This is a genomic window from uncultured Bradyrhizobium sp. (assembly GCF_947648125.1).
Lineage (GTDB): Bacteria > Pseudomonadota > Alphaproteobacteria > Rhizobiales > Xanthobacteraceae > Bradyrhizobium.
In genome coordinates, this window is record NZ_CANSMR010000005.1 from 1 (window position 1) to 54,796 (window position 54,796).

At 64.2% G+C, this 54,796-nt stretch carries 58 protein-coding genes and 1 tRNA gene (1 of these 59 cut by a window edge); 36 read left to right on the forward strand and 23 right to left on the reverse strand.

What is annotated here, in order from left to right:
• Positions 1-256: 256 nt before the first annotated feature.
• Positions 257-904 (reverse strand): histidine phosphotransferase ChpT, encoded by a 648-nt coding sequence (gene chpT, locus Q0030_RS11530; RefSeq protein ID WP_298366651.1) that lies wholly within the window; start codon positions 902-904, stop codon positions 257-259.
• Between the two features lie 261 nt (positions 905-1,165).
• On the opposite strand from chpT, the gene cysQ reads away from it, so the two are divergent.
• A complete protein-coding gene (gene cysQ, locus Q0030_RS11535) occupies positions 1,166-1,993 on the forward strand; it encodes a 3'(2'),5'-bisphosphate nucleotidase CysQ (protein ID WP_298366654.1) in 828 nt (275 codons plus the stop codon).
• Here the strand turns inward: cysQ and Q0030_RS11540 are convergent, their stop codons facing one another.
• Positions 1,994-2,458, reverse strand: coding sequence for a YHS domain-containing (seleno)protein (locus Q0030_RS11540; protein ID WP_298366656.1), 465 nt, complete (start codon positions 2,456-2,458; stop codon positions 1,994-1,996).
• A 153-nt stretch (positions 2,459-2,611) separates the two neighbouring features.
• Here Q0030_RS11540 and Q0030_RS11545 point away from each other — a divergent pair, with 153 nt between their 5' ends.
• From Q0030_RS11545 to Q0030_RS11555, 3 genes are all read left to right on the forward strand, one after another.
• The gene (locus Q0030_RS11545) at positions 2,612-3,217 is read left to right on the forward strand and encodes a DUF1134 domain-containing protein (RefSeq protein WP_298366658.1); all 606 of its coding nucleotides are present in this window, start codon (positions 2,612-2,614) and stop codon (positions 3,215-3,217) included.
• A gap of 142 nt (positions 3,218-3,359) precedes the next feature.
• Complete coding sequence (locus Q0030_RS11550) at positions 3,360-4,655, forward strand: hypothetical protein (RefSeq protein ID WP_298366660.1); 1,296 nt, start codon at positions 3,360-3,362, stop codon at positions 4,653-4,655.
• Between the two features lie 114 nt (positions 4,656-4,769).
• Positions 4,770-4,844 (forward strand) — tRNA-Val (locus Q0030_RS11555).
• 280 nt (positions 4,845-5,124) lie between these two features.
• Here Q0030_RS11555 and Q0030_RS11560 read toward each other — a convergent pair.
• Positions 5,125-5,556: a helix-turn-helix domain-containing protein gene (locus Q0030_RS11560; RefSeq protein WP_298366663.1), complete on the reverse strand. Its 432-nt coding sequence runs from the start codon at positions 5,554-5,556 to the stop codon at positions 5,125-5,127.
• A gap of 48 nt (positions 5,557-5,604) precedes the next feature.
• Here Q0030_RS11560 and Q0030_RS11565 point away from each other — a divergent pair, with 48 nt between their 5' ends.
• The 3 genes from Q0030_RS11565 to Q0030_RS11575 are packed head-to-tail and all read left to right on the forward strand — an operon-like array spanning position 5,605 to position 6,522.
• The gene (locus tag Q0030_RS11565) at positions 5,605-5,991 is read left to right on the forward strand and encodes a mercuric transporter MerT family protein (RefSeq protein WP_298366665.1); all 387 of its coding nucleotides are present in this window, start codon (positions 5,605-5,607) and stop codon (positions 5,989-5,991) included.
• A 14-nt stretch (positions 5,992-6,005) separates the two neighbouring features.
• On the forward strand, positions 6,006-6,293 hold the full coding sequence (gene merP, locus Q0030_RS11570) for a mercury resistance system periplasmic binding protein MerP (protein WP_298366667.1): 288 nt from the start codon (positions 6,006-6,008) through the stop codon (positions 6,291-6,293).
• 4 nt (positions 6,294-6,297) lie between these two features.
• Entirely contained in the window at positions 6,298-6,522 is a 225-nt protein-coding gene (locus tag Q0030_RS11575) for a GDCCVxC domain-containing (seleno)protein (RefSeq protein ID WP_298366670.1), read from the forward strand.
• Between the two features lie 787 nt (positions 6,523-7,309).
• Here Q0030_RS11575 and Q0030_RS11580 read toward each other — a convergent pair.
• Positions 7,310-8,275, reverse strand: coding sequence for a hypothetical protein (locus tag Q0030_RS11580; protein ID WP_298366672.1), 966 nt, complete (start codon positions 8,273-8,275; stop codon positions 7,310-7,312).
• 270 nt (positions 8,276-8,545) lie between these two features.
• Between Q0030_RS11580 and Q0030_RS11585 the strand changes: the two genes are divergently transcribed.
• Entirely contained in the window at positions 8,546-9,997 is a 1,452-nt protein-coding gene (locus Q0030_RS11585; protein WP_298366674.1) for an amidase family protein, read from the forward strand.
• A gap of 104 nt (positions 9,998-10,101) precedes the next feature.
• On the opposite strand, the gene Q0030_RS11590 is transcribed toward Q0030_RS11585, so the two are convergent.
• Entirely contained in the window at positions 10,102-10,431 is a 330-nt protein-coding gene (locus Q0030_RS11590) for a hypothetical protein (protein ID WP_298366677.1), read from the reverse strand.
• Positions 10,432-10,611: 180 nt separating this feature from the next.
• On the opposite strand from Q0030_RS11590, the gene Q0030_RS11595 reads away from it, so the two are divergent.
• Entirely contained in the window at positions 10,612-10,983 is a 372-nt protein-coding gene (locus tag Q0030_RS11595; RefSeq protein ID WP_097677242.1) for a DUF4118 domain-containing protein, read from the forward strand.
• 68 nt (positions 10,984-11,051) lie between these two features.
• Here Q0030_RS11595 and Q0030_RS11600 read toward each other — a convergent pair whose 3' ends face one another.
• Positions 11,052-11,192, reverse strand: coding sequence for a hypothetical protein (locus tag Q0030_RS11600; protein WP_171947715.1), 141 nt, complete (start codon positions 11,190-11,192; stop codon positions 11,052-11,054).
• A 180-nt stretch (positions 11,193-11,372) separates the two neighbouring features.
• Here Q0030_RS11600 and Q0030_RS11605 point away from each other — a divergent pair, with 180 nt between their 5' ends.
• A complete protein-coding gene (locus tag Q0030_RS11605) occupies positions 11,373-11,621 on the forward strand; it encodes a hypothetical protein (protein WP_298366681.1) in 249 nt (82 codons plus the stop codon).
• 69 nt (positions 11,622-11,690) lie between these two features.
• On the opposite strand, the gene Q0030_RS11610 is transcribed toward Q0030_RS11605, so the two are convergent.
• The 3 genes from Q0030_RS11610 to Q0030_RS11620 are packed head-to-tail and all read right to left on the reverse strand — an operon-like array spanning position 11,691 to position 14,119.
• Positions 11,691-11,981, reverse strand: coding sequence for a hypothetical protein (locus tag Q0030_RS11610; RefSeq protein WP_298366683.1), 291 nt, complete (start codon positions 11,979-11,981; stop codon positions 11,691-11,693).
• Between the two features lie 8 nt (positions 11,982-11,989).
• Positions 11,990-12,526: a hypothetical protein gene (locus Q0030_RS11615; protein ID WP_298366686.1), complete on the reverse strand. Its 537-nt coding sequence runs from the start codon at positions 12,524-12,526 to the stop codon at positions 11,990-11,992.
• Between the two features lie 48 nt (positions 12,527-12,574).
• Positions 12,575-14,119 (reverse strand): acetolactate synthase large subunit, encoded by a 1,545-nt coding sequence (locus Q0030_RS11620; RefSeq protein WP_298366688.1) that lies wholly within the window; start codon positions 14,117-14,119, stop codon positions 12,575-12,577.
• A 321-nt stretch (positions 14,120-14,440) separates the two neighbouring features.
• Between Q0030_RS11620 and Q0030_RS11625 the strand changes: the two genes are divergently transcribed.
• The 6 genes from Q0030_RS11625 (at position 14,441) to lspA (ending at position 21,005) form a co-directional block, all read left to right on the forward strand.
• A complete protein-coding gene (locus Q0030_RS11625) occupies positions 14,441-15,010 on the forward strand; it encodes a L,D-transpeptidase (protein ID WP_298366690.1) in 570 nt (189 codons plus the stop codon).
• 93 nt (positions 15,011-15,103) lie between these two features.
• Positions 15,104-15,901 (forward strand): DUF2927 domain-containing protein, encoded by a 798-nt coding sequence (locus Q0030_RS11630; protein ID WP_298366693.1) that lies wholly within the window; start codon positions 15,104-15,106, stop codon positions 15,899-15,901.
• A gap of 667 nt (positions 15,902-16,568) precedes the next feature.
• Complete coding sequence (locus Q0030_RS11635) at positions 16,569-17,600, forward strand: MerR family transcriptional regulator (RefSeq protein ID WP_298366695.1); 1,032 nt, start codon at positions 16,569-16,571, stop codon at positions 17,598-17,600.
• An 87-nt stretch (positions 17,601-17,687) separates the two neighbouring features.
• The gene (locus Q0030_RS11640; protein ID WP_298366696.1) at positions 17,688-18,683 is read left to right on the forward strand and encodes a LysR family transcriptional regulator; all 996 of its coding nucleotides are present in this window, start codon (positions 17,688-17,690) and stop codon (positions 18,681-18,683) included.
• Between the two features lie 231 nt (positions 18,684-18,914).
• The gene (locus tag Q0030_RS11645) at positions 18,915-19,526 is read left to right on the forward strand and encodes a hypothetical protein (protein WP_298366698.1); all 612 of its coding nucleotides are present in this window, start codon (positions 18,915-18,917) and stop codon (positions 19,524-19,526) included.
• A gap of 951 nt (positions 19,527-20,477) precedes the next feature.
• The gene (lspA, locus tag Q0030_RS11650) at positions 20,478-21,005 is read left to right on the forward strand and encodes a signal peptidase II (protein ID WP_298366701.1); all 528 of its coding nucleotides are present in this window, start codon (positions 20,478-20,480) and stop codon (positions 21,003-21,005) included.
• A 9-nt stretch (positions 21,006-21,014) separates the two neighbouring features.
• On the opposite strand, the gene Q0030_RS11655 is transcribed toward lspA, so the two are convergent.
• Positions 21,015-21,227 carry a hypothetical protein gene (locus Q0030_RS11655; RefSeq protein WP_298366703.1) on the reverse strand — a complete coding sequence of 71 codons (213 nt, stop codon included), beginning with the start codon at positions 21,225-21,227 and terminating at the stop codon, positions 21,015-21,017.
• A gap of 514 nt (positions 21,228-21,741) precedes the next feature.
• Between Q0030_RS11655 and Q0030_RS11660 the strand changes: the two genes are divergently transcribed.
• Entirely contained in the window at positions 21,742-22,890 is a 1,149-nt protein-coding gene (locus Q0030_RS11660) for an ABC transporter substrate-binding protein (RefSeq protein WP_298366705.1), read from the forward strand.
• Between the two features lie 4 nt (positions 22,891-22,894).
• On the opposite strand, the gene Q0030_RS11665 is transcribed toward Q0030_RS11660, so the two are convergent.
• The 4 genes from Q0030_RS11665 to Q0030_RS11680 all read right to left on the reverse strand — a co-directional run bounded on the left by Q0030_RS11665 (position 22,895) and on the right by Q0030_RS11680 (position 26,248).
• A complete protein-coding gene (locus Q0030_RS11665) occupies positions 22,895-23,530 on the reverse strand; it encodes a class I SAM-dependent methyltransferase (RefSeq protein WP_298366707.1) in 636 nt (211 codons plus the stop codon).
• 151 nt (positions 23,531-23,681) lie between these two features.
• Positions 23,682-23,927, reverse strand: a complete 246-nt coding sequence (locus Q0030_RS11670) for a hypothetical protein (protein ID WP_298366710.1) — start codon at positions 23,925-23,927, stop codon at positions 23,682-23,684.
• 31 nt (positions 23,928-23,958) lie between these two features.
• Positions 23,959-25,083 carry a M48 family metallopeptidase gene (locus Q0030_RS11675; protein WP_298366712.1) on the reverse strand — a complete coding sequence of 375 codons (1,125 nt, stop codon included), beginning with the start codon at positions 25,081-25,083 and terminating at the stop codon, positions 23,959-23,961.
• 4 nt (positions 25,084-25,087) lie between these two features.
• Entirely contained in the window at positions 25,088-26,248 is a 1,161-nt protein-coding gene (locus Q0030_RS11680) for a DUF898 family protein (RefSeq protein WP_298366716.1), read from the reverse strand.
• A gap of 298 nt (positions 26,249-26,546) precedes the next feature.
• Here Q0030_RS11680 and Q0030_RS11685 point away from each other — a divergent pair, with 298 nt between their 5' ends.
• From Q0030_RS11685 to Q0030_RS11695, 3 genes are all read left to right on the forward strand, one after another.
• On the forward strand, positions 26,547-26,906 hold the full coding sequence (locus Q0030_RS11685; RefSeq protein WP_298366719.1) for a hypothetical protein: 360 nt from the start codon (positions 26,547-26,549) through the stop codon (positions 26,904-26,906).
• Between the two features lie 228 nt (positions 26,907-27,134).
• Positions 27,135-28,406: a cytochrome P450 gene (locus Q0030_RS11690; protein WP_298366721.1), complete on the forward strand. Its 1,272-nt coding sequence runs from the start codon at positions 27,135-27,137 to the stop codon at positions 28,404-28,406.
• A 201-nt stretch (positions 28,407-28,607) separates the two neighbouring features.
• A complete protein-coding gene (locus tag Q0030_RS11695; RefSeq protein WP_298366723.1) occupies positions 28,608-29,882 on the forward strand; it encodes a cytochrome P450 in 1,275 nt (424 codons plus the stop codon).
• Between the two features lie 34 nt (positions 29,883-29,916).
• Here Q0030_RS11695 and Q0030_RS11700 read toward each other — a convergent pair whose 3' ends face one another.
• Positions 29,917-30,426 carry a MarR family transcriptional regulator gene (locus tag Q0030_RS11700; RefSeq protein WP_298366726.1) on the reverse strand — a complete coding sequence of 170 codons (510 nt, stop codon included), beginning with the start codon at positions 30,424-30,426 and terminating at the stop codon, positions 29,917-29,919.
• 106 nt (positions 30,427-30,532) lie between these two features.
• Here Q0030_RS11700 and Q0030_RS11705 point away from each other — a divergent pair, with 106 nt between their 5' ends.
• From Q0030_RS11705 to Q0030_RS11720, 4 genes are all read left to right on the forward strand, one after another.
• Positions 30,533-31,432: an alpha/beta hydrolase gene (locus tag Q0030_RS11705; RefSeq protein ID WP_298366728.1), complete on the forward strand. Its 900-nt coding sequence runs from the start codon at positions 30,533-30,535 to the stop codon at positions 31,430-31,432.
• Positions 31,433-31,501: 69 nt separating this feature from the next.
• Complete coding sequence (locus Q0030_RS11710; RefSeq protein WP_298366730.1) at positions 31,502-32,305, forward strand: isocitrate lyase/phosphoenolpyruvate mutase family protein; 804 nt, start codon at positions 31,502-31,504, stop codon at positions 32,303-32,305.
• A gap of 144 nt (positions 32,306-32,449) precedes the next feature.
• Positions 32,450-33,007 (forward strand): thiamine pyrophosphate-binding protein, encoded by a 558-nt coding sequence (locus Q0030_RS11715; protein WP_298366733.1) that lies wholly within the window; start codon positions 32,450-32,452, stop codon positions 33,005-33,007.
• Positions 33,007-33,600 carry a thiamine pyrophosphate-dependent enzyme gene (locus tag Q0030_RS11720; protein ID WP_298366736.1) on the forward strand — a complete coding sequence of 198 codons (594 nt, stop codon included), beginning with the start codon at positions 33,007-33,009 and terminating at the stop codon, positions 33,598-33,600. Before Q0030_RS11715 ends, Q0030_RS11720 begins: the two co-directional genes overlap by 1 nt.
• Before the next feature lie 13 nt (positions 33,601-33,613).
• Here Q0030_RS11720 and Q0030_RS11725 read toward each other — a convergent pair whose 3' ends face one another.
• Positions 33,614-34,537 (reverse strand): LysR substrate-binding domain-containing protein, encoded by a 924-nt coding sequence (locus tag Q0030_RS11725; protein WP_298366738.1) that lies wholly within the window; start codon positions 34,535-34,537, stop codon positions 33,614-33,616.
• A gap of 167 nt (positions 34,538-34,704) precedes the next feature.
• Here Q0030_RS11725 and Q0030_RS11730 point away from each other — a divergent pair, with 167 nt between their 5' ends.
• From Q0030_RS11730 to hisC, 4 genes are all read left to right on the forward strand, one after another.
• Positions 34,705-35,874, forward strand: coding sequence for an acyl-CoA dehydrogenase family protein (locus tag Q0030_RS11730; RefSeq protein WP_021079771.1), 1,170 nt, complete (start codon positions 34,705-34,707; stop codon positions 35,872-35,874).
• A gap of 11 nt (positions 35,875-35,885) precedes the next feature.
• Positions 35,886-36,986, forward strand: coding sequence for a CaiB/BaiF CoA-transferase family protein (locus Q0030_RS11735; protein ID WP_298366741.1), 1,101 nt, complete (start codon positions 35,886-35,888; stop codon positions 36,984-36,986).
• 27 nt (positions 36,987-37,013) lie between these two features.
• Positions 37,014-37,868, forward strand: coding sequence for a MaoC family dehydratase N-terminal domain-containing protein (locus tag Q0030_RS11740; RefSeq protein WP_298366743.1), 855 nt, complete (start codon positions 37,014-37,016; stop codon positions 37,866-37,868).
• A 104-nt stretch (positions 37,869-37,972) separates the two neighbouring features.
• The gene (gene hisC, locus Q0030_RS11745) at positions 37,973-39,025 is read left to right on the forward strand and encodes a histidinol-phosphate transaminase (RefSeq protein WP_298366746.1); all 1,053 of its coding nucleotides are present in this window, start codon (positions 37,973-37,975) and stop codon (positions 39,023-39,025) included.
• Between the two features lie 35 nt (positions 39,026-39,060).
• Here the strand turns inward: hisC and Q0030_RS11750 are convergent, their stop codons facing one another.
• The 4 genes from Q0030_RS11750 to Q0030_RS11765 are packed head-to-tail and all read right to left on the reverse strand — an operon-like array spanning position 39,061 to position 42,068.
• The gene (locus Q0030_RS11750) at positions 39,061-39,354 is read right to left on the reverse strand and encodes an antibiotic biosynthesis monooxygenase family protein (protein ID WP_298366748.1); all 294 of its coding nucleotides are present in this window, start codon (positions 39,352-39,354) and stop codon (positions 39,061-39,063) included.
• A 36-nt stretch (positions 39,355-39,390) separates the two neighbouring features.
• Positions 39,391-40,758, reverse strand: coding sequence for an epoxide hydrolase (locus Q0030_RS11755; protein ID WP_298366750.1), 1,368 nt, complete (start codon positions 40,756-40,758; stop codon positions 39,391-39,393).
• Positions 40,755-41,405 (reverse strand): isochorismatase family cysteine hydrolase, encoded by a 651-nt coding sequence (locus Q0030_RS11760; RefSeq protein WP_298366752.1) that lies wholly within the window; start codon positions 41,403-41,405, stop codon positions 40,755-40,757. The genes Q0030_RS11755 and Q0030_RS11760 overlap by 4 nt, the downstream gene beginning before the upstream one ends.
• 57 nt (positions 41,406-41,462) lie before the next feature.
• Entirely contained in the window at positions 41,463-42,068 is a 606-nt protein-coding gene (locus Q0030_RS11765; RefSeq protein ID WP_298366754.1) for a VOC family protein, read from the reverse strand.
• 122 nt (positions 42,069-42,190) lie between these two features.
• Here Q0030_RS11765 and Q0030_RS11770 point away from each other — a divergent pair, with 122 nt between their 5' ends.
• From Q0030_RS11770 to mdlC, 4 genes are all read left to right on the forward strand, one after another.
• Positions 42,191-42,688, forward strand: coding sequence for a helix-turn-helix domain-containing protein (locus Q0030_RS11770; protein WP_298367306.1), 498 nt, complete (start codon positions 42,191-42,193; stop codon positions 42,686-42,688).
• Between the two features lie 112 nt (positions 42,689-42,800).
• Complete coding sequence (locus Q0030_RS11775) at positions 42,801-43,184, forward strand: tautomerase family protein (RefSeq protein WP_298366757.1); 384 nt, start codon at positions 42,801-42,803, stop codon at positions 43,182-43,184.
• A gap of 128 nt (positions 43,185-43,312) precedes the next feature.
• A complete protein-coding gene (gene blaBJP / locus Q0030_RS11780) occupies positions 43,313-44,200 on the forward strand; it encodes a BJP family subclass B3 metallo-beta-lactamase (protein WP_298366759.1) in 888 nt (295 codons plus the stop codon).
• 175 nt (positions 44,201-44,375) lie between these two features.
• Positions 44,376-46,004: a benzoylformate decarboxylase gene (gene mdlC / locus Q0030_RS11785; RefSeq protein WP_298366761.1), complete on the forward strand. Its 1,629-nt coding sequence runs from the start codon at positions 44,376-44,378 to the stop codon at positions 46,002-46,004.
• A 107-nt stretch (positions 46,005-46,111) separates the two neighbouring features.
• Here mdlC and Q0030_RS11790 read toward each other — a convergent pair whose 3' ends face one another.
• Complete coding sequence (locus Q0030_RS11790) at positions 46,112-47,659, reverse strand: 4-hydroxyphenylacetate 3-hydroxylase N-terminal domain-containing protein (RefSeq protein ID WP_298366764.1); 1,548 nt, start codon at positions 47,657-47,659, stop codon at positions 46,112-46,114.
• Between the two features lie 81 nt (positions 47,660-47,740).
• On the opposite strand from Q0030_RS11790, the gene Q0030_RS11795 reads away from it, so the two are divergent.
• Entirely contained in the window at positions 47,741-48,361 is a 621-nt protein-coding gene (locus Q0030_RS11795) for a TetR/AcrR family transcriptional regulator (RefSeq protein WP_298366768.1), read from the forward strand.
• Positions 48,362-48,632: 271 nt separating this feature from the next.
• Here Q0030_RS11795 and Q0030_RS11800 read toward each other — a convergent pair whose 3' ends face one another.
• Both Q0030_RS11800 and Q0030_RS11805 read right to left on the reverse strand, forming a co-directional pair.
• Positions 48,633-49,427: an SDR family oxidoreductase gene (locus Q0030_RS11800; protein ID WP_298366770.1), complete on the reverse strand. Its 795-nt coding sequence runs from the start codon at positions 49,425-49,427 to the stop codon at positions 48,633-48,635.
• A gap of 141 nt (positions 49,428-49,568) precedes the next feature.
• Positions 49,569-50,264 carry a hemolysin III family protein gene (locus tag Q0030_RS11805; RefSeq protein ID WP_298366772.1) on the reverse strand — a complete coding sequence of 232 codons (696 nt, stop codon included), beginning with the start codon at positions 50,262-50,264 and terminating at the stop codon, positions 49,569-49,571.
• A gap of 190 nt (positions 50,265-50,454) precedes the next feature.
• On the opposite strand from Q0030_RS11805, the gene Q0030_RS11810 reads away from it, so the two are divergent.
• The 3 genes from Q0030_RS11810 to Q0030_RS11820 all read left to right on the forward strand — a co-directional run.
• On the forward strand, positions 50,455-51,918 hold the full coding sequence (locus Q0030_RS11810; RefSeq protein WP_298366774.1) for a YcjX family protein: 1,464 nt from the start codon (positions 50,455-50,457) through the stop codon (positions 51,916-51,918).
• Positions 51,915-52,946: a TIGR01620 family protein gene (locus Q0030_RS11815; protein ID WP_298366776.1), complete on the forward strand. Its 1,032-nt coding sequence runs from the start codon at positions 51,915-51,917 to the stop codon at positions 52,944-52,946. Before Q0030_RS11810 ends, Q0030_RS11815 begins: the two co-directional genes overlap by 4 nt.
• A 239-nt stretch (positions 52,947-53,185) precedes the next feature.
• Positions 53,186-54,796 carry the 5' portion of an adenylate/guanylate cyclase domain-containing protein gene (locus Q0030_RS11820; RefSeq protein WP_298366779.1) on the forward strand. 177 nt of this gene lie beyond the right edge of the window, so the window shows 1,611 of its 1,788 coding nt (coding positions 1-1,611); its start codon is at positions 53,186-53,188; its stop codon lies beyond the right edge, outside the window.

Genomic DNA, 54,796 nt, shown 5'->3' on the forward strand with positions numbered 1-54,796 from the left:
CGTATCCAGGCTCTCGCTGCTCTCCGTCAGGAACTCGCGCAACAGATCGTCCATGAAACCAACCTTCGAAAAACGCCGAAAACGCTGCGGCGCGCAACATCGACGCGCCGGCCGGAACTTGGGTCAGCTTCTCCGCAAAGCGTTTAAGTTTGGTTGAGTAATTGGAAAAGAACGGGATCAACAAAGAGATAAGGCCGCACGATCGAATCGTGCGGCCGGTCGTAACTTTTGCTTAATGATGTTCCCGCGGCCGCGTTCAGGACGCTAAGATAATGACCTTGTCGCCGTCGAGCGCGAGCGTCACTTTCAACCCGCAGGCATCAGCCAAGAGGCGCGTGTAGTGCGGCTGCACCGCGTGCGCATCGACCGTGTTGGACGAGCTTGCATTGAGCAGGTCGACGATGTTCTGCGGCACCCGCGCATTGAGGCCCGCGGCCAGAATGCGGAAGCTCATCGTCTCGCCCTCGCCGACCGGATCGATGGTGAGTGTGCCGCCGCGCGGTATCGTCTGCTGCGCGATGACCAGCATGTTCAACAGCAGCTTGACGCGGTTCTTGGGCAACAGCAGCCGCGGCAAATTCCAGGTCAGCGTCACCTTGCCGTCCTCGATATGCCCCTTCGCCATGTTCTGGGCATCGCCGAGGTCGATCTGCGCGCCGGAGGAACCCGCGGCACCGAACGCCAGCCGGCAGAACTGCAGCCGCGCCGAAGCGGTCTTGGCGCTCTTGCGGATCAGATCGAGCGCAAAGTCGCGGTCTTCGGGCTTGGGATTGTCGTCAAGGACCTCAAGCCCATTGACGATCGCCCCGACCGGACTGATGAGATCGTGACAGACCCGCGAACACAACAGCGCCGCGAGTTCGAGTGCATCGGGAGCGGGACCGGGAGACGAAGTGCCAGACATAGATTGTTTCCTGGAAAGCCGCACGCCGCGGGAGGAGTGCGAATCACGCATGCCTGTCGGCTTGATACACCGCGCAGACGGATGCTGCCAGCTTGCGGCGGGACTGATAAAGCATGATCCGGACCGGAACGGCCGCGTTAGCGCAAAGTGGAAACCGGTTTTCCGAAAAGATCATGCTCAAACAAGGGGATGAGATCGCGATGCGATGCCTTGCATCGCATCGCGATCTCAGGGAACACAAACAGGATATGAGACCCGCCCATGAATAAGGCACAGCCGTCCCTGATCGGTTGCGAGGCTGCCGCCACGCTGCTCGAATCGCTGACCGAACTGGTGATCCAGGCCGGCGAGGCGATTCTTGCGGTCAACCGATCCGCCATGAGCGTCACCGGCAAGAGTGACGGCTCGCCGGTCACCGAGGCCGACCTCGCCGCCGATCACATCATCGTCGAAGGGCTGACGCGGCTGACGCCGCATGTGTCGCTGCTGTCGGAGGAGCGCGTCCATCTGGCGACGCCGCCCTACAAGGACAGTTTTTTCCTGATCGATCCGCTCGACGGCACCAAGGAGTTCGTCGCTGGCCGCAACGAATTCACCGTCAATGTGGCGCTGGTCACGCAGGGCGTGCCGCTGCTCGGCATCGTCGGTGCGCCCGCGCTGGGGCTGATCTGGCGCGGCATCGTCGGCAGGGGTGCGGAGCGGTTGACGCTGCAGAATGGCGCGGTTTCGCGGGCGGTGCCGATCAAGAGCCGCCGCTGCCCGCCACGCGGCGCGCCTTGGACCGTTGCGGTCAGCCGTTCGCATGGCGATGCGCGCACCGAAGCCTTCATCGACGAACGCGGCGGCGCGGTGCGCGCCGTGCTGGGCTCGGCCGTCAAGTTCGGCCGCGTCGCCGAGGGCGAGGTCGATATCTATCCCCGCCTCTCGCCGACGTCCGAATGGGATGTGGCGGCCGGTCACGCGGTCGTCGTTGCGGCCGGCGGCAAGGTGACCGATTCGAACGGGCGCCCATTGCATTTTGGGTTAGGCCGCGAAGACTTTCTGGTGCCGGAATTCATCGCGTGGGGCGACCCAGCCGCAGCATTGTAATTACTGCGCGAGGCTTTCTTCCAGCTCCGGCCAGCGCGCCGCGGCTTCCTTCAGGAAGCGCGCGGGATCGGCGGCGAAGGCGTCGCGGCTGTGTTCCCGGTTGAACAGATAAAGCCTGTTCCCGATGACGGCCCAGAAGCGCGGATTGCCGGCGCAGGTCACGCCCCGCACCAGATCGGTCGGATCGTAGCCGCCGAACTGCGGGCCATAGATTTCAGGATGTGCCACGAACGAGGCGCGGTTGCCTTCGTTGCGGAAACGCCAGACCACGCCGCTGTCGGCGGCCTCGTATTCCGGCCGTCCCTGGGTGGCGGCGGCATCGGTGAAATAGGCGACGGGATCGAATCCCTCGATCGCAAGGCCAGAGTAGCGGTTCGTCACCACGCGCTCGGTCGTCGTGGCCTGAACCGGCAAAGAGGGCCCGATGGCCGTTAAAATGCCCGCCAACAGGCCGAAAATCGCCATGCCCCGGCACGATCCATATCTTTCCTGCCGTTGTGCCGTCATAGTTGATACCGATAACATCCGAGTCGAGGGGACACTGGGCGCAACCTAGAGCCGTGCCTGTTGGCATCAGGTTAAAGAGCAACGCCCGGAATTCGATAGCAGGGGTTCTTTATGACTTTCGCATCACGCCTTGCCGCGGTCGCGTTTGCCGCGCTGATGTGCTGGAGCGCAGGGGCGTCCGCGCAGCAGCCCCCACCACCGCAATATCCACCGCCGCAGCGTGAACAGACCCCGTATACTTACGGGCCCGACGAACTGGTCGGTGCCGGACACAAGTTCTTCGGCAACGTCTCGCGCGGGCTTGCCTCGGTCATCGAGCGCGCCGTCAGCCAATGGGGCCTGCCCAACGGCTACGTGCTCGGCGAGGAAGGCTCCGGCGCGTTCGTGGCCGGGCTGCGCTATGGCGAAGGCACGCTCTACACCAAGAACGCCGGCGACCTCCGGGTCTATTGGCAGGGTCCTTCGGTCGGATTCGACTGGGGCGGCGACGGCGCCCGCACCATGACGCTGGTCTACAACCTGCCCTCGACGCAGGCGATCTATCAGCGCTTCGTCGGCATCGACGGCTCGGCCTATATCGTCGGCGGCTTCGGCATGACGGCGCTGACCGCCAACAACATCGTGCTGGTGCCGATTCGCTCGGGCATCGGCTTGCGGCTCGGCGCCAGCGTCGGCTATCTCAAATTCACCCCGCGCGCGACCTGGAACCCGTTCTAGGTCACTGCGCCGATCGGGTGATTGTGCCGGGCGCTCCGGAACGGTTAGCGATTCAGGTTAACGCGGCAAACGGGCTGGCCTTTGGCCGGCCCGCCGTGGCATTGTGATTAACAAATTCCTGCTTTCTTTGGAGTGACCCTTCATGATCGAGCCGATCATGTACGCGGCGATCGGTTTCCTGATCTCGATGCTGTGTGGCCTGATGATCGTTCCGCTGGTGCATAACCGGGCGGTGCGGCTGACCACGCGCCGCATGGAGGCGGCCACCCCGCTGTCGATGGCCGAGATCCAGGCCGACAAGGACCAGCTCCGCGCCGAGTTCGCCATGTCGGCCCGCCGGCTCGAGATGAGCGTCGACCAGCTCAAGAGCAAGACCACGAGCCAGCTCGCCGAGCTCGGCAAGAAGACCGATGCGATCAACCGCATGAAGATCGAGCTCGGCGAGAAGAACGCCGCGATCTTCGCGCTGGAGGCGCGCGAGAAGGCGATGAAGGAGCAGCTTCGCGCCACCGAGGAAGAGTTTTCTGCCAAGACCGAGCTGCTGCGCAACGCGGAGCAGGCGCTGACCGACAAGCAGGGCGAGCTTGGCAAGATCAACGCCGAGCTCAGCGACCGCTCGATGACGGCGGACAGCCGCCAGATCGAACTGGTCGCGGTGCGGACCCAGGTCGAGGAGTTGAAGAACCGTGTCGGCGATGCCGCCAGGGAGTTTGCGGCAACCGAGGCCCGGCTCGCCCAGGAGCGCAACCAGTCGGAGACCGCAACGCGCGAGCTCACCGACGCGCGCGGCCGGGTCGAGAATCTGAGCCAGCGGGTCACCGATCTCGACCGCCAGCTGATCGTCCAGGTCAAGGAAGCCGAGATGCTCGGCAACCGCGTCACCGACCTCGAGACCCGGCTTGCGACCCAGGGCAAGCTGCTGGCCGAACGCGAATTCGAGAATGGCCAGCTCAAGCAAGCCAACGCCGCCGCCGAGCGGACGGTGCAGGAGCTGCGCGAGGAGATCGCTGCGACAACCGGCGGCAAATCGTCCGTGCTCGAGAGGCTGCGCCAGGAGAAGGCCGCGGTCGAAGAGCAGCTGCGCATCGCCCGCGACGATCGCGGCAAGCTGCAGCGCGATATCAACGCGATCCAGCAGCAGGCCGAGAGCTCCTGGGCGACCGAGCGGATGGAGAACGCGCTGCTGCGCGAGCGCATCAACGACATCGCCGCCGAGGTGGCCAAGCTCGCAATCCAGCTCGAGGGCCCCAATTCGGCGATCGAGGCCATGCTGGCGGCGGAGCCGACCGTGCCGGCCAAGGCGGCCGCCAAGCCCGCAAACGGTGCCGCGAATGGCGTCCCACCGGGCAGCGGCATGCCCGAAGGCGGCGGCACGCTCGCGGAGCGCATCCGAGCCCTGCAGTCACACGCCTCCCGCGCCCGCCAGCAAGGGGCTTAATTCCCGCAGGGTTTGGCTTGACACCCCTACCCGGCACTTCGTAAATCGCACGCTCTGACGAAGCGCCACTTTTCGACCGGCCGCCGACCAGCGGCCTTTGGCACGTCAGATCCCGGACGCATAGCTCAGCGGGAGAGCGTTCCCTTCACACGGGAGAGGTCCAAGGTTCGATCCCTTGTGCGTCCACCATTCCCCGTCCTGAACCGCCGGGTACTTGTCGACATTCTGGTGCCCTTCGGGACCGCCTCATCAAAAATGTCGAAAACAACCCCATGCAAAGTAGCCGATACGAGCCGGATCAATGGGTTCCGCCATTTCCGGCGTGCCGTCATGAGGCGTTGGTCCCGCTGCTCACCGATATAGTCGAGAACCGCCCTAGCCGGTCGGTTCGGACCTGACAACGAGCCCTTCAATCAGCGTAGCGAAATGTCGCGATAGGCCTACAGCGGACATGTATCTGATATATGATCTAGCCATCCCGACCAGCATCCAGAATATCGAGCACCGGGCAATCGGGAGTAGCGCCCTCAGAGCATCGAGCGACCGTTTCCGCCAAGATAGTTTCGAGCTTAACAAGGTCGGAGAGCTTGCTGCGAACGCTCGCCAGATGTGCGCTCGCTATCTTGTGCACGTCGGCGCACGATGCACGTTCTGGCCCCCCTAGAGCCAGCATGGCTCGAATTTCCTCAAGCGTGAAGCCGAGGTCACGGGAACGCCGGATGAAAGCCAATGACCGCTTTTCGGCTGGCCCATAGACCCGCCGCCCGCTTGCCGTGCGTGGTGGCGGCGGCAGCATTTTGATGCGCTCGTAATAGCGGATGGTCTCGATGTTCACGCCGCTATGCTTGGACAACTCGCCGATTGAGATGTTTTCGGCTCCCGAAGACGTGATGGTCCGCATGAAATCGTCCTTGATCCTGTAGTCACTACAGGATGTACGGTTTACCCCATGACAATCAATCAAGCTGATCACATTGGCGACAACCGGCGGCAGCAAGGTCTCATAGCGGTGAGTGGGCTGCTCGGGGCGCTTGCGGCTTCGTCTTGTTGCATCTTGCCCCTCGTCCTGTTCGGCCTTGGGGTCAGTGGGGCATGGATTGGGAATTTCACCCAGCTAGCAGCCTATCAGCCGTACTTCATAACCGCGACGCTTGCGCTCCTCGGATATGGCTATTGGCTAGTTCACCGCTCATCAACGCGCGGCTGCGCTAACGGTGAAGCCTGCGCACGTCCGCTGCCAAGCCGCATCGTCAAGACAAGCCTCATCCTCGCAACGATCCTCGTCGTCGCCGCGCTCGGCCTCGACTTCATCGCGCCGCTTTTTTTCAACTCTTGACCGGAGAATTTCCCATGAACAAGCACCCCCTCGCCGCAGCAGCATTTGCCCTAGGTATCATCGCGTCGTCTTCAGTGCTGGCAGCAGAGAAAACCCTTACATTGGCTGTAAAGAACATGGATTGCGCGGCCTGTCCTTCCATCGTCAAGGGCAGTCTGGAAGCCGTCCCCGGCGTTGCGAAAGTAGCGGTGTCCTACAAGGACAAGACGGCAACGGTCATCTACGACGACGCCAAGGCTGACGTGAACCAACTTACCTCGGCGACCACGAAGGCGGGTTATCCGTCCGCACCGAAGAGCTGATCCAATGCTACTTCAATCGACTATCACCTGTCCGTATTGTGCGACCGCCAAAGCGGAGACGATGCCAACCGACGCTTGTCAGTTCTTCTACGAATGCACCGGCTGTGGGACAAAGCTGAAGCCCAAGGCAGGCGATTGCTGCGTATTCTGCTCCTACGGCTCAGTGCCCTGTCCGCCAATTCAGGCTGTCCGTTCCGGCGAACCAGGGACCGCCTCTTGCTGCGCGTGAACAGGCGATGACCAACGCACCAAGCCAAGCCTCCCGAGACTGGCTTGGCGGCGTCTACACCAGTTCGCTGGCGTGGTGGATGCCTAAAGCAGCTATTCTTGCCGGTCTGTTTGTCTCGGTATCTTTTCGCGCCGTGATCTGGATCATCGCCCTCGCCTGGATGGGCACGGCGTGCTTGTTGAATGCGAGGCGGTGTAATCGCACGCACTGCCGATACACTGGACCTTAATTATCTTGCGATGATCGCACCCGTTGCCTTGTTGGGCTTTGGGTTCGTTTCCGCAGGGATTTATGGATGGATTACCTTGGGTGTGTTCACTCTCGGCGGCAGCGGACTCATATGGTGGGCAACGGAACGGACCTGGGGCAAATTCTCTTAGGTTTGTAAGGCGAGACGTAGCCCGCCGCGCGACAGTCCGAGCATACAGCCGTGCATTTCCCGTGCATCGCCCACAACGCAACTACTAAGCAATTGACTTTGTTGGCGTAAAAAACACACCCGCAGCCTTCACACGGGAGAGGTCCAAGGTTCGATCCCTTGTGCGTCCACCATTCCCCTTCCTGAACCACCGGGTGTGGACGATTGCCGACATTCTGGTGCCCTTCGGGACCGGCTCATCAAAAATGTCGAAAAAACCCCATGCACAGTAGCCGACGCAAGCCGGATCAATGGGTTATGCCATCCCCGGAACTTGATTGACGCGTCGGGCAAAGCACCGGCGGGATGGGGATCGTCCGGGGCGATGTGCCACCGGACGACCCAAGCCCGCGTCAGCGGCCGCCGCAATCACTGCGTCGGCAATTCTTCCTCAATCACATCCCTGAACTGGGTAATTGAGACGTCCAGATAGACAAACTTCTGCCCATGCGGGTTGTCGGCTACGCAGGAGAAGTCGACCTTCAGCTTGTCAGGTCCAATATCCATCTTGTGCTCCAAGTGAGCGATCGAACCGGGGACTCCGGGCGGGTTGGGGACCACTGTGAACTTGGGATCACGGGCGAATTGATATCCGAACCTCGGGGTTGCATCGATATCCTGAGTGTTCTGGCATCCGTTTTCATGACCTTGGCACCCCGCACCGCAATGCCCGGGTAGATGAACGACCTCCTCGCGACGCACCTTCCTGAGGTGGAGTGGTCTGCCGAGTTTCAGAACCGCGGAGGCGTACGGGTTTCCTTTCTCGTCATCGAGCTGAATCGATACGAGCAGATCGTCGCCCTTCGGCCGATTGAATACGAGCTGTTGCTCTCCCGCGCCGACAAACGGTCGCGGTTTGGGATTCGACGGTACGCTTACAACCAGGTTCGTCTTGTAACCGCTCGGCGCGTAAGATTTCACGCGCGCGATGACTTGTGATTCGTTGTAATCCTCAATCCATGCGCTAAGCGGGGCGTTCTGCCTGATGCAATCCGAGTACGCTCGATATCCCAGCGCCGACAACCCATTGAACACATAATTCGAACTGATCCGATTTTGAACTTTCTCGTCGAAATGCGAGAAAAATTCCGAGCGCTTCTTGTCGAATTCCGAAAACCCTACATCGCCCGATATCCCAAGATACTGTGCTCCGGCATTGCCGTTAGCCTGATGCTCTGCATAGTTTGATTGATTGATCGTCTTCAAGAACTGATATTCAAACGCGAAATTGTCCTCGATCTTGATTTGATCCGGCTTCAGTGCCGCCAGACAGTCGGCCTTGGCTTCGCTGCATATGGCTAGAATCGTCAAGGCAAACAGCACGGTCTTTCGCATAGTTGTCACTTTCAAAAAGGGAAGCCGCTGCATGGCGGTGAGATTGAATCGATTCTTCGAGTAGTGGGTGCAGCAAAATGCAACTCTAGTCGATGCGTTGCTTATGGCAAGCAGCGCGCGGCGGGCTTAGCCGCATATGAAGCGTGCGCCGCGCGCCGCGTGGCCTGGCGGGCAAGCGGTCATTTGCCCATTCCGCCAACTCGGACTTGCCCGCGCCCCGCATGGGCCGATAGTCTGAACTGCCTCGGCAAGAACAATGAGTGGGCACGCATGTCGCAGAGCCAGGTTCACTCGGGCGGCAATGGCGCGCTCGCAAGGCTGGACGCTATCGCCCAGGCCGATCTGGTTCGATCCGGTCAGATCAGCGCAAGCGAGCTTGTTGAAGCCGCCATCGCAAGGATCGAGGCGACCAACCCGGCGCTCAACGCAGTCACCCACAAACTCTACGCCCAGGCGCGCAAGCGCGCTGCGAGCCCCGCCCTGTCAGGTTCTCTCGCTGGTGTTCCGTTTCTGATCAAGGATGTGCTGTCGGTGGCGGGCACGCCGAACACATTTGGATGCCGCGCGCTCGCCGACTTCATCCCGCCGACCAGTTCCCCTTACGCGCTGGCGCTGGAGGCTGTCGGTCTGGTCACGGTCGGGCGCACAAACACGCCGGAGTTCGCGCTGATCGACGCGACCGAACCCAAGCTGTTCGGCGCTACCCATAATCCGTGGGACCTTACACGCTCGCCCGGTGGCTCTTCGGGAGGTGCTGGAGCAGCGGTCGCAGCCGGGATGACGCCGATCGCGCATGCCAGCGATGGGGGCGGATCAATCCGTCATCCCGCGTGCCACAACGGCGTCTTCGGCCTCAAGCCGAGCCGTGGCCGCAATCGAAGCGATGGCGCTCCACCCATGCCATTCGACTTGCCCGACGTCGCAGTCAATCATGTCCTTACCCGGTCGGTGCGCGATAGCGCGCTCATGCTTAGCCTCACGGAAGACCCGGACACCAAGCTCGGCCCGTTGGGGTTCGTGCGCGATCCGATCAGCAAACCGCTTCGCGTCGGTCTGATACAGGAGGGCTTCAGCGGCAACCGCGCTGCCACCGACGTGGACTACGCGCTGGTCTCCACTGCCCGACTTTGCGAGAGCCTGGGCCACCATGTGGAGCCGACGGCGTGGCCATTCTCCGGCCCGGCAGCAATCGAAGCCTTCCTCGACGCATGGATGGTGCTGGCCGCCAGCGCAGTCCAAGCGACTTGCGCATGGATCGGATGCGACGCCGACACCGAACACTTTGAGCCCTGGACGCTGGGGCTCGCAAGCCGAGGGGCGGCGCTTTCGCCGGAGCGGATCGCTGGTGCGGTCGCTCAGCTGACGCAAGCCAGCCGAGCCTTGGACGCATTTTTTGAAGCCTACGATGTGCTGCTGTCGCCTGTGGCGCGTCATCCGGCGAAGCTTCTGGGCGAACACGCAACAGACCTGCCGTTCGACACTCTGTTCGAGCGCGCCGTCGATAATTCGGACTTCACCCCGCTGATCAACGCGGCGGGCATACCGGCGATGAGCATTCCGCTGTACTGGAGCGCGAACAACCTGCCGATCGGCTCCCACTTCGCCGCGCGCGCAGGCGCGGAGGCCACGCTGTTCGGCCTGGCCTATCAGCTCGAGGCGGCCCGCCCCTGGGCGGATCGCTGGCCACCGGCGAGCTATCAGGAAGTTGCGCGGGTGGCTTAGGCCTTGAGAGGGGCGATGGCTGCGACAGCTACCGCCCTCGAGCCGAGCGACTTCGGGACAATCAGAACCGTCGGCAGCGGCTGCGATGCCGCGGCCATGCCGGCTCACTGCCGGCGGCGGTGTGGGGCGGAAGACGGCTTGGCGGTGCGCCGGCCGAGTTCGCCGAGCAGGTCGCGAACCGCGCCGTCGAGTTCATCGGGAGGGGTGGCGTGATCGGCCTGTTGCGTGTGGGGAGGCCAGCGCCGACCGCGCACCGAGACGTCATCATTCGCGGCAAGCAGCGCTGCAGCGGTATCATCGTCCGGCGCCTGGCGCCGCGCGGCCCTGACCTGCAGCGGCAACCGCCGCCTGCGGCGCGAGATCAGCTCGCGCACGCCGTACCCCGATACGAACCCGATCCCGGTGACCAGCACGACAATCAGCAATTCCAGCATTGTGTCGTCCCACCATCACCCTGCCGCAATGCAATAAGCGCGACAATGCGGCAGCGGCTTGACCGGGACGGTTCCTTTTCACTGTGCCGAGCACAACGCTGACCCTCGGAGTCCTACGGGGTTTTGTTTGCAGGCCTCCTCGGCTACCTTCCCGCAACTCGCGGAGGCCGGGACGTCTCGATGCGCAAGGGCAACGACTACATTTTGAAGCTGCGGCCTTGGTCATTGTCGACGTTCGTCGTCGCCCTGCTCGCCGTGGTGCTCGCCACCGCGACGCAGGAGATGTTCGCGAGCTTCGGCATGCAGTTCTATTTCGCGGCCTTCGTGCCCGCGATCCTGATCGCCGGCCTGATGGGCGGCGCACCGGCCGGCGCCTTTGCCACCATCATCACGGTCCCGATCGTCTGGTGGGTGTTCATGCCCCCCTATTTCGAGTTCGCCTGGCCGACGGCCGACGATTACGACAGCATCGCGACGTTCCTGCTGTCGAGCGCGCTCCTGCTCGGTTTCTCGCAGCTCTACCGGGAAGCGCTGGCCATTTTGCGGAAATAGCGGCCCGGCGCGGGCCGCGACCGCCCGCCGGCGCCGGCAAGCCGGTCGCCTGCACGGATCGCTCGCCCTCAGATCCCGAACATCCAGACCGCGACGATGGTGGCCAGTGTCGCCAGCCCGCTGATCGTCCAGCCCACCGTGTAGAAGGTATCCTCGGGGGCGGTGTCGAGCACCGTATTGGTGGTTTCCGTCATTGACCGCCAGCGCATGGCGTCTCTCCTCGGAACTCCTGCCCAGCGACATAACGCGGCGCGCGGTTCCCGGTTCCGGCCCTTTCGCGGCGACTGCGCCGTTCACGCACAGCTCACGGACTGCTGATCGGTGTCGCGGAACCTGCGACATTCTGTCCCGTTGAGGGGCGCCGGAAACCAACTTGGGAGAACCATCCGATGCGAACACTGATCCTCGCCGCCACGGCGCTTGCCTTCGTCTCGTCCACCGCGCTCGCGCAGGACAAGGCCGCCAGCCCGGCCCCCGCAGCGCAAAGCGGTGACACGGCGACGAAGGGCGAGGCGACCAAGATGGCGCCGAAGAAGAAAGCAAAGAAGACTGCCAAGAAATCGAGCGCCAAGGGGGGCGCCAAGGGAGACGCCAAGGCTGGCGCCGCCACGACCGGCGACGATGCAGCCAAGCAATAAACAGAAACAATCGCGGTAGCCGACCACGAATCTGGCGATCACGGAAAAGGCCGCCCGAAGGCGGCCTTTTTATTGCTGTCTCGGTGCGGATGCCGCCTCGCCCATCGCGTCGCGATCAAACGCGCTGACCGCTAGGGGCAGTGAGTGTTGGGGCCGCGAGAACTGAACCAGAAAATTCAAGTGCGGGAGGGGGAGCGAAAGAGGCGCAGAGCCGATGATCCGCACCGCCATCGGATCGTTCTGAAAATTGACCACCAGCTCCAGAAATTGCTCCACCTCCCGCACCTTCCGTTGTGACGCGCGTGCAGCGGCGCCGCATGATCCAAACGGGCTATCACTGCGATGGGTGGAAAGATTCATCGACAGGCCTAACGCTGAGCCCCGTCGTCGCGCCTACCCGCGAGCCCGCTCTCGCGTATGCGCTCCGCAAACCAGCGCGACGTGGCGCTGTCGATGGCGCCGCCGGCATAGATTTCGGAAAAGCTCACGCCGTGCGGTCCGACGATCACCAGAACGCCTATTGCATAGGCAAACCAGACATTCGGATCGGTCAGCGCCTGCAGCTTGCGTTGATCGTGGTCGAGCGGCTGGTGGTTGCTGTCCTTGCGCAGTTCGATGGCCAGCAGATTGTTCGGGATGTCGCGCTGATGCACGACGATATCGGGATAGATCGACTTGCCGAGATGGTCGTCGGTCGAGCTCCCTGAGCCGCGCGGCAGCCGCAGCGTGCGCTCGCCGAGCCGGTCGTAGTTGCAATCGACCTGCCAGCCGGGAAACTGCCGCTCGACATAGACAGCAAGCCGGTGGGTGAGCGTTCGCTCGCCGAGATCGCGCTCCAGCAGCAACGTCTCCTGCGCATAGAATTCCTCGACCGCGGCGATCACCTTGTTCAGCTCGGTCTGCATTGACGCCTCCGACTGGACGAGCCGCCGCCGCGGCTGTGAGAATAGGCTCTACACCTGCACTTCGATCAGCCGCGGGCCCGGCTCGGCGATGGCTTCCGCCAAGGCCTTGTTGAACTCGTCCGCGGTGGTCACCGTCCGGCCCGGCACGCCCATGCTCTTGGCGAGCGCGACGAAATCCAGCGTCGGGCTGTCGATCCTCAGCATGTCCTGCGCCCGCTTGCCGGGTTCGCCGGCGCCGACGCCATCGAACTCGCCGCGCAGGATCTGGTACATGCGATTGGCGAAGACGATGGTGACGATGTTGAGCCCTTCGCGCGCCTGCGTCCACAGCGACTGGATCGTGTACATCGCGCTGCCATCGCCGACCATGCAGATCACCTTGCGGTCCGGACAGGCGATCGCCGCGCCGGTCGCGACCGGCGTCGAATAGCCGATCGAGCCGCCCAGATTCTGAATCCAGTCGTGCGGAGCGGCGCTCGCCGTCAGCGGAAAGAAGCCGCGCCCGGTCGTGATGGATTCGTCGACCAGGATGGCATTGTCAGGAACCGCAGCCGCGATCGCCTGGGCGATCGACGCGTGGTTCAAGGCACCCGTCGGCTTCACCAGTTCGACGGTCGCCTGCGGCTTCACATCGGCCGGCTTGGCGCCAACCGCCGAGGCCAGTGCCTGCAGCGCCGCCACCGAATTCTCCCCGCTCGAGGTCATGCGATGGACCTCACATCCCTCCGGCTTCAGCAGGCTCGGCTTGCTCGGATAGGCGAAGAACGCGACAGGTTCGTTGGCTTCGACGAGAACGATGTGCCGAAAGCCCTTCAGCGCCGCGAGCGCCAGCTCGACCACATAAGGCACCCGCTCGATCGAAAACCGACCGCGTCCGCGCGCCATCCGCGGGCTCGCCAGCGGACCCATGACCTTGCAGCCAGTCTTGCCGGCGATCTGCGCCGCCAGCGCCAGCCCCGGCTCTGTCACCGCGCTGCCAGTCATCAGCAGCAATGTCGGTTCACCGCTGCGCAGCACCTTGGCGGCGCTCTCGACGGCCTGTGGCGAATAGCTCCGGCGCTGCGATTCCACAGGCATCTGCGCCACCCCGTCGGCCTCGTTCCACGCTGTGTCGGCAGGCAGGATCAAGGTCGCAACCTGCGGCGGTGCGCCGCTGGCGGCGGCGATCGCGGCAGCGCCATCACGGGCGACCGATTTGGCGTCCGGCGAGGTGCGCACCCAGGCCGACATCGGCCGTGCCAGGCCTTCGATGTCGGACGTCAGGGGCGCGTTGTATTCGATGTGATAGGTCGCGTGCTGGCCGACGATGTTGACGATGCCGGAATGCGCCTTCTTGGCGTTGTGCAGATTGGCGAGGCCGTTGGCAAGGCCGGGCCCGAGATGCAGCAGCGTCGAGGCCGGCGTTCCCTTCATGCGGAAATAGCCGTCGGCCGCACCGGTCACCACACCTTCGAACAGGCCGAGCACGCAGCGCATGCCGGGGACCTTGTCCAGTGCTGCGACGAAATGCATCTCCGAGGTGCCCGGATTGGTAAAGCAGACGTCCACGCCGCCCGCGACCAACGTCCGCACCAGACTTTCCGCACCGTTCATGCTCACGCTCCCGTTTCGAGATGTTCTTGAGGTCGCTTCAGAACATGATCCGATTGAATCGGACCATGCTCTTATCCTTTGTTTGGTCGCGTTTTCTTGACGCGAACCGGTTTCCACTTCGCTTGAAAACGCTCCAGATCAACCATTCTTCGTCCGCTTCGTCAAAGGTTTGGCCGGACAATGCAGGTATCGCTTCCGGTCTGTTGCCTTTTTAAACCGTGTTGTCGGAAAGTGCCTAAAGTCACCGCTTCGTCGCTTGCGAAACGCCGGCGATTGTGGCCTTTTTGGCTGCATATTTGATTGTTCGCGAGGACGACGACGATGCGCAAGTTTGCCTTGATGTTTGCCGCGCTCACGATCCTGGCAGGTGCCGGCCAGGCCCAGGCCCAGTTCTTCGACTCGCGGGGCTACCAATCCGAGCCCCCGAGCTTCTTCGGCAACGGCGCGAGCCCGATCCCGCGCACCACCGTCAACTACCCGACCAACTATGCCCCCGGCACCATCGTGGTGAACACCGCCGAGCGCCGGCTCTATCTCGTGCAGGCCAACGGCCAGGCGCTGCGCTACGGCATCGGCGTCGGCCGCGACGGCTTCCGCTGGAGCGGCGTGCACCGCATCTCCGCGAAGAAGGAATGGCCGTCCTGGACGCCGCCCTCGGACATGCTGCGCCGTCGCCCCGATCTGCCGCGCCACATGGCCGGCGGCATCGAGAACCCGCTCGGCGCGCGCGCGATGTATCTCGGCTCGACGCTGTACCGCATTCACGGCTCCAACGAGCCGGAGACGATCGGCCAGGCGGTCTCGTCGGGCTGCTTCCGGATGACCAATGAGGACGTCAAGGACCTCTATGATCGCGTCTCGGTCGGCGCCACCGTGGTGGTGAAGAACTGATCGCGTCGATCTCAACGGAACCAGGCGCTTCCATCCGGCGAGATCGCCAATCCCACCTTGCGCTGCCGCAAACCTTGCGGCAGCGTTGTCGTAATGTCTCAGCACCGTCCTTCGATACTTCTGCTTCTCGCCGCAGCGCTCGCCGTTTGCCTCATCGATAGCACCGCGCCTGCCGCCGCCGAGGTACCGGCCATCGTGGCGCGCCAACGCAACGAGAAGAAGGTCTTCACCGACGCCGAGATCGTCGAGGGCTTTCTGAAAACCGCGTTCGGCGCCGAATATCATCTCGCCGGTCGGGTCGACCGCATCCGCAAATACGACAAGCCGGTGCGCGTGTTCGCCGACGGCAACCGTGCCGACCGCAAGGTCCAGCTCGCCAAGGTCATTGCCGACATCCGAGCCAAGGTGCAGCATCTCGACATCGCGATGACCGACAACAACGACGCGGCCAATGTCGTGGTCAAGCTGGTGCGCGACCGCGAGCTCTACCGCACCATCGCGACTTTCTACGGCCAGGAGCGCGCCAAGGAGATCCGCACCTCGCTCGATCCGCAATGCCTGTCCGGCTTCCGCAAGAACGAGAACTACGAGATCGAGCATTCCGACGTCATCCTCACCGTCGACAATGGCGATTTCGTCTTCCTCGACTGCGCCTATGAGGAGCTGTTGCAGTCGCTCGGCCCCATCAACGACACCGCGACCGTGCCGTGGACCATGTTCAACGACAGCGTCTCGATGGGCTTTTTCGACGTCTACGACCAATACCTGCTCAACCTGCTCTACGACCCCCGCATCAAGCCCGGCATGAACGTGCAGGAGGTCAAGGCCGCGCTGCCCGCCGTGCTCACCGACGTCCGCGCCTGGGTGGCGAAGGTGAACCATCTGGAGTGAGGGTGGCTGTGATCGGTGCATGGTGCTCGCCAGAAACACCGCTGTCGTCCTGGCGAAAGCCAGGACCCATAACCACCGCATTTGATTGTGAACGGGATCGTGGCTCCAGATCGCGCAACGATTGCGATTTGGGGTAATGGGTCCTGGCTTTCGCCAGGACGACGATGAGGATAGGTCTCGACTCCACCGGTCAAACAGCTTGTTCGGTGTCATCACCCGCGCATGCGGGTGATCCAGTATTCCAGAGACAGCAGTGCTTGAGCCGAGAAGCCGCGGCGTACTGGATCGCCCGGTCGAGCCGGGCGATGACAGTTGTGGATGAGGACGCAGCTTCGCATTCTCGCGTGACGCGCGCGTAAGGGACGCACCGGCGGTAGGGTTCCCTCTCCCCTTGCGGGAGAGGGTTAGGGAGAGGGGTGCCACACCACGCGCTCTCTCCGTATCGTCACGACAAGCGAGCAAGTTGCGCGAGCGATGCCCTCATCAATCATCTCACACGGGGCCACCCCTCTCCCCAACCCTCCCCCACAAGGGGGGAGGGAGCCTAAGAGGCGTGCTCACCTCACCGCCGTCTCCCCACCCGATGCGGGATCACCACCCTCTCCGCTTGACCTTACCCCTGCGGCCACCTCCATAGAGGCGCGGTCAGACGACGCGAGGTGATTCGATGAATGCTCCTGCTGCCCGTTTCCTCAGCCCGTCCGAAGCTGCAAGGCAGCTCGGGATCTCGGCGAAAGCGCTGCGCCTCTACGAGGAACGCGGCCTGATCGCGCCCGGCCGCACGCCGGCTGGATGGCGCGCCTATGGTGCGGCCGAGATGGCGCGCGGCGCCGAGATCGTCGCGCTGCGCGCGCTCGGCCTCAGCATCAATGAAGTGGCGCGGATCCTGAGCGGCGACGTCGTCATCTTCGGCCGCGTGCTGGCCGCGCACGAGGCCTCGCTCGAAGCGCGGATGCGCCAATCCGGCGACAGCATCGCCAGGGTGCGCCGGCTGCGCGCCGACCTCGCCCGCGGCAAGATGCCCGCGACGCGCGACCTCGTCAGTGCGGTCAGGGTACGGCCGGCGATCGGCGTCGCGTTCGATCTGCCGTGGCCGTGGGGCGGCGAGCGCTTCGAGCTGCGCGACATCAAGCTGCTGAACTACATCGTCGGCCCGCTCGGCAGCGGCAAGACGCGCCTCGGGCAGCGGCTGGCCGAAGTGCTGCCCGACGCCAGCTTCGTGGGGCTGGACCGCACCGCCGACGGCGGCGCGGCCGTTCGTGCGCGGCTCGATGCCGATCCGGCGCACAAGGCGAGGGTCGAGGCGAGCCTTGCCGTCCTCCTCGCCGATGGCGCGGTGGAGTCAGCCGCGCTGACCACCCTGCTCGCCGCGCTCGAGGCCGACGGCGACACGATCCTGGTGATCGACATGCTCGAACACGGGCTCGATGCAGCCAGCCAGGAAGCCGTGATCGCGCATCTGCGCCGTCGCGGGCCCGAGGCGCGGCCGCTGTTCTTCCTCACACGCTCCACCGCGATCCTGGACCTCGACGCGGTCGGCGACGATGAAGCGATCATCCTGTGCCCCGCCAATCACAGCGTGCCGATCTCTGTCACGCCCATGCCCGGTGCGCCTGGCTATGAAGCGGTCGCGACTTGCCTCGCCGCTCCAGAGGTGCGGGCGCGCACCGAAGGCATGGTTGCGTGGCTGCCATCCTGACTTCTCGCATTGGTTGTATTATAATCACACAACAATGCACGACGCAGGTCGGATGCACGGCAAAAAAGTGTGCTATAAGCTCACACAATGACCGAGCTTCCCCGTACCCAGGCCTTGCGTTGCTTCATCACGGTTGCCCGTGAGGGCACTGTATCGCGCGCTGCCGCGATGCTGAAACTGACCCAGCCGGCGGTCAGTCTGCAACTGAAGGCGCTCGAGGAAAGCACCGGACTGCAGCTGTTCAACCGCACACCCAGCGGCTTCACGCTGACCGAGGCCGGCGCCGCGCTGCTGCCGCTGGCGCACCGGGCGGTGGCCGCGGCATCTGACTTCAAGGCGATGGCGGACTCGCTGAATGAGGCGCAGCGCGGCACGCTGCGCGTCGGCACCATCCTCGACCCCGAATTCACCCGGCTCGGGCCGTTCGTGCGCAGCCTTGCGATGTCCTCGCAACGCACCGAAGTGTTTCTGCGCCATGGCGTCAGCGACGACGTGCTCGCGCAGGTCGGCCGGAGCGAGCTCGACGTCGGCTACTATGTCGACGCCACGCCGCCGGAGCAGCTGGTCCATCACAGCTTCACCGAGCGGACCATCGCCGACGGCCGCTACCAGCTGGCGCCGCTGCTCAGCTATAACTACCGCGTCATCGCGCCGATCGGCTGGCGAGACCGGGTGATCGGCAAGGACTGGGCGGAGCTCGCCGAGCTGCCCTGGCTTGCAACACCGCCGCATTCCGGCCACCGCCGCCTGCTGGACGACATCTTCCGTCCGCTTGGCGCGTTGCCGAAGCGGGTCGGCTACACCGATCAGGAAGAGGCGATGATCGACTTCGTCGAATCCGGCCTCTGCCTCAGCCTCGCGCGCGACAGCGTGCTGGCGCCACGGATGGCGCGCCCGCATCAGTTCGTGGTCGCCGACAGGGTCAAGCTCACCTGCGACCTCTCTTTCGCCTGCCTCGCCGCCCGCCGCCAGGAGCCGGTGATCGCCCACGCCTTCGCAAGCGTGCGCGCGGTGTGGAATATCAAGCCGGCAATCGCCGGCGCCGGACCGACACGAACGCGGAAGGTCGCGAAGAACGTGTAAGCGGCGCGCAAACGCCCAGCTCACGGCAGTTTCGATTTCGATGGCGGACACGGAGCGGCCCAAGCGGGAGCCAATTCTGTTCCCGCGTATACCGACGAAATGCACAACTAATACGTGTAAATGTTATGCGCATTTTATCTTAGCGCGAGCGCACTTCTTAACGCTTGGTCGCCATTCCTACATATCGCCGGGCGCTTGCTTTCTAAGGTCGGGCTCAGAGGAATCTCCAGCATGGATGACCATTTTTGGTCGGCGCTGCTTTCGTGGTGGCCGTTCGCTTTACTCATGGCTGCCTGGTTCTTGTTTGGTCGCGCGCAGATCTTGTCGCTGCTGTGGACGCCGACGTTGAGTGAAGGCAACACTCCAGAGTCAAGTTCTGATGCCGCAGGCGGAAACAGCGACGCAACAGAGGACCTGCCATGGTTCGCGGCGATGGAGTATTACGCTTTGATACTCAACCGAACCTACAAAATATTCGCAATGGATCAAATGCTAGTCGGCGCGACGGTGAGGGGTTTGGTGATCAGTCCTCCCGTCACGACCTCATCGATGTCGAATCAAGAATTCTGGGCGCGGACCCAAGCAGCGAAACGATACGAGCGTGTCGATTTGACTTCAGCAAAGTTTCTTCGAATGCATTCGGCCAACTTCCAAATTCGTTGGAATGATATCACCGCAACTGAATTTCGGGCAGGCCGGAAGTGGGGCATGGGGAACGTGCCTCACTCTGGCCGATTGGTTCTTCATCTGCGAAGCGGACGCAAGCGTGAACTCATCTTGCTTGGAAGGCAGAATGGTAACGCTCTAAAGCAAAAACTCAACGATCGGTGGCGACCGAGCTAACCACCCAGCCAACGATTATCGATTTTGAGTCAACCTCTCATCTCGACGCGCTGGATCAAGCGGCGGCACTTAGGCCATTGCCCGGCCTTGGACATTCGAGCGCAACTTGTACGATGCCCTTGCGTCGTGCCTACTTCAAAGCCAGGCTGGTGCAATACGCGGAGACTTCACCGGATCTCCAGCCGTTGTTGAGCCCGGTTTCCGTGCACTGATTGTAGCTCTTGAAGGGGATGCTGCCGGGGCCGATGTTTCGGCACCCGGTGTAGGCGGACGCGCCGGCAGACCAGGAGCATCCGACCCAGGGGCGGTCGCCTGACCTCATGCTCGTCATGCAGCCGCCGACGCAGAACACCGAGGTCGCAGCTGCATGCAGAGACGAAGCCGAAGTGCTGCGCGCCGCCGCGTGCTGCTTCGGCCTCGGTTGAACGCCTGCGTGCCTCGGCGCCTCGACCGAAATGCTGGGAAGCGGGCTGGGCTGCGACCACGCCGGGCCGCTTGATCCGCATACGAGCGGCGCGATCGACAAGACGGCGACAGCGACATGCGTGACGAAGAGCGACGGGCGTTTCATAGCCAGGTCCTCCCAAGATGCCGGACGGCAATTCCGTCCCGGGATGCAGGCTAGCACACATTCAACCGCCTGAAATTCCTGTCCGGCGCTGTTGGCTTGAGCCGGAGCAGTGCATCTCAGTTGAATTCAGGCAATTCCATCCAGCTCCGTCATGCCCGGCCTTGTCCCGGGCATCCACGTCTTTGCAGCTATCAAGTAAGAAAAGACGTGGATGGCCGGGACAAGCCCGGCCATGACGGAAGAAGATTTCGGTCAGTTGGAAAGCCACCGCGCGCTATTCCGGTCAGGCACCTGGATATTGGCCGCTGCGGCCCGTCACACTATGGTGCGACAGGAGGGCTGCCCATGGCGTGGACGACAGCGGAGCGAGAAACGGTTTCGTGAGAAGATATCGAAGCTCGCGCATCGTCGCGCTCAGCGCGGCACTCGCGATGCTGGCGCTGGATCAGCTGACAAAGCTTTGGGCGCTTCGATCGCTGGAAACCGGCGCCACCGTCAAGCTACCGGGCCCCGTCGATCTCACCCTCGTGTTCAATCGCAGCAACGCATTCGGTCTCGTTCCCGACTACGGAGCGTTGTCGCGTTGGACGCTCGCTTGCGTCGGCCTTGCTGCAGCGGCGGCCCTGCTCGGAGCGATGCTGCGGCGATCGACATCGACCCTCAACGCCCTTGGATTCGCCTTGATCGGCGCCGGAGCTGCCGGAAATGCGATCGACCGGCTTCGATTGGGTGCCGTCATCGACCTGTTCGACGCCTCGAAACTTCGATTTGTCTGGATCTTCAACGTCGCCGACGTTTCGATCGATCTGGGGATCGCGCTTGTCTTGCTGGCCGCGCTCCTGCCGTCGTTGGAGGTGCCCGAGGTAAAGACAGAGGCAAGGCCAGAGGCAGACCAACGCGACAACTAGGCTGATGTCCTAGGCCGCGACGACCAGCGATCGCGTCATGTCCGCCATGGTTGGCACCAGCGACGGTGCTTCACAATCCTGCAGAGCGAGCTCGTTCATGAGCTGCTGCAGTCTTGGCGGCAAATCGGCGTAATCGCCGCGCAGGGCGTGGCGCAGTCGCTCGCCGATCTCTTCGCAGATGGCGCGCGCGTGCTCGGGCGCGATCGGATGAGGCTCACTCATCGACGTGAACTGCCTGGACATAAACTGCTTGCAAAGGCCGCGAGCCGTCAGACGGCATTTCCGCGTACGCGGATCCCGCATGCGCACATGCGATCAAAACCAGGATCCGAACAATGCTGAACATGGTTCGTACTCCCTTTTCCTGTTCTTCAATAACAGGAGGTCGTTGCCGCCCGATTAGGGAAACTGGTTCCCACGGCCTTTAAGGGAATGGTAAACACGAAGTTTCAGGACGCGCCTGGGACACGGATTGTCGCGCAACTTGCCCCCGGCGATTGCCTTCGCCCTGCATCGCGCTGCCTCGACCCCGATGCCGGGACCGAGCAAGATCGAATCCGGCCGCTGGACGAGATGGGCTGATCTTGGCTGAGGCTTCGGCGCCGCGCCGCCTGCCCGGATGTCCCCAATCAGGGGGACAGACGCATCCGGTGGAATCAATAAGATGCCGAACCGGACGCCGGTCGGCTATCATCGGCCGCACTGACACAAGAAGAACCTGCTGGGAGGAATTGCAATGAAGCTGGCCATGGCCGGACTCTGGGTACTCGCGGGCGCGCTGCTGATCGCGCCGGACGCGCGGGCCGACATCAAGGTCGGCGTCGTGGTATCCGGATCGGGGCCGGGCTCGGCGCTCGGCCAGCCGCAGATGCGCACCATCGCCGCGCTGCCGAAGGAGATCGGCGGCGAGAAGGTGGTCTATATCGCGCTCGACGACGAATCCGATCCGACCAAGGGTACGCAGAATGCCCGCCGCCTCGTGATCCAGGACGGCGTCGATATCCTGATCGGCTCCTCGTTGACCCCCGTGACCATGCCGATGCTCGACGTCGCCTTCGAATCCAAGACGCCGATCATCTCGCTCGCGGCGGCGACCGCGATCGTGCGGCCGATGGACGAGCGCCGTCGCTGGGCGTTCAAGGTGGTCCCCAATGACGATTTGATGGCGGCGGCGATCCTGAAATACATCGCGAAATCCGGCATCAAGACGCTCGGCTATATCGGCGTGTCCGACGGCTATGGCGAAGGCTACTACACTGAGGTGTCACGGCTGGCACCGTCGCTCGGCCTCACCGTCACGACGCATGAGGTCTATGCGCGCGCCGACACCAGCGCGATGGGCCAGGCGCTGAAGGTGATCGCGACCAACCCGGAGGCGGTGTTCATCGCGTCCGCAGGCACGCCGGCCGTGCTGCCGCAGGAGGCGCTGCGCAGCCGCGGCTATGCCGGCAAGATCTTCCAGACCCACGGCGTTGCGTCGGAGGAGTTCATCAAGCTCGGCGGCGCCAATGTCGAGGGTGCGATCTTCACCGGCGAGGCCTTCACGATCGCCGACGATCTGCCGGCGAACGATCCGTTCCGCCAGGCGCGCGACGAGTTCGTGTCGTCCTACGAGAAGGTCAACGGGCAAAAGCCGAACATCTTCGGCGCCCATCTGTGGGACGCCGTCACGCTGTTCAAGCGGGCGGCGGCGAGCGCGCTGAAGACGGCGAAGCCCGGCACACCGGAATTCCGCGCCGCGCTGCGCGACGAGCTCGAGCGCGGCAAGGACGTCTACCTGAACAACGGCCTCTCGACGATGAGCCCGACCGACCACAACGGCTACGACGAGCGGTCGGCATTCCTGATCAAGGTCGAGGGCGGCAAGTTCAGGCTGGTGAAGTAGAACGTCACCTCTTGCGCGCCACGATGTAGGGGCGGTGATCGTCGCCCTTCGTCGCATGGTTCTCTGCAGCCACAATCTCGATCCCGCCGGCGTTCAAGAACTCGCGCAGTTTCTCGGACGTGAACACGCCGGCATGGGGCGCCATTCCGATCGCGCGCAGCGCCGGCAGCACAAGCCGGACCAGCGGGTTCATCTCACCAACACAGGGCGTCTTGGAAATGAAAACGCCATCCGCCATCAGCAGTGCGTGAATCCGGCAGAGAGTGCCATGCAGGTCCCGAACCAGATGGAGGTAGTTGAACCCCAGGATGGCGTCGAACGGTCCAGCATCGACCGCCGTGGTATCGGCAGTCGCGACCCGGAACGTCAGACCCCGGATCGGCGTCGTCGCGTGCTTCTGGTTGGCGATCGCAATCATCTCCGGCGAAATGTCGGTGGCCAGATAACGCTCGACGCCGTCCGCGAGCCGGAGCGCCGTGGTGCCGGTCCCGCAACCGAGCTCCAGCACATGATCGCTGGATTTCAAGAGGGCGCGGGTGCGGTCGAGCGTGCGCTCATATTCGGCCGGCGCCGCGATCGGCCGCGCGGCATATTTGCGTGCAGCCCGGTCCCAGAAGCGGGCGTCGCTTTCGATGGTCAAGACGGGCATATCCTCCGGGCGGGTGCGGGCGCGGAGACCATGAGCAGTCCGCTCCCACCCAGGTCAACTCCGTCAAAATGTCGCGCGACCGAGCGAAGCAATGGTCCGCTCAGTCCGACGCAAATTCCCGGCTGCCTGATCCCATCGCGCTCTAGTCGCCGCCCCATCGCCAGCGCCGCGGCTCGCCCTTCCACCAGCACACCGCGATGAACAACAGGCTCAGCACGACCATATAGGCAATGAAGGATGCCAGCGAATGCCGAGGTATCGTCGCGACCCCGATCCAGGAGAGGACGACGTACCCCGCCAACACCGCCCAGCCTTGCCAGTTGCTCGGAGGTCCCCAGCCCCAGCCGTAGCGCTTGGCGGGAAACCAGTATCTGTCGTCACGTGGCATGGGACTGCTCCAGTCTCGAAATCCCCCTGCTTCACACCTTGCCCTTGCCCGATCCGCAGATGCTCTTCAGCGCCTGCCATTCGGCCGGCGACAGCAGCGGCTGGCCGCTGGCCGGGCCGGCGGCATCGGCCTTGTCCATGCGCGCGAGGCGGTCCTCGGTCAGCGGATGGCTGGCGACGAGCGAGAGCCCCTTGCCGCCTTCCTTGCCGGTGACGCGGAACATCAGTTCGCCCATCGGCTTCGCTGGACGGCCGAGCTTGTGCATGGTCTCGATCGCAAACGTGTCGGCATTGGTCTCGGCGTCCCGCGAATAGGACGACGTCACCAGCGAGCGCGAGGCGAAGATCAGCGCACCGGACCCGGTGATGTCGCCGAACAGCAGCCCGATCAGGAACGAGGTGCCGCCATTGTGGATCAGCTCGCGCATGCTGTCGCGGTGACGCAAATGGCCGAGCTCATGCGCTAGGACGCCGGCGATCTCGTCGGGATTCTCGGCCTTCGCCAATAGCCCGTCGAACAGAAAGACCTTGCCGCCCGGCAGCGCGAAGGCATTCGGCACCGCCGTCGCCAGCACGCCCGACTGCACCGAATTGTCGAAGCCCGCGGTCTCCCGCAGCTTGCCGACCAGCTTCTCGAATGCCGCCTGGCCGGCCGCGTTGCTGCACGGCTTGCCGTTGAACAGCACCTTGACCTGCGCCTCCGCGACGTCGCCGAGGCGGCGCTCGAACGAGTCAGGCACCAGCGGCGTCAACCGCTCGGCAGCCAGCGGAACGCCGAACAGCACCACCAGCACGATCGACACCGCAGCCGCCAGCGACCAGCCGACGATCGCGGCGACGCCCCTGCGGTTCGGCAGGTCGGCCTCGAGCGCGTCGCAGCGCGCGACGAGTTCGGCAGTGAGCTGCGCGTCGCGGATCTCGAGCCGCGCCAGCGACGGTGCGGTCAGGCAACTCAGCCGCAACAGGCCGAACGGGCTGTCGGCGCGGCGGATGTCGGCAAACGCCCAGCGCGCCAGCAACGCGCCGTCTTCCCTGATCTCCAGCGCATCGGACAGTTTGAGCGCGACGGCGCGCCGCCGGTTCGATGCACCGTCGAAGAAGACGGCGCCCGGTGCAGGCGTCGCCGCGGAGTTGGTCTCGCTGGTACCGGAGTCCATGTCGCTAGAAACCACCGACGTCGAGGCCGTCGGCAAAACCTTCGCCGAGCGCGTTGGCGAGATCGCCGCGCGCGGTGACGTTGGCCGCCGCCTCGATGTTGTGCACGATGGTCGACGACAGCACCCGGACCCAGAGATCGCGCATCAGATAGACCCGCATCACCACGTTCATCGCCAGCGCATAGGCGAGATAGCCGATGCCGAGCAGCACGATCAGGGGAATGCTCTTGGCGAACGCCTCGGTCTTGAAGAAGGTCGCGATCGAGGAGCCGTCCATGCTGGCGACCAGGAAGGTGCAGAGCACGAGATAGGCCGCGAACACCATGCCGAGCAGCACGACCCAGCCGATCACCTTCCAGTACAGGCCGATCAGCGCGCTGCGGCGCAGGGTGGATTCCAGCCGGACCTCGCCGAAGCGAATGCCCGACAGCCACCAGCGCCACTCGATCGCCTTGAACGCGGCATAGGCGAACGGGGCGAAGATCGTGCTGTAGAGCGCGAACGGCATCAAGAGCCAGAGCCACCAGCCGCGCTTGAAGAACTCCCAGCCGCGGCCCTCGAACGAGCCTTGAAGATCGCCGTAATAGGAATGCCGCATCTTGTAGCGCTCGAGCGCCGCCTCGCGCCACGGCAGCGCGAGGCCGAGCGTGATCACGACCAGCACGCCCCACAGCGAGGCCTTCAGCGCATAGATCCAGCCCGAGCCGCTCATCCAGAACCGGACGCCACGCCACACCGTGCGGGTCAGGCGGTAGCGCCGCGCGCGATAGATCGCGAACTGGCCGAACAGATAGAAGAAGGCGACCAGCGGCAACGAGGCGAACGCCTTGAGATGCTCCGCCTCGATGCCGATCAGGAAATATCCGAGATAGATCGGCACCAGGATCGCGAGCGCGACCAGGAAGCCGATCAGGAGCTCCTTGCCGCGGCCGGTATATTCCGGCGCGTCGCCATCGATCTGGGTGTTCGACCAGAGGTGACGACGGATGTCGGTGGTGAGCCAGAACCGGTAGAAGCCGAGCGTGACCAATTCGAGTCCGGCACCACGCGCGACCAGCCGGAAAAACTCCTTCCGGTTCCCTGAAAACGCCACCGGCATCGGCGGCGGAACCGGTTGCGGGGGCGGCTGCGGCGGCCCCAGCGGGGTCCAGCTCATGTCGTTCACGGGGTCACTCCAGGCGAGACAATCTCTGCGTATCAAAAGCACAGGTTTGTCGCTGTGAGTGTGATCCAGGTTTCACACAAGGTCGAGATCGCCGGCCGATTTTTGCTGGGGTGCGGTTGGCCATGCCTTAACGGCATCGCCGGAAACAGCGCAGTCCTTGATGCCGGTGTGCCCCCGGTCGGAGCAAGGCGGCCGCCATCCCCCTCGTCGAGCGCGAGCTTCGAACCCCATGGCGGGAATGAGATACTTACGGATCAGGTGACAGGGGAACACGCCGGACAAGCGAGGAAGGGTAGCGATGAGCAAGTGGATAATGTCGGCGTGCTTTCTTGCGCTGACGGCAGCTCCCGCTGCTGCAGTCGATGTGCGGCTGGATTCCTATCGCAATCCGAAGAATGAGAACTTTCGCACCTTCAATCATATGTACCTGGACGGCGTGCGAGGCGGCCTGATGGCTTCCAATGCCTGGTTGACACGGCATGGCGGACAATTGTTGTTCTGCATGCCGGGCGACCTCGCGCTCAGCAGCGAGCAGACCGAAGAGATCATGCTCAAGTCCGCCGACAAGCGGTCCGCCAAAGGCGAGATGGCGGTTGCTCTCCTGCTGCTCTGGGGCTTGCAGGACACCTACCCCTGCGAAAAGCCCGCCCCCCAATAGACGCCGCCCGCCCCGCCCGACCAATATCAAACGCCGTTTCAAACAGCGTTGGTCGCCGCCTTGCCCGCTCCACCGGCGAAAAGCCCGGATTCGGCCGCTTTTGGCCTGACATCAATGCGGCCAAAAGCGCGCTGAGAGCCCTTGCGCAAACCGCGGAATGAGAATGTAATTCGGTAAAACATGCCGCGCCGGCGATGCCCCGGCCGCGAAACGGTTGAGGAGCCGCTCATGCACGGGACCATCGATCTGGTCGACAACACCAATCTGGACGCCGCACGCGAACGCGCCAACACGCTTCCGCTCGCGGATTACGATCCCGGCCATCCCGAACTGTTCAAGACCGATACCTTCTGGCCGTATTTCGACCGGCTGCGCCGCGAGGATCCGGTGCACTACTGCAAGGATTCGATGTTCGGACCGTACTGGTCGATCACCCGCTACAACGACATCATGGACATCGAGACCAACCATTCGGTGTTCTCCTCGGCCGCATCGCTCGGCGGCATCACCATCCGCGACGTGCCGCCGGACCTGCGCCGCGAAAGCTTCATCGCGATGGACCAGCCGCGCCACTCGGCGCAGCGCAAGACCGTGGCGCCGATGTTCACGCCGACGCATCTCGACGAGCTCGCGATCAATATCCGCAACCGCTCGACCGAGTGCCTCGACAATCTGCCGCGCGGCGAGGTGTTCGACTGGGTCGACAAGGTCTCGATCGAGCTGACCACACAGATGCTCGCGGTGCTGTTCGACTTCCCCTGGGAGGACCGCCGCAAGCTGACCCGCTGGTCCGATGTCGCGACCACCCTGCCCGGCGCCGGCGGCCTCGTCGCCACCGAGGACGAGCGGCAGGCCGAACTGATGGAATGCGCGAGCTATTTCGCGAGGCTCTGGAAGGAACGCGCTGACCAGCCGCCGAAGAGCGACCTGCTCTCGATGATGGCGCACAGCGACGCCACGCGGAACATGGATCCGAAGAATTTCCTCGGCAACCTGATCCTGTTGATCGTCGGCGGCAACGACACCACGCGCAACACGCTGTCCGGCAGCATCTACGCGCTGAGCAAGCATCCGGAGCAGTATCGCAAGCTCAAGGAGAACCCGGCGCTCATCGACAGTTTCGTGCCCGAGGTGATCCGCTGGCAGACGCCGCTCGCCCATATGCGGCGCACCGCGCTCGCCGACTTCGAGTTCCGCGGCCGCCAGATCAAGAAGGGCGACAAGGTCGTGATGTGGTACGTCTCGGGCAACCGCGACGAAGAGGCGATCGAGAAGCCCTACGAGTTCCTGATCGACCGCGCCCGGCCGCGCACCCATATCTCGTTCGGTTTCGGCATTCACCGCTGCGTCGGCCTGCGTCTCGCCGAGCTCCAGCTCAAGATCATCTGGGAGGAGATCCTCAAGCGCTTCGACACGATCGAGGTGGTGGAGGAGCCGCAGCGGGTGTATTCCAGCTTTATCAAGGGCTACGAGACGCTGCCAGTGCGCATTGCCGCCTGACGCGTGGAAGGTTTACTCCCTCTCCCGCTTGCGGGGGAGGGTCGGGGTGGGGGTCTCGCCGCAGATGACACTCTTCGCGTGGAGAAAGCCCCCACCCGGATCGCATCTTCGATGCGATCCGACCTAAGAGCGAGCTTCGCTCGTCTCGACCGCCGCAAGCGGGAGAGGTGGAACTCAGAAAATTCACTGGAGCTAGCTGAGATGAACGTCCAGACCGCCATCCGTGCCGACCGGGCCGAGCTGCAGCGCCTCGCCCGCGAGGAAGCCTATGCGACGCCGCTGAAGGATTTTCATCCCGGCGCGCCGCGGTTATTCCAGAGCGACACCTTGTGGCCGTGGTTCGAGCGGCTGCGCAAGGAAGAGCCGGTGCATTACTGCACCAATTCGCCGATCGAACCCTATTGGTCGGTCGTGAAGTACAACGACATCATGCATGTCGACACCAGCCACGGCATCTTCTCCTCGGATTCCACGCTCGGCGGCATCTCGATCCGCGACGTGCCGCCCGGCTACGACTATCCAAGCTTCATCGCGATGGACCAGCCGAAGCACGCCCATCAGCGCAAGACCGTGTCGCCGATGTTCACGCCCAATCATCTCGACGAGCTGGCGAAGCTGATCCGCCAGCGCTCGGCCAGCGTGCTCGACAATCTGCCGCGCAACGAGACCTTCAATTTCGTCGAGCGCGTCTCGATCGAGCTGACCACCCAGATGCTGGCGACGCTGTTCGATTTCCCCTGGGAGGAACGGCGCAAGCTGACGCGCTGGTCCGACGTCTCGACCGCGCTGCCGAAGGGCGGCATCGTCAACTCGCCGGAAGAGCGCCGGCAAGAGATGGACGAGTGCTACGCCTATTTCTCGAAGCTGTGGAACGAGCGCGTCAACGCGGCCCCGCGCAACGACCTGCTGTCGATGATGGCGCATAGCGACGCCACCCGGCACATGGATCCCGACAATCTGATGGGCAACATCATCCTGCTCATCGTCGGCGGCAACGACACCACGCGCAACACCATGAGCGGCTCGGTGCTGGCGCTGCACGAGCATCCCGACCAGTTCAGGAAGCTGAAGGAGAACCCCGCGCTGATCGACACCATGGTGCCGGAGGTGATCCGCTGGCAGACGCCGCTCGCGCACATGCGGCGCACTGCCCTTCAGGACACCGAGATCGGCGGCAAGACGATCAGGAAGGGCGACCGCGTCGTGATGTGGTACGTCTCCGGCAACCGTGACGACGAGGTGATCGACCGTCCGGACGAATTCATCATCGATCGCGCCCGGCCGCGCATCCATCTGTCGTTCGGCTTCGGCATCCACCGCTGCGTCGGCATGCGGCTCGCCGAGCTGCAGCTCAAGATCGTCTGGCAGGAGATGCTGAAGCGCTTCGACCGCATCGAGGTGGTCGGCGAGCCGAAGCGCGTCTATTCCAGCTTCGTGCGCGGCATCGAGAACCTGCCGGTGCGTATCCCGGGCTGAGCCCTCGCATTAGTCGCGCTAGTCTTGTCACGTACTAGCGCGCGTGCTGGCCCTTGCTGGTCGGCAACGGGCAATTGGTACAGACCCGGTCGTCGCACATCCGGCAGATCGTGAAGCGATCCATCTCGGACGTATCCTGCCGTGCCAGCAGCTCGCGGATCAATGTCGCAAGCTGCTTCCGTTCGGCCGACGACAGCACGTCCAGCAGCGACGTCACGGCGGAGATCCGCGACGCCAGCAGTTCGTTGCGCGATGCAGTGCCTGACGCCGTCAGGTGCAAAGCGACCTCGCGGCCGTCCTTGCCCGGGCGGCGTTCGACAAGCCGATCCGAAACCAGACGATCCACCAGCCGGACCGTTCCGGAATGCGACAGGCCGAGGATCCGTCTCAGCTTGTCGTTGGTCATGCCCTGGCCATAGCCAATGACGATGAGGGCCGCAGGTGTTTCGCCGCCGCGGCCGACCACTTCGCGCGCGCCTTGCTCGATCCGGTCCATGACGGCGAGCGACAGCGCGCCCAGCAGATTGGCGATTCCGTTTTCCATGCCGGGAATAATATGTGCGCTGCGCACAGAAAACAACTTGACCAGATATGTGCGCTGCGCACATATTTATCCGGGAGAGCCACGACGATCAAAAATGGAGAGAGCGATGACGATCCGAAGCACCGCATTGGCCACGCCTGATGCCGCCGGCAGCGAACCCGCATTGAAATACGTGCAGGCCAACGGCGTGCGGTTTGCCTATCTCGAACAGGGCAGCGGGCCGCTCGTCATGTTCATGCATGGCTTTCCCGACAACGCCTGGTCATACCGAAAGCAGCTGCAAGTGTTCGCGGATGCCGGCTATCGCGCGGTCGCGCCGTTCCTGCGCGGCTATGCGCCGACCGAGATTCCGGCCGACGGCATCTTCGATCCGATCGCGCTGGGGCAGGATCTCGAAGCGCTGATCGCAGCGCTGAGCGACGATGGACGGGCGTGTGTCGTCGGCATGGATTGGGGCGGCACGTCGACCTTCCAGGCGCTGGCCACCTCACCGTCGGCAATCAAGGCCGCGGTTGTCATGAACACCGCGCACCCGATCACGATCCCGAGCCTCAGGAGCGATCCCGATGCCGTTCGATCGGTCTTCCATGTCTATTTCTTTACGGTGCCTGGCGCTCACTCGGCGGTCAACATCGAGGGACTTCCCTTCGTCGACTACCTCTGGAAATTGTGGTCGCCAGCCTTCGAGAACGACGCGCATCTCCGCTCGGTCAAGGCGACGCTCAGCGCTCCCGGCACCATGAAGGCGGCGCTGAAATACTACAACGGCCTGGTCGATGCGGGCGTTGCGGGCCGGCTGCCGATCAACGACATGCATACGCCGACGCTGACGATCTATGGCGGCAACGATCCGACGGCGCGGTATTCGATCAAGGAAGAACCGCTGTTCAAGGGGCCGCATCAGCGCGTTGTGCTGCCCGATGTCGGGCACTTCCCGCACCTCGAGCGTGAGGCCGAGGTCACCGGCCTGATCATGGACTGGTTCAAGACCCACGCCGCCGGCTGAACAGCCGTGCTGCGGCCAGCGACCACGTCACAAAGTCTTTCAAATTCTCTCTGAACAGGAGTGCGCGCAATGGACGCCACGACACAGCAGCAATACGCCGAAGCGTTTCACGCTCTTCACAGGACAGGCGACCCGCTGGTCCTGTTCAACGCCTGGGATGTCGCGACGGCCAAGGCGATCGCGAAGAGTTCGCCGGCGGTGGCAACCAGCAGCGGCGCGGTCGCGTCCGCGCTCGGCTATGCCGACGGCGAAAATGCCCCGCTCGACATCGTGGAAGGCCTGATCTCGCGAATGACCGCTTCCGTCTCTGTTCCAGTATCGATCGATCTGGAGGCAGGATATGGCGACACGGCGGACGCTGCCGCGCATTCGGCGGCGAGGATCTTGAAGGCCGGCGCGATCGGCATCAATATCGAGGACGGGCTTGCCGGCGGCAAGCGGCAGCTCGTCGATCCCGAGCAGCATGCCGCCAAGATCAGGGCCGCGCGCAACGCCGCGCAGCAATCCGGAGTTCGTCTCTTCATCAATGCCCGAACCGATCCGTTTCTGCTGAAATTCGGCTCGCCGGAGCAATGCCTGGATGAAGCGGTGCGGCGCGCGAAGCTCTATGCCGATGGCGGCGCCGATGGCATTTTTGTGCCGGGTTTGAACGACCTCGCGCTGATCGAGCGGCTCGTCCAGCTGACGCCGCTGCCGGTCAACATCATGGTGACGCGGGGCGTTCCCGAAATCGGCGAGCTCGCCCGCGCCGGCGTGCGCCGGATCAGCCTTGGGCCGTGGCCGATGATGGCAGCGATGCGCGTCATCGGAGAGGCCGCCGCCGCAGTGGTCGCGAGCAAGCAGTACGGCACGTTCCTGCAGCCGAATGGCTGAGTTCGAAGGCCGCCGGCCGCGCTGACGCGGGGTATACAAATCCGGTATAGCTGCGCGAGCCAGATGCGAAGGGAGTTAAGTCTGCTCGCGCGGTAAAGGCTTGGGTGAGGACGCGCCATTGCGCGCCCCGAGCCGAGGCCCACGATGGACCAGATTGCCATTCACCAGGACAGCGCGACCAGCACCGACTGGCCGGTCGCGATCTACCGCACGCTGAAGGATTTTGGCGTCGCGCAGGTGTCCTACGTCCCCGACGCCGGACATTCCAAGCTGATCAAGCTGTCGCACGCCGATGCCGACATCAAGACCACGGTGCTGACAACCGAGGAAGAAGGCGTGGCGTTGTCCGCCGGCGCCTGGCTCGGCGGCGACCGCGCGGTGCTGCTGATGCAATCGAGCGGTGTCGGCAATTGCGTCAACATGCTGTCGCTGATGGCGAGCTGCCGCTTTCCGCTGCTGACCCTGGTGACGATGCGCGGCGAATGGGCCGAGTTCAATCCCTGGCAGATTCCGATGGGCCGCGCGACGCCGCAGGCTTTCGAGATCATGGGCACCACCGTGCTGCGGCTCGACAACCCCGATGACACCGAGGAAGTGATCTCGGCCGCCGCCTCGCTCGCCTATGACGGCGACCAGCAGGTCGCGGTACTGATCTCGCAGCGGATGATCGGCCGCAAGAAGTGGACCAGGGAGACGCACTGATGTCAGCACCAACAGGCACTCTCGATCGCCGCGCCGCCGTGAAGGCGCTGCTCAGCGACCGCGGCGATTTGCTCGTGATCTCCGGGCTCGGCTCCTCGTCCTATGATGTGTTCGACGCCGGCGAACACCCCGGCAATTTCTATCTCTGGGGCGCGATGGGCGGCGCCGCGATGGTCGGGCTCGGCCTCGCGCTGGCGCAGCCGAAGCGGCCGGTGCTTGTTATCACCGGCGACGGCGAGCAGCTGATGGGCATCGGCAGCCTCTTGACCATCGCCACCAAGCAGCCCGGCAATCTCTCGATCGCGGTGCTCGACAACGGCCATTTCGGCGAGACCGGGATGCAGCTCAGCCATTCCGGCTTAGGGGCGAAGCTCGAGGTGATCGCAAGCGGCGCCGGCATCCGCAATGTCTCCGATATCGCCGACATGGCCGGCATCGAACGCTTCCGGAATAGCTTGCGCGATCTCGGCGGCGGCCCACGACTGGCGCGCATCCGCATCGCCGCCGGTGAGGTCGAGCGCGCGCTGCCGCCGCGCGACGGCACCTATCTCAAGAACCGCTTCCGCGGTCATCTCGGCTTCCAGGTGAGATGATGCGAAGCCGCGCTCAGGCGAGCTGGATATCCCAGAGCCCGTCGGCGCGGCACGCGGCGACCTCGTCGCGCAGCAATTTGGCGATCAGCGTGATCGCGTTGGAGCCGGGATGCTCGACCGGCGAGGCCAGCGTCAGCTCGCGCCGCGGCGCCGGCCGCGCGAGCGGCGCGGTCTCGAGCCGGCCGTCGGCGACCTCGCCGCGCACCGAGGACGGCGGCAGCATGGTGTATCCGAGCCCCTCCTCCACCAAACTCGTCAGCACGCGAAACGAATCCGCCTCGAGCTTGACGTCGAGCGTGACCTTCTTCTTCGCCGCCGCATGCTCGATCATGGCGCGGAGCCCGTGCGAATGACTGGGCAGCACCAGGCGCTGGCGCAGCAGCCAGCCGATATCGACCTGCTTCTTCTGCTTCAACCCGCTGCCGCGCGGGCCCACCGCGACGATCGAGTCGCGGCCGAGGCTCTGCACCGCCAGGTGCAGATCGACCGACGGACCGTAGATCACCGCAAGGTCCATCTCGCCGCGATGCAGCCACTCGATCAGATGACCGCTGTAGCTTTCGACGATGCAGAGCGAGATGCCGGGATAGCGTTCCACCGTGCGCCGCGCCAGCCGCGCGGAGATCACGCAGCTCACCGTCGGCACCAGCCCGAGCACGACGCGCCCGGACGGCGCGCCGCCCGCGGACTGGATGTCGTCGCGGATCTGGTCGATCTGCCGCACGATACCGCCGGTGCGCGCCAGCAGCAGCCGGCCGGCATCGGTCAGCACCATGCCGCGGCCGTTGCGCGTGAACAATTCGGTGCGCAGCTCGTGCTCCAGCAGCTTGATCTGTCGGCTCAGCGCCGGCTGCGCGACCCGCAGGGTATCGGATGCCTTGCTCAGACTCCCGAGTTCCGCGACGCACGCAAAGGTCCTAAGCTGGCGGAAATCCATACTTGCCAATCCTGGAAGGCAGGTTCATACGCTATAACAAAACAGCATAGGGAGTTTACCGGGACCCCACAACAGCGGGCGTTTTCCTCACGCGAACCGGTTTCCGCTTCGCTCGACAACGCTCTGGCGCAACCTCTCGGCAAGACGAAACCCAACAAGACGAAATCATGACCGCACACGAACAGCACACCGACGATCATTCCGACATCCGCGACGCCGTCGCAAAGCTCTGCGCGCAGTTTCCCGGCGAATACTGGCGCAAGCTCGACCGCCAGATGGCCTATCCGAAGGAGTTCGTCGATGCGCTGACGGAGGCCGGTTATCTCTCGGTGCTGATCCCCGAGGAATATGGCGGCGCGGGCCTCAAGCTGTCGGCCGCGGCGGCGATCCTGGAAGAGATCCAGCGCGCCGGCTGCAACGGCGGCGGCTGCCACGCCCAGATGTACACGATGGGCACCGTGCTGCGGCACGGCAACGACGCGCAAAAGGCAAAGTATCTGCCGAAGGTCGCGACCGGCGAGTTGCGGCTGCAGGCGTTCGGCGTCACCGAGCCGACCAGCGGCACCGATACCTCGTCGCTGAAGACCTTCGCGCGTCGCGAGGGCGACCACTACGTCGTCAACGGCCAGAAGATCTGGACCAGCCGCGCCGAATATTCCGACCTGATGGTGCTGCTGGCGCGGACCACGCCGAAGGAGCAATCCAAGAAGCGCACCGACGGGCTTTCGGTGTTCATCGTCGACATGCGTGAGGTGAAGGGCAAGGGGCTGGAGATCCGCCCGATCCGCACCATGATGAACCACGCCACCACCGAAGTGTTCTTTACCGACATGAAGGTGCCGGCGGAGAATCTGATCGGCGAGGAAGGCAAGGGTTTCCGCTACATCCTCTCCGGCATGAATGCCGAGCGCATCCTGATCGCGGCCGAATGCATCGGCGATGCCAAGTGGTTCATCGCCAAGGCCACCAACTACGCCAAGGAGCGCAGCGTGTTCGGCCGGCCGATCGGCCAGAACCAAGGCATCCAGTTTCCGATCGCGAAAGCCTATGCCTCGATGCGCGCGGCTGAACTGATGGTGAAGGAAGCCACCCGCAAATATGAAGCGGGGCTCGACTGCGGCGCCGAGGCCAACATGGCCAAGATGCTGGCAGCGGATGCGTCCTGGGAAGCGGCCAATGCCTGCGTGCAGACCCATGGCGGCTTCGGCTTCGCCGAGGAATACGACGTCGAGCGCAAGTTCCGCGAGACCCGGCTCTACCAGGTGGCGCCGATCTCGACCAATCTGATCCTGTCCTTCGTCGCCGAGCACGTGCTCGGCATGCCCCGCTCCTACTGAGTTCTCAGATCATGCTGCCGCTTGAGGGATTGACCGTCATCGCCGTCGAACAGGCGGTTGCCGCGCCGTTCTGCTCGTCACGCCTGGCCGATGCCGGCGCCCATGTCATCAAGATCGAGCGGCCCGAGGGCGATTTCGCTCGCGGCTACGACGCTGCGGCGAAGGGCCAGAGCAGCTATTTCGTCTGGCTCAACCGCGGCAAGGATTCTGCCGTGGTCGATCTCGCCACCAAGGAAGGCCGCGCGCAGCTCGAGGAGCTGATCGCGGGCGCCGACGTGCTGCTGCAGAACCTCAAGCCAGGCTCGATGGACAAGCTCGGCTTCTCGCGCGAGCGGCTGCGCAAGGCCTATCCGAAGCTGATCATGTGCACCATCACCGGCTATGGCGACACCGGTCCGTACGCCGACCGCAAGGCCTATGACCTGCTGATCCAGGCCGAGAGCGGCCTCGCCTCGATCACCGGCGGCCCCGAAGGCGCCTCGCGCGTCGGCATGTCGATCGTCGATGTCGCGACCGGCGCCACCGCGCATGCTGCCATTCTCGAAGCGCTGATCGGCCGAGGCCGCACCGGCCAGGGCGCCGATATCAGAATCTCGATGTTCGACGTGATGGCCGACTGGCTCACGGTGCCGCTGCTCAATGCCGAGGACGGCAAGTCGCCGAAGCGGATCGGCCTCGCCCATCCCTCGATCGCGCCATACGGCGTGTTCCGCTCGAAGGACGGCAAGGAGATCCTGATCTCGATCCAGAGCGAGCGCGAGTGGAAGACGCTGTGCGCCAAGGTGCTGGGCCAGCCCGGCCTGCCCGACGATCCGCGCTTTGCCAACATGGTCGAGCGCGTGCGCAACCGCGCGTTGACCGACCAGATCGTCAGCGACAGTTTTGGCAAGCTCACGCGCGAGGACTTGCTGGGCAAGCTTGCCGAGGCCGACATCGCCTTTGCCGAGGTCAACAGCATGGACGACCTCGCCAAGCACCCGCATCTGCGCCGCATCGAGGTCGACACGCCGAACGGCCGTGTCAGCTATCCGGCGCCGGCCGCGATCGTGGTCGGCGAGGACCGGCACTACGGCAAGGTGCCTGCGATCGGCGAGCGCATCAAACGATCCTGAGATCCCTCCTGCCCGGGCAACACCATCATGAGCGATAAACTCGACCTCGATCATCTCCGCCAGTGGATCGGCCGCAGCACAGAGGCCTCCGACGTCGTCACCAAATATCTTGTGATGGGGCTGCGCGCGACGCTGTTCCAGGAGATCGGCGAGCCGAAGGCCGGCGACGCCGCGCCGTGGACCACGCATTGGTGCCTGGCGCAGCCGGTGTTTCCGATGTCGCAGCTTGGCCCCGACGGCCACCCGACCCGCGGCGGCTTCCTGCCGCCGGTGCCGCTGCCGCGCCGGATGTGGGCCGGCGGCGAGCTCGAATTCTTCGATAGCTTGCGCATCGGCGACGACGCCAAGCGGACTTCGCGCATTGCCGACGTCACGGTGAAATCGGGCTCGACCGGCACGCTGTGCTTCGTCTCGGTCCATCACGAGGTGACGACCTCGCGCGGGCTTGCGGTCCGCGAGCGGCAGGACATCGTCTATCGCGAGATGACGAGCACACAAGCCGCAGCGCCAGCCAAGGCGCCGCCGCCTCCCCCGGCCGCGCAGCATCGCGAGAGCCACGTCTCCGATCCGGTGCTGCTGTTTCGTTATTCGGCGCTGACCTTCAACGGCCACCGCATCCACTACGACCGCGACTACGTCACCAAGGTCGAGGGCTATCCGGGCCTGATCTTCCACGGCCCGCTGCAGGCCTCCTTCATCGTCGAGCTCGCCGCGAAACTCCGTGGCGGCAGGCCGCCGAAGCAGCTCACCTATCGCGGCGTGCAGCCGCTGTTCGAGGGCAGCGAGTTCTCGATCAATGCCAACGACAAGGACGGCGGCATGGAGCTGTGGACCGCGAATGCCGAGGGCCAGCCAACCATGAAAGGCACCGCGACCTGGTAGGTCGCGAGCGCGACCCACATCAGAATGCGACGGGACAACGAGGCGCTTTCATCAGCGCCTTGTCTTCCGTATTGTGACCGCATTCATCCCAGGATCACGAGATCATGAGTCGCTTCTGGAGTTCGGTCGTCCACAATCTGTCGCCCTACGTGCCCGGCGAGCAGCCGAAGATCGACGGCCTCGTCAAGCTCAATACCAACGAGAATCCCTACCCGCCGTCGCCGCACGCGCTGGCGGCGATCGCCGCGACCACGGATCGCCTGCGGCTCTATCCCGATCCCCGTGCAACCGCCCTGCGCGGGGCGATCGCGAAGCGTTATGGGGTGACGGCGGACGAAGTGTTCGTCGGCAACGGCTCGGACGAGGTGCTGGCCCACGCCTTTCCGGCGCTTTTGAAGCACGACGCGCCGCTCCTGTTCCCCGACATCACTTATAGCTTCTACCCGGTCTATTGCCGCCTCTATGGTGTCGGCTACGAGGCGGTCCCGCTCGATGCCACGATGCGGATCAACCTTGCCGACTACCGGCGGCCCGGCAGCGCCATCCTGCTGTGCAATCCGAACGCACCGACCGGCATCGCACTGCCGCGCGCCGCGATCGAGGCACTGCTAGTCGAGCATCCCGACCGTCTGGTGGTGGTCGACGAGGCCTATGTCGATTTCGGCGCCGAGAGCGCCATGCCGCTGGTCGCGCGCCATGAGAATTTGCTGGTGATCCAGACGCTGTCCAAGTCGCGCGCGCTGGCGGGATTGCGGGTCGGCTTCGCGATTGGCCAGCGCCCGCTGATCGAGGCGCTGGAGCGCGTCAAGGACAGCTTCAACTCCTATCCGCTGGATTGCTTTGCGATCGCGGGCGCGGTCGCCTCGATCGAGGACGACGCTTGGTTTGAAGAGACCCGACAACGCATCATCGCCAGTCGCGAGGCGCTGGCCCGCGGCCTCACCGAGCTCGGCTTCGAGGTGCTGCCGTCGCATGCGAATTTCGTGTTCGCCCGACATCCCGCCCATCGCGGCGCCGATCTCGCCGCAAAACTGCGGGAGCGCGGCGTCCTGGTACGGCATTTCCAGAAGCCGCGGATCGAGGATTTCCTGCGCATCACGGTCGGCACGGACGATGAATGCGGCCGCCTGATCAGCCTGCTGCGTCAGATGGTCTGATCCCGCACCTGTGACGACGCCGGCTACAGGGTCGTCTACGTGGCCGGTGTGCACCGCGTCGCTGATATCTTGATGCCGAGCCCCGCGGACTCCTCGCGAAACTGCGCGATCGAACGCGCATTGCGATGCGCCTCAAACGCCGCGTCATCCTGGTAGACCTCGTAGATCAGGAGCTTCGCGGCGTCCTCGCGTGGCACCAGGATATCGAAGTGCAGCGTGCCCGGTTCATCCCTGAGCGAACGGGCGCCGTGCGCCGACAGCAGCGGCAGTACCTGATCCCGCTTCTCCGGCGCGACCTCGACGGTGGCGATGAGTGCGAGTTTCGGCATGATGAATACTCCTTTCGGTCCCTTTGACTGTTCAGGTCAGCCGCGCAGCGGCCGAAACGCGTCCCGAACCTCTCGGCTGAAGATGTCCGGCTGCTCCCATGCGGCGAAGTGACCGCCGGCTTCGGCCTGATGGAAGTAGATCAGCTTGTGGTAGGCCTTTTCCGCCCAGCTTCGCGGCGCCACAAAGCTCTCGCCGGGAAACGCGGTTACGGCGGCCGGGATCGTGACATTGGCGGGCAGATAGAGGTTGGTCTTGTTCTCCCAGTACAGGCGGCCCGACGAGATGGCCGTGTTGGTCAGCCAGTAGAGCGTGATGTTATCGAGCACGTCGTCGCGGGTCAGTGCGCCGGCGGAATGCCCGTTGACGGCGCGCCCGAGCACGGCCGATTGCATCGCGGAGGCCGGCTGGGCATAGCCGTCGCCGTGATCGAGCAGCCAGGCGGCGAGGCCGGCCGGCGAATCCGCAAAGGCCGCGAGCGACTGCGGGCGCGTGCCCATGATCTGCGCGTAGGCGCGCCGTTTCGCGAATTGAAGCTTGATCTGGTCGAAGGCGTGCTGCTCCTCCGCGGACATGTTGTCCGGCGCAGGGCCGCCGGTGCTGACCGCCTTGAAGACCTCGGGCGGAACAACGCCGGGCAGATTGACGTGGATGCCGAGCAACTCCGGCGCACCCAGCTTGGCCATTTCATTGGAGACCGGCGAACCCCAGTCGCCGCCCTGCGCCACGAACTTGCTGTAGCCGAGCCGCTTCATCAATTGAACCCAGGCCCGCGCAATGCGCTGGGGATCCCAACCGACCGTGGTCGGTTTGCCTGAGAAGCCGTAGCCCGGCATCGACGGGATCACGAGATGGAACGCATCCGACGCCCTGCCGCCGTGCGCGGTGGGATCGGTCAGGGGATCGATGATCTTCATCTGCTCGATCACCGAACCCGGCCAGCCATGCGTGACGATCAGGGGCAATGCATTGTCGTGCTTCGAGCGAACATGAATGAAATGGATGTCCAGCCCGTCGATTTCGGTGACGAACTGCGGCAGCGCGTTGAGCCGCGCCTCGACCTTCCGCCAGTCGTAGTCGGTCTGCCAGTAGCGGACGAGATCGCGCAGCATCGCCTGCGGAACGCCCTGGGAGTCGTCATTGACGGTCTCCTTGTCGGACCATCGGGTCGCGGCCAGACGGCGGCGAAGGTCGACAAGGTCTTCCTCCGGAATGTTGATGCGGAATGGCCGGATCGCATCGCTGCTGGCCGCGGCGGCGGGATGCGCGGGGAACAGGCCGGCAGCACCGGCAGCAGCCAGGCCCAGCGCCGCGCCTGTCAGCAGCCTGCGCCGGGTTTGGTCGATGGCCTCCTGGGTCGATTGGCCTATTGCGATTGCGGCTGGTGTCTTCGATATCGTGGTCATCTGACTGTCTCCTTGGAATGAGAGGCCGCCGGCAACGCAGCGATCACCTCCGTGGTTGTCAGGATGGAATGGGCATAGGTCGGGCCATTCAGCTCGTGAGCGGCGTGCATCATGTCGTGCGAGAAGGCGGCGGTGGCATCGCGCACCAGCGTCACGTGGTAGCCGAGCTCCATCGCGAAGCGGGCGGTCGACTCGATACAGGTGTTGGCCAGCAGCCCGACCACGATCACATGCGTGATGCCCTTCTGCTTGAGCAGGAAATCGAGATTGGTGTTGGCAAATCCGCTCTGCCCCCAATGCTCCCCGGCGATCAGATCGCCGGGCTTGGGCGCAAAGTCCGGATGCCAATCCCCGCCCCATTCGCCGCGCGCAAAGCTATGGCGCTGCATGATCAAGCGCTGGGTTGGATTGGGATGATCCCAATCCTCATAATCGCCCGGCTCCCAGCGGCGGTGCGGGACGATCACCACCTGGATGCCGGCGGCCCGGACCGCGCCGTCGAGCTGGCGCAGATTGTCGAGCAGCCCGACCTCGTCGGCGATCGGCTTGATGCGCGGAAAGACCATGCCGCCCTCGGAGAGGAAATCATTGTAGGGATCGACGAGAAGTAGCGCAGTTCGCTCGCGTGGATAGATGATCTGGGACATCGATCGCTCCTTGGCCATCAGGCGCCAGGTTGGATTTGCTTCAATGACGCGCTCCGTTCACTCGGGCAGCGGCTTGCCGGCCTGTTCGCGGACGATGTACTCGGCGTACCAATCGGGCCAGTTCGCATCGTGGCCACCGGTCCGCTTCTCGTGCTCGCCATGGGCTGCTGCCGCGCGGCGCAGCGCGGCAGCGAGATCGGCCGATGAGGAGAAATTCGTGCTGTTGCCGTCGACCCGCCCGGGCAGGCGTTGCGTCACCTGCTGCAGCAGCCAGACGTTTCCGTCGGGATCGTTGAACGTGGCGAGCGACCCGTAGCTCGGCCGTTCCGGGTCCGGCCCCTTGATGCGGCCTTTCGCGCCGCGGTGAAACACCTCACTGACATCGGCGCCGCGCGCGATCAGCTCGGCGCGTGCCGCTTCGATATCATTGACGATCAGGAAGCGCGGCAGCGCGGATCCCGAGCCGAGATGGATCGAGGTCGGCGAACCCGGCGGCGTCAGTTGCACGGCGCGCGAACCATCGGGCCTGACGAAGTCGGCATCAAGCCGCCAGCCCAGGTCCTGATAAAAACGCTTGGCGCGGTCGACATCCGAGACCGGAATGACGACGACTTCGAGCTTCAAATCGACTTTGGCCGCTGTCGGCCCCTGTTCGGTGGTCATGGCTCGCTCCTTGGTGATGACAGACCGGCCCATCAACGGCCCATTGCATTTGCGACGCTGCCGGGCCATATTGCTATGAAAATCATAGTAACAAGCCGGATGAAGAAAACGTGATGACCAAAATGAAGGACAACACGGCTGACCAAACGCTGTGCCCTGTCGCTCGCGCCGAAACCGTTGTGGGCGACCGCTGGACAGTACTTGTTCTGCGCGAACTGTTCGCGCGGAATCATCGCTTCGAGGAGATCCAGGCGCAGTCCGGCGGCACGCCGCAGATGATCACGGCACGGCTGAAAAAGCTGGAAGCGGACGGTCTGGTGACCCGGCGCGTCTACAACAAGCGCCCGTTGCGCCACGAGTATCACCTCACCGAGAAGGGCGAAGCGTTTTTTCCGGTGCTGATGGCGCTGCGCGCCTGGGGCGAGACCTGGTGCAAGTCACCGCGGGAAGGCCGCGCAATGAACTACACCCATCTCGTCTGCGGCAAGCCCGCCGGGCTCGGTCCGGTCTGCGAGTCCTGCGGCGAGCCGGTCCGCCGCGCCGATATGGTGGGCGAGCGGACGCCGAAATATCAAAGAGAGCGCGATGCGCGCTGGGAGGCCTTCAAGGCGACCCGCTGAATTCCCCGACGCCGCCGGCGCAAGCGGACGATGCGAGAGCATTCGCACCGTCGCAGCGTCTCGATCACACGGGGCCGATCCGGCCGAGCCCCGCATAGCACAGGAGACCACTATGCCATTCGTTCGTATCGACCTGAAGCGCGGCAAGTCCGCCGAGTATCGCAAGACGCTGGGCGAGATCGTCTACAAGGCGATGCGCGAGGTGATCAACGTGCCCGAGAACGACAAGTTTCAGGTCATTACCGAGCACGACCGCGGCGACCTCAACTACGCCGACAACTATCTCGGCAACAGCTACAGCGACGATCTCGTCTTGATCCAGATCACGCTGAATGCGGGGCGTACGGTCGAGATGAAGAAGGCGTTCTACAAGCGGATCGTTGATGATTTCCAGAGCCAGCTGCAGGGACGCCCGGACGATATCTTCATCAACCTGGTCGAGGTCGCCAAGGAAAACTGGTCGTTCGGCAACGGCATCGCACAGTACGCGAGCTGAACGCGGAACAGGCATGCGCCGGACAGGCAGCGGCATGTCCGGCGCCCTGCCGTCCGTGGCTTGCGATCGGCGTTGCCGACACGCATAGTGCGCCCCGTGCGCGAACAACAACAATTAGGGAGGCAACGATGAGGACGATCGCAGCCGTGCTGTGCGCGCTCGCGCTGATCGCAACCGGTGCGCAAGCGCAGACGCTCAAGGATTTCATGGCTGTTGTCATGAAGAAATGGACCGCGCCGTTCGAACCGTTCGAGCTGGTCGACAATATCTACTACGTCGGCACTGACGGGATCGCGGTCTACATCATCAAGACGTCGCAAGGGCTGATCCTGATGGATACGGCGATGCAGCAGTCGACCGGCATGATCAAGGACAACATCGCCAAGCTCGGCTTCAAGGAAGGCGACATCAAGATCATCCTCAACACCCACGCCCATCTCGACCACACCGGCGGCTTTGCCGAGATCAAACAGGAGACCGGCGCGCAGCTGATCGCCGGCGAGCGCGACAAGCCGCTGCTCGAGGGCGGCTATTATCCGGGCGACGAGAGCAACGCCGATCTTGCTTTTGCGCCGGTCAAGGTCGACCGCACCGTCAAGGAAGGCGACAAGGTGACGCTCGGCGACGTGACGCTGACCGCGCACACCACACCCGGCCATTCGCCCGGCTGCACCAGCTGGGAGATGACGGTGAAGGACGGCAATCAGCAGCGCAACGTGCTGTTCTTCTGCAGCGGAACGGTGGCGCTGAACCGGCTGGTCGGCCGCCCGACCTATCCCGGCATTGTCGACGACTACCGCTCGACCTTCGCCAAGGTCGAGGCGATGAAGGTCGACGTGCTGCTCGGGCCGCATCCTGAGGTCTACGACATGCAGGCCAAGCGCGCACAGATGAAGGACGGCGCGCCCAATCCGTTCGTCAAGCCGGGCGAAAACGCCACCTATGTGGCCGGGCTCGAGCAGGATTTCGACAAACAACTCGCCAAGCAGACCGCCGCACTGCAGAAGGCCAATTAGCAGCCACTGCGAAATGTCGTCCCGTCATCCCCGCGCAAATTTCAGCCGTTGCCGCGGCAACTATGGGTGCAGCGCGGCTTGACATCGCAAGGCAATCCATCGAGAGGTGGATTGCCTTTCCGCTTTTGCCGCCCGCAATGACGGAACGTAACAAGATAGAAATGGGAGCCGCCCGATGTCCTCGCGCAAACCGGCCGCCGGCAAAAGCAAGACCGTCACCGTCAAGGACGCCACCTTCGGCCTCCTGCGCGCGTGGGGCATCAAGAAGGTATTCGGCAATCCCGGCTCGACCGAGCTGCCGTTCCTGAGCGACTGGCCCGACGACATCGACTACGTGCTCGGCCTGCAGGAGGCCTCCGTCGTCGGCATGGCCGACGGCTATGCGCTGGCGACGCGCAATGCAGGCTTCGTCAACCTGCATTCGGCGGCCGGCGTCGGCAATGCGCTCGGTAACATCTACAACGCCTATCGTAACCAGACCCCGCTGGTGATCACCGCCGGACAGCAGGCGCGCTCGATCATGCCGCTGCAGGCATTCCTCTATGCCGAACGCGCCTCCGAATTCCCGCGGCCTTACGTGAAATTCGCGGTCGAACCGGCCCGCGCCGAGGACGTGCCGGCCGCGATCGCGCGCGCCTATTATGTCGCGATGCAGCCGCCTTGCGGGCCGACCTTCGTCTCGGTGCCGATCGACGACTGGGCGCATGCGACGCAGCCGCTCGACGCGCGCCAGGTCAGCCGCGAGGTCGGCCCTGATGCGGCCGCGATGCGGGCGCTGGCCGCCGCGCTCGGCGAGGCCAAGCGTCCTGCCCTCGTCGTCGGCCCCGCCGTCGATCGCGCCGAGGCTGTCGATCTCATGGTTAAGGTCGCAGAGAAAACGAAGGCCGCGGTCTGGGTCAGCCCGTTCTCGGCGCGCTGCTCATTCCCCGAGCGGCATCCGCAATTTGCCGGCTTCCTGCATGCCGCACCGGGCCAGCTCTCCGATGCGCTGCGCGATCACGATCTCGTCGTCGTGGTCGGCGCGCCGGTCTTCACTTTCCATGTCGAGGGCCATGCTGCGATCTTCGACGGCGCGACAACGATCTTCCAGATCACCGACGATCCCGATGCCGCCGCGATGACGCCCACCGGCCACAGCATCGTCGCGACCATGAAGCCGGCGCTGACGGCACTGCTGGAGATGCTGCCCGAGAGCGGGCGCACCGCTCCAGCGGGCCGCGTGCTGCCGCCGGTGCCCGCGACCGGCGACCCGATCCCCGCCGAATATGCGCTGCATGCACTCTCGGCCGCGATGGGACCCCACGATGCGCTGGTCGAGGAGGTGCCGTCGCATCGCCCGCTGATGCAGAAGGCGATGCCGATGCGCGGCCAGGACAGTTTCTACACCATGGCGAGCGGCGGCCTCGGCTACAGCCTGCCGGCCGCGGTCGGCATGGCACTCGGCCGCCACGAGGGGCGCACGGTCTGCCTGATCGGCGACGGCTCGGCGATGTATTCGATCCAGGCGCTGTGGACCGCCGCGCAACGCAAGCTGCCGCTGACGGTCGTCGTGATGAACAATTCCGGCTACGGCGCGATGCGCTCGTTCAGCCAGGTGATGCAGGTGCGCAACGTGCCGGGCCTCGACTTGCCCGGCATCGATTTCGTCAAGCTCGCGGAAGGCATGGGCTGCGATGCAGTGCGGGTGACGAAGTCGGCCGAGCTTCCGGGCGCCTACAAGCGCGCGCTGTCGCATCACGGCGCCAGCCTGATCGAGGTGATGGTCGATTCCGCGGTGCCGCTGCTCTACGCGCAGAAGAGCTGAGTGGCGAGAAGGCCGATCCGTAGGATGGGTAGAGCGCAGCGAAACCCATCATCCGCGCCGCGGATGCAAATTGATGGGTTTCGCTTCGCTCTACCCATCCTACAAGACTACGACGAGAGTACGTGTTGTTGCTCCAGCGCCCGCTCTAACGGCGCCGGCACCTCGCAGCCGGTTGCGCAGCAGCGGCCGGGCTGCTTCGACACCCGCTGTCCCTCGTCGACGAGACCGCGGCCGAGCAGATTCTCGACCAGTTCGGCCTTCTCCATGACAGGATAGTTGCGCCAGATCTCGCGCTTCATCGCCTCCGGCGAGCCGCCGCCATGCAACGAGATCACCGAGTACCAGCCGGCTTCGTGCGAGACCGTGAGATCCTCGATCAGCCGCGCCACCTCGGCGCGCTGCTCGGCCGGAATGTCCGGCCGTCCGCCCATCACGGCGGCGAGCGAGGCGCGCGTCTCCGGATTGTGGTCCTCGTCGGGCCCCGGCAGCGCGACGATCAACCCGCCGGAGACGTAATGTGCGACACGATGCATGTCGTAGATCTTGGTCGCCAGCAGCAGCTTCCCGATGTTGGAGAATACCGCATCCGGCATCACCGAGCCGGCCGGATCCCTGGTGCAGTAGACCGAGGAGGCGACGCCGCAGGCATAGAAGCTCTCGGTGATGGTGATCAGCTCGACCATCGCCTCGCGGATATGCGCATGCTTCTCGGCATCGAGGCCGTTGGCCTCGATCATCAGCGCGCCGGCGCCGATCAAAAGATCGCCGAAGCCGGCGCGCGCACCGATGCAGGAATGCCGGTGATGCGTGGCGTAGGACGTGGTGAGGAAACCGCCTTCCTCGGTCTCGCCGGCGAGGAAGACACGGTCATGCGGCACGAACACGTCGTCGAAGATCACGACGCCGACCGACTGGCCATACTTCGCCGAGAATTTCGCCGCTGCATCGCCAGGCCGGCCCGCGGGGCGCGCGACGATGGTGACGCCGGGCGCATCAACCGGCACCGCACAGCAGACCGCAAAATCCCTGTCATCGGGCACATGGGTGCGGCACGGCATCACAAGGAATTCGTGCATGTAGGGCGCGCCGGTCACGATCGCCTTGGTGCCGCGGATCACGATGCCGTCGGGGCGGCGCTCCTTGATGTGAACATAGACGTCCGGGTTGGCTTGCAGGCCCGGGCGCTTGGAGCGATCGCCCTTCGCATCGGTCATGGCGACGCCGAGCGTCAGATCCTGGTCCTGCACCTCGTGCAGATAGTTGAGGAAGCGCTGGCTGTAGTCGGTGCCGCGGCGATCGTCGGTCAGCTTGGTCGCCTGATAGAGGCCGTTGAGCGCATCATGGGTGAGATAGCGCTGGGCGCAGCCCGATGTCCTGCACACCAGACGCACCGCCTCGAGCTTGTAGAGCAGGTCCTGCGAGCTCTCATTGATGTGGAGCATGCGGTTGACGGTCTTGCCCGAAGTGCCCTGCCGCGCCGTCATGATCGGCGCATGCTCGGGCCGGTGCGCGAAATCGTAGGTCACGCCGACACCGGCGACGCCCGGCGCCAGCAACGGCTCGTCGGCGACGCTCGCCACCGCCGCGCCGTTGACGAACACCCGCGGCTTGTAGCGGCGCAGGGATTCCCGGTAGTCCGCGGCCGTCATCAGCATGACGCTTCTCCCTTGCTCATTTTTTTTAATGCTGTTAAATTATCTAACACCGTTAGAATTGAGTCAAGAACGGATTCGCCGATGCAGACGCGCGAGAGCAGGAAGGAAGCGGTCAGCCGTCACAAGCGGGAGCTGATCCTCGATGCGGCGCGCAGCGTGTTCGCCGAGGAAGGGCTCGAGGGCGCAAGCCTGCGGGCAATCGCGACGCGGGCCGGCTACACCCCGGCGGCGCTGTATTTCCACTTCGATTCAAAGGAAGCGATCTATGCCGAGGTGCTGCGGCAATCGCTGGCCTCGCTCGGCGAAGCCGTCAGCGCGGCGGTCGCGACGACGCGCGGCGCCAGACAGAGGCTGCACGCCGCCGGCATGGGCTTCTTCCGGTACTATGCGGACCATCCGCGCGACCTCGATCTCGGCTTCTATTTGTTCCGCGGCGGCATGAAGCCGGCCGGGCTCGGCCATGCGCGCGACCACGAGCTGAACGCCGCGCTGGAGGCCGCGCTGCATCCGATCGCCGAAGCCGCCGAGGCGCTCGGCGCGTCCAGGCAGAAGGCGAACACGGTGATGGTGGACTGCTTTGCGCACGCGACCGGCCTGCTGCTTTTGCTGCACACCGGCCGCATCAGGATGTTCGGCGCCTCTGCGCCCGATCTGATGGACGCCTATCTGCGCGACAGAATCGCGCAGCTCGGCAAGGGATGAGGCCGCCTCACGTGAGGATGGCATCGGCGGAAGGGTTCCCTCCCCCTTGTGGGGGTCCGAGGCGAGCGAAGCTCGTTCTCGAGGTTAGGGAGAGGGGTGCCACACGGGTGCTCTCGATTGTGTCTTAACGACACGCGAGCGAAGTTGCGATAGCGACGCTTCGATCAGCGATTTCGCCCGGGGCCACCCCTCACCCCACCCTCTCCCACAAGGGGAGAGGGAGCCCGACTAGCGTACTCGCCTCACATGAGCGACGCACATTCCCTAGCGGTCACTTCCCCTGCGCTTCCCGCATCTTGGCCTGGATCTTGGCCATGCCGCCGATCCAGCGGTCGTAGTTCTCGGTCTTCTTGCGCATGTAGCCGAGCACCTGCGGGTGCGGCAGGATCAGGAAAGTCTCCTGCTCGATGCCCTTGAGCGCATCCTGTGCGACCTGCTCCGCCGTGAGATCGCCGTCGCCGGATTGCGGGCCCTTCGGGATCGAACGCAGCATGTTGGTGTCGACGCCCTGTGGGCAGAGGATCGAGACCTTGATGTTGTCGGCGCGATGCGAGATCGCGAGGTTTTCCGCAAAGCCGACCGCGGCGTGCTTGGTGGTCGAATAGGCCGGGCTGCCGACCTGCGACAGCAGGCCCGCGGCAGAGATCGTGTTGAGGAAGTAGCCGCCGCCGCGCGCCTTCATGCGCGGCACCAGATGCCGGGCGGCGTAGACATGCGCCATCACATGGATCGCCCAGCTCCGAGACCACGGCTCGTCCGAGGTGCCGCCGGCATTTTTCGACAGCGGGTCGAAGCCGCCGCCGATGCCGGCGTTGGAGCAGAACAGCGCGATCGGGCCGAACATGCGCTCGGTCTCGTCGATCACGTGCAGGATGTTCTTCTCCTGTCCGACATCGCATTTGAACGCGGCGCCGCCGACCGAGGCCGCGACCTTCTCGGCCGCCGCATGATCGAGGTCGACCACCACGACCTTGGATGCACCCGCGGCGTGGAACGCCTCGCACAGCGCCTTGCCGATGCCATTGCCACCGCCGGTGACCACCACGACCTTACCTGCCACCTGCATGGCCATCCTCCCGATATCTTGATTTCAGGGCATGATCCGGACGCCGGTCTCATGCTCGAGCGAAGAGCAACCATGATAGCGCATCTTTCGCCGATGCATGATCTTTTCGAGAGCCGGCCCGGCCTGGTGCCGGCGGACCGCTCAGCTCGCCAGCACGACGTCGAACACCGCCGTATAGTGGCAGGCGGCCCCGAGCAGCACGAAGCCGTGCCAGATCGCGTTCTGGAAGCGCAGCCGCCGCCAGGAGTGGAAGATCACCCCGAAGCTGTAGAGGATGCCGCCCGCCAGCACGAAGCCGAGCGCCTTCGCCGGCAATGCCTTGACCACGGCGTCGTAGAGCATGATACCGCTCCAGCCCATCGCGAGGTAAAGCCCGACCGCGAGCCGGTCGAAGCGGCCGGGGTAGCGCAGCTTCAGCCAGATCCCGACGATCGCCACGCACCACACGCCGATCAGCAGCGCGATCGCAAAGGTGCTGTCCTTCAGTTCCACGATGAACGGCGTGTAGGTCGCGGCGATCAGCAGATAGATCGCGGAGTGATCGAAGCGCCGCAGCACCCATTTGGCGCGCGACACCGGCCAGAGATTATAGGTCGCCGACAGCGTCAGCATTGCGAGCAGGCCCGCGACATAGACCGAGACCACCGCAATATCGAACGGGCCGGCATAGACCGCGGTCAGCACAATCAGCGCGGTGGCGGCAACCAGCCCGAAACAGACGCCGACGAGATGGACGACGCCGTCGGCGATCAGCTCGGCGCGGTCGTAGTTCCACAGCGCAGCGCCGGCCGCGTGGACCGAGGACGAGGCAAGTTGCTTCAGGCGAAAGACCGTCATGCAGGGCTTTCCTGTGGGCCGATGAACCATGGGTAACGCGGGTGGCGTGACGCGTTCAATTCCCTCACTATCCCCTCGCCTGCAAAGGCGCCGGAAATGTGAAGCTTGATTTTGGCCCGATAATCGCCACCTTGCGGGTAATCGCCAGCCCCTATTGGCTCCTCCTGCCGGGTCTTTTCGTTAACCCTCCATGCCCCCCCGTCTCTCTGATATCGTCGAGGAAGCGCGTCTCTCGGCGCGGGCGCTGCTCGACTATAGCGAGGGCTTTTTCAAGCCGACGGTGCGGCTCGGCGTCACCGGCCTGTCGCGCGCCGGCAAGACCGTGTTCATCACCGCGCTGGTGCACGGCCTGACCCGTGGCGGCCGCTTCCCGGTGTTCGAGGCCTATGCTTCGGGACGGATCGCGCGCGCCTATCTCGCCCCGCAGCCCGACGATGCGGTGCCGCGCTTCGCCTACGAGAACCATGTCCGCACCCTGATCGAGGAGCGGAGCTGGCCGAGCTCGACCACCGACATCTCCGAGCTTCGCCTCGTGATCGAGTATCAGCGGCAAAATGGCGCGGACCGCACGCTGACCCTCGACATCGTCGATTATCCCGGCGAGTGGCTGCTCGACCTGCCGCTGCTGAACAAGAGCTACGAGCAATGGTCTGCGGAAAGCCTTGCGCTGTCGCGCGAGCCGCTGCGCGCAAAACTCGCGTCGCCATGGCACGCGCATCTGGCGACGCTGAAGCCCGAGGCCAGAGAGGACGAGCAGGCCGCACGCACCGAAGCAAGGTTGTTCACCGATTATCTGCGCACCTGCCGCGACGAGCGCTTCGCGATGAGCCTGCTGCCGCCTGGGCGCTTCCTGATGCCCGGCAATCTCGCCGATACGCCGGCGCTGACCTTTGCGCCGCTCGACGTGCCGGTGGACGGCAGCGCGCCCGACGGCTCGCTGTGGGCGATGATGCGGCGGCGTTACGAGGCCTACAAGGACGTCGTGGTGCGGCCGTTCTTCCGCGATCATTTCGCGCGGCTCGACCGCCAGATCGTGCTGGCCGACGCGCTCGCCGCATTCAATGCCGGCCCCGAAGCGCTGCACGATCTCGAGGCGGCGCTGGCCGGCATCCTCGACTGCTTCCGGATCGGCCGCAGCACGGTCCTGAGCGCGCTGTTCCGGCCGCGCATCGACCGCATCCTGTTCGCGGCGACCAAGGCCGACCATCTGCATCACCAGAGCCACGACCGGCTGGAAGCCGTGCTGCGGCGGATCGTGGCCAGGGCCACCGAGCGCGCCGAATATGCCGGCGCTGCCATCGACGTGGTGGCGCTTGCCGCGGTGCGCGCCACGCGCGAGGCGCAGGTCGCACGCGGTCGCGACCGGCTGCCCTCGATCCTTGGCACGCCGGCGCAGGGCGAGGCCGCCAATGGGGGGACACTGGACGGCGAAACTGAAGTTGCGACCTTTCCAGGCGACCTGCCCGACAATCCGGAGGACCTGTTCACCGGCGGATTCCGCGGCCTCTCGAGTGCCGGCGCCGAGGCCGCCGACTATCGTTTCCTGCGCTTCCGGCCGCCGAAGCTGGAACGAAACGGCGACGCGGAGCCGGCGCTGCCTCACATCCGCCTTGACCGCGCTCTCCAGTTCCTGATCGGAGACAAACTGCAATGAACGAGAAGACGCCCCCGCGGCGGCCGGCGACGTTCAAGCTCAACGATCCCGGCGTGGTCGTGATGGATCCGGACGACAGCGGCCGCCTCACCCGCGGCACGATCCAGATCGTGCCGGAGGCCGAGCCCGCGCAGCTTCCGGTGCCGGTCGATACGCCGCTGCTGCCGGCACGCCGCGGCTTCCGCTGGGGCACGCTGTTCTGGGGCGCGGTCGCAGGCCTCGTGGTGCTCGGCACCGGGCTTGGCATCCTCAACCTGGTCGAGGATCTGTTCGCGCGCAACGAAGGTCTCGGCGTCCTCGGGCTCGGGCTCGCCGTTATCGCCACGGTGGCGCTGGCCGTCGTGACCACGCGCGAGCTGGTCGGCCTGGCGCGACTGGCGACCATCGAGAAGCTGCATCTGCGTGCCGCCGAGGTCTTGATCAGCGACGACCGCACCGCAAGCCGCGCGATCGTTGCCGACCTGCTCAAGCTCGCGCACCAGACCCCGCAGCTCGCCCGCGCCCGCAGCGCGCTGCAGAGCCACACCGACGACATCATCGACGGCGCCGACATGATCCGCCTCGCCGAGCGTGAATTGATGACACCGCTCGACGAGGAGGCGCGGCGGCTGGTGTCGTCAGCCGCGCAGCGCGTCTCCGTCGTCACCGCGGTCAGCCCGCGCGCGATGATCGACGTGCTGTTCGTGTTCGTGGCGAGCTTGCGGATGATCCGCCAGCTGGCGCGGCTCTATGGCGGCCGGCCCGGCGCACTCGGCATGATCCGCCTGCTGCGCCACGTCATCGCACATCTGGCGATCACCGGCGGCATGGCGGCGAGCGACAGCCTGATCCAGCAGATGCTCGGCCACGGCATCGCGGCAAAACTGTCACAACGCCTCGGCGAAGGCATGCTCAACGGCCTGTTGACCGCCCGCCTCGGCCTCGCCGCGATCGACGTCACCCGCCCGCTTCCGTTCAACGCGCTGCCGCGCCCCGCGCTGACCGATCTGGCGAAGGACCTGATCCGCAAGCGCGAGGAAGAGGAATAGCCAGCAGGCTTTTCCGAGCAGGACTTGCGGGAGAGAATGCTGTGGCACGGCGCCTACCCCGATTAGGGCGACGCAGTGTCGCTCAACTACCGGATTGATGTACCGACCAGGATGATCAGCAGCGCGCTGATCGCAACGATGGTCCATAAGGGACGCCGCTACACTTAATCACCGTCAATGCTCGTTTGGCGCTCGGCTCTGATTTGCGATAGAGTGATCGCTGGATTGGATTGCATGCCATGGCGGAAGAGCGACCAATTCGGGTTGAGCGCAGGTTGGCAGCGATACTGGCCGCCGACGTGGCGGGCTACTCACGACTGATGCATAGCGACGAAGAGGCTACGCATTCCAGACTGATCGCGCTGCTAACGACCGCCATCGAGCCCGCGATTGCGGAGCACGGCGGTCGCATCGTGAAGAATACCGGTGACGGATTCTTAGCGGAGTTTCCAAGCGCAGTTGAAGCGGTCCGAGCTGCCATTCAGTTCCAGGCCTGCACCAAGGAGCTCACAACCGCTGATGCGGCAGACAGACGTATTGCCTTCCGCGTCGGCATCAATATTGGCGATGTGATAGCCGAACCTCATGACATCTTTGGAGACGGCGTCAACATTACGGCACGTCTTGAGAGCATCTCAGAGCCAGGCGGCATATGCATCTCCTCTTCGGTCCACGATCAAGTGCGGGGCAAGGTGAGGATTGAGTTCGTTGACTTGGGTGAGCAATCCCTCAGGAACATTGCACGCCCGGTCCGCGTCTTTGCACTTACGACGGGTGGGCAATCCTGCGAGGTTACATCATCTTACAGCGAAACGATTTCGCCTTCGCCGCCTCGCCTGTCTATCGTTGTGATGCCATTCAGCAACCTCAGCGGCGATCCGTCGCAAGACTATTTCGTTGATGGTGTAACCGAAAGCCTGACGACAGATTTGTCGCGCATCAGCGGCTCGTTTGTCATTGGCCGACACACGGCATTCACCTACAAAGGTAAAGCCGTCGATCTCAAGCAGGTCGGCCGCGAGTTGAGCGTGAATTACGTGCTTGAGGGATCCGTACAGCGAGGCGGCAATCGACTTCGCGTCAACGTTCGACTTGTAGACGCCGAAACCGGCTCGCATCTCTGGATGGATCGTTTCGACAAGCCGATCGCCGACCTGTTCGAGATGCAGGATGAAGTCACCGCAAGAATTGCCAGCGCGCTCGATGCCCAGCTTGTCGAAGCCGAAGCACGGCGAGCCGAGCGTTCTCCGCATCCCGATGCAATGGATTTGTGCTTCCAGGGTCGTCAATGCTTAAATCAAGGGCTTACGGATAAATACCTATCACATGCTCACGGCTTTTTCGAACGGGCATTGGCGCTCGAGCCCGAGAACATCGAAGCATTGGTCGGAATTGCGATGACAGACCTACTGACTGTCACAAATTTTATGCTCGACGACCGCGGCACGCGCCTCGCCGAAGCGGAAGCGATGCTAATCAAGGTGTTGTCGATGGCCCCGCGTCACGCCCGGGCGCTCGGTGTATTGGCTGCTCTGCACGCGTTCACCAATCGCGCGGCGCAGGCGATCGGGGAATACGAGCAAGCCCTCGAGCTTGATCGCAACTTCGCCGACGCCCACGCATTACTTGGATTTACGAAGGTCTTCATTGGTCGAGGCGCGGAAAGCGAGGCTCACATCCGCCATGCGCTCAGGCTTTCCCCACGCGACATCAATGCCTTTCGGTGGATGCACTTGCTTGGCGTCGTGAAGATGATCCTTGGCGCCGACGCCGAAGCGGTGGAGTGGCTACGCCGGTCTCTGGAAGCAAATCGAAATTTTCCAATCGCGCATTTCCAATTTGCTGCCGCA

Coding starts and splice junctions, on each gene's coding strand:
- chpT (WP_298366651.1), bottom strand. CDS start 904: ATGTCTGGCACTTCGTCTCCCGGTCCCGCTCCCGATGCACTCGAACTC.
- cysQ (WP_298366654.1), top strand. CDS start 1,166: ATGAATAAGGCACAGCCGTCCCTGATCGGTTGCGAGGCTGCCGCCACG.
- Q0030_RS11540 (WP_298366656.1), bottom strand. CDS start 2,458: ATGGCGATTTTCGGCCTGTTGGCGGGCATTTTAACGGCCATCGGGCCC.
- Q0030_RS11545 (WP_298366658.1), top strand. CDS start 2,612: ATGACTTTCGCATCACGCCTTGCCGCGGTCGCGTTTGCCGCGCTGATG.
- Q0030_RS11550 (WP_298366660.1), top strand. CDS start 3,360: ATGATCGAGCCGATCATGTACGCGGCGATCGGTTTCCTGATCTCGATG.
- Q0030_RS11560 (WP_298366663.1), bottom strand. CDS start 5,556: ATGCGGACCATCACGTCTTCGGGAGCCGAAAACATCTCAATCGGCGAG.
- Q0030_RS11565 (WP_298366665.1), top strand. CDS start 5,605: ATGACAATCAATCAAGCTGATCACATTGGCGACAACCGGCGGCAGCAA.
- merP (WP_298366667.1), top strand. CDS start 6,006: ATGAACAAGCACCCCCTCGCCGCAGCAGCATTTGCCCTAGGTATCATC.
- Q0030_RS11575 (WP_298366670.1), top strand. CDS start 6,298: ATGCTACTTCAATCGACTATCACCTGTCCGTATTGTGCGACCGCCAAA.
- Q0030_RS11580 (WP_298366672.1), bottom strand. CDS start 8,275: ATGCGAAAGACCGTGCTGTTTGCCTTGACGATTCTAGCCATATGCAGC.
- Q0030_RS11585 (WP_298366674.1), top strand. CDS start 8,546: ATGTCGCAGAGCCAGGTTCACTCGGGCGGCAATGGCGCGCTCGCAAGG.
- Q0030_RS11590 (WP_298366677.1), bottom strand. CDS start 10,431: ATGCTGGAATTGCTGATTGTCGTGCTGGTCACCGGGATCGGGTTCGTA.
- Q0030_RS11595 (WP_097677242.1), top strand. CDS start 10,612: ATGCGCAAGGGCAACGACTACATTTTGAAGCTGCGGCCTTGGTCATTG.
- Q0030_RS11600 (WP_171947715.1), bottom strand. CDS start 11,192: ATGCGCTGGCGGTCAATGACGGAAACCACCAATACGGTGCTCGACACC.
- Q0030_RS11605 (WP_298366681.1), top strand. CDS start 11,373: ATGCGAACACTGATCCTCGCCGCCACGGCGCTTGCCTTCGTCTCGTCC.
- Q0030_RS11610 (WP_298366683.1), bottom strand. CDS start 11,981: ATGAATCTTTCCACCCATCGCAGTGATAGCCCGTTTGGATCATGCGGC.
- Q0030_RS11615 (WP_298366686.1), bottom strand. CDS start 12,526: ATGCAGACCGAGCTGAACAAGGTGATCGCCGCGGTCGAGGAATTCTAT.
- Q0030_RS11620 (WP_298366688.1), bottom strand. CDS start 14,119: ATGAACGGTGCGGAAAGTCTGGTGCGGACGTTGGTCGCGGGCGGCGTG.
- Q0030_RS11625 (WP_298366690.1), top strand. CDS start 14,441: ATGCGCAAGTTTGCCTTGATGTTTGCCGCGCTCACGATCCTGGCAGGT.
- Q0030_RS11630 (WP_298366693.1), top strand. CDS start 15,104: ATGTCTCAGCACCGTCCTTCGATACTTCTGCTTCTCGCCGCAGCGCTC.
- Q0030_RS11635 (WP_298366695.1), top strand. CDS start 16,569: ATGAATGCTCCTGCTGCCCGTTTCCTCAGCCCGTCCGAAGCTGCAAGG.
- Q0030_RS11640 (WP_298366696.1), top strand. CDS start 17,688: ATGACCGAGCTTCCCCGTACCCAGGCCTTGCGTTGCTTCATCACGGTT.
- Q0030_RS11645 (WP_298366698.1), top strand. CDS start 18,915: ATGGATGACCATTTTTGGTCGGCGCTGCTTTCGTGGTGGCCGTTCGCT.
- Q0030_RS11655 (WP_298366703.1), bottom strand. CDS start 21,227: ATGAGTGAGCCTCATCCGATCGCGCCCGAGCACGCGCGCGCCATCTGC.
- Q0030_RS11660 (WP_298366705.1), top strand. CDS start 21,742: ATGAAGCTGGCCATGGCCGGACTCTGGGTACTCGCGGGCGCGCTGCTG.
- Q0030_RS11670 (WP_298366710.1), bottom strand. CDS start 23,927: ATGCCACGTGACGACAGATACTGGTTTCCCGCCAAGCGCTACGGCTGG.
- Q0030_RS11675 (WP_298366712.1), bottom strand. CDS start 25,083: ATGGACTCCGGTACCAGCGAGACCAACTCCGCGGCGACGCCTGCACCG.
- Q0030_RS11685 (WP_298366719.1), top strand. CDS start 26,547: ATGAGCAAGTGGATAATGTCGGCGTGCTTTCTTGCGCTGACGGCAGCT.
- Q0030_RS11690 (WP_298366721.1), top strand. CDS start 27,135: ATGCACGGGACCATCGATCTGGTCGACAACACCAATCTGGACGCCGCA.
- Q0030_RS11695 (WP_298366723.1), top strand. CDS start 28,608: ATGAACGTCCAGACCGCCATCCGTGCCGACCGGGCCGAGCTGCAGCGC.
- Q0030_RS11700 (WP_298366726.1), bottom strand. CDS start 30,426: ATGGAAAACGGAATCGCCAATCTGCTGGGCGCGCTGTCGCTCGCCGTC.
- Q0030_RS11705 (WP_298366728.1), top strand. CDS start 30,533: ATGACGATCCGAAGCACCGCATTGGCCACGCCTGATGCCGCCGGCAGC.
- Q0030_RS11710 (WP_298366730.1), top strand. CDS start 31,502: ATGGACGCCACGACACAGCAGCAATACGCCGAAGCGTTTCACGCTCTT.
- Q0030_RS11715 (WP_298366733.1), top strand. CDS start 32,450: ATGGACCAGATTGCCATTCACCAGGACAGCGCGACCAGCACCGACTGG.
- Q0030_RS11720 (WP_298366736.1), top strand. CDS start 33,007: ATGTCAGCACCAACAGGCACTCTCGATCGCCGCGCCGCCGTGAAGGCG.
- Q0030_RS11725 (WP_298366738.1), bottom strand. CDS start 34,537: ATGGATTTCCGCCAGCTTAGGACCTTTGCGTGCGTCGCGGAACTCGGG.
- Q0030_RS11730 (WP_021079771.1), top strand. CDS start 34,705: ATGACCGCACACGAACAGCACACCGACGATCATTCCGACATCCGCGAC.
- Q0030_RS11735 (WP_298366741.1), top strand. CDS start 35,886: ATGCTGCCGCTTGAGGGATTGACCGTCATCGCCGTCGAACAGGCGGTT.
- Q0030_RS11740 (WP_298366743.1), top strand. CDS start 37,014: ATGAGCGATAAACTCGACCTCGATCATCTCCGCCAGTGGATCGGCCGC.
- hisC (WP_298366746.1), top strand. CDS start 37,973: ATGAGTCGCTTCTGGAGTTCGGTCGTCCACAATCTGTCGCCCTACGTG.
- Q0030_RS11750 (WP_298366748.1), bottom strand. CDS start 39,354: ATGCCGAAACTCGCACTCATCGCCACCGTCGAGGTCGCGCCGGAGAAG.
- Q0030_RS11755 (WP_298366750.1), bottom strand. CDS start 40,758: ATGACCACGATATCGAAGACACCAGCCGCAATCGCAATAGGCCAATCG.
- Q0030_RS11760 (WP_298366752.1), bottom strand. CDS start 41,405: ATGTCCCAGATCATCTATCCACGCGAGCGAACTGCGCTACTTCTCGTC.
- Q0030_RS11765 (WP_298366754.1), bottom strand. CDS start 42,068: ATGACCACCGAACAGGGGCCGACAGCGGCCAAAGTCGATTTGAAGCTC.
- Q0030_RS11770 (WP_298367306.1), top strand. CDS start 42,191: ATGAAGGACAACACGGCTGACCAAACGCTGTGCCCTGTCGCTCGCGCC.
- Q0030_RS11775 (WP_298366757.1), top strand. CDS start 42,801: ATGCCATTCGTTCGTATCGACCTGAAGCGCGGCAAGTCCGCCGAGTAT.
- blaBJP (WP_298366759.1), top strand. CDS start 43,313: ATGAGGACGATCGCAGCCGTGCTGTGCGCGCTCGCGCTGATCGCAACC.
- mdlC (WP_298366761.1), top strand. CDS start 44,376: ATGTCCTCGCGCAAACCGGCCGCCGGCAAAAGCAAGACCGTCACCGTC.
- Q0030_RS11790 (WP_298366764.1), bottom strand. CDS start 47,659: ATGCTGATGACGGCCGCGGACTACCGGGAATCCCTGCGCCGCTACAAG.
- Q0030_RS11795 (WP_298366768.1), top strand. CDS start 47,741: ATGCAGACGCGCGAGAGCAGGAAGGAAGCGGTCAGCCGTCACAAGCGG.
- Q0030_RS11800 (WP_298366770.1), bottom strand. CDS start 49,427: ATGCAGGTGGCAGGTAAGGTCGTGGTGGTCACCGGCGGTGGCAATGGC.
- Q0030_RS11805 (WP_298366772.1), bottom strand. CDS start 50,264: ATGACGGTCTTTCGCCTGAAGCAACTTGCCTCGTCCTCGGTCCACGCG.
- Q0030_RS11810 (WP_298366774.1), top strand. CDS start 50,455: ATGCCCCCCCGTCTCTCTGATATCGTCGAGGAAGCGCGTCTCTCGGCG.
- Q0030_RS11815 (WP_298366776.1), top strand. CDS start 51,915: ATGAACGAGAAGACGCCCCCGCGGCGGCCGGCGACGTTCAAGCTCAAC.